The following is a 56127-nucleotide window of genomic DNA, read 5'->3' on the forward strand; positions in this document are numbered from 1 at the left end:
ATTGCGGCGCTGGCGATTAACCGCTGCGTCCATTTTTCCGCGTTGTTTGCCGATATTGAGCCGTTGACTGAGGCAGGGCTGGTGGGGCTGGCCTGTACGCCAAGCCATGCCTGGGTCGCCCCGGCGGGCGGCACCCGTCCGCTGTTCGGCACCAACCCTATCGCCTTTGGCTGGCCGCGGCGGGAGGAGCCGCCGTTTATTGTTGATATGGCGACCAGCGCCGCGGCGCGCGGCGAGATCCAGCTGCATCAGCGCGCTGGCAAAGCGCTACCGGAAGGGTGGGGAATCGACAGCCAGGGGCAGCCGACTACCGATGCCACAGAGGTACTGAACGGCGCGATGTTAACCTTCGGCGGCCATAAGGGCTCGGCGCTGGCGGCAATGGTTGAGCTGCTGGCCGGGCCGCTTATCGGCGATATGACCAGCGCCGAATCGCTGGCGTGGGATAACGGCGCGGGCGGTTTACCCTACGGCGGAGAACTGATTCTGGCGCTGGATCCGCAGCGTTTTCTCGGCGCGCAGGCACAGGAGCAACTGGCGCGCGCCGAAACCCTGTTCAGAGGGATGCAGGAGCAAGGGGCACGGTTACCGGGAGAGCGGCGGTTCGCCTGTCGCCAGCAGAGTGAGCAGCAGGGGGTCGTCATCAGCCGTTCATTGCATGATGAGATTTGCGCCTTGCGCCAGGGCGGGTAAGGCGCGAATCGCCGTCCCCCGGGACATCCCCCGGCTTGCGCTACGCTTAGCCGGGCTACCGAACGTCGCGGGTTGTGTAGCCCGGGCAAGGCGCGAAGCGCCGCCACCCGGGATGCCTGTCAAAACAGCGTGTCGAGCTCGTCCAGCACGTTGTAGTCGTCATCGACCAGCAGCAACGTCTTCCACTTATCAAAGGTCAGACAGGGGTGCGAGGTGCCGAACAGCAGAATATCGCCGACCTGCACATCGCTGCCCGGCGCCAGGCGCAGCATACAGTGCTGATCCATGATGCCGATGCTGACGATCGACTCAGCGCGCAGCGCTAACTCCCTGCCGTGACGATAATGGGCGATCGGCTGCGGCAGCCCGGCGTCGAAGGCGCAGTCGCGCTTGCCGAAATTCACCACCGCGCGATCCGCCTCAGGCACCGATTGCACCATTGCCATCAGCTCCAGCGCTGAAGTGAGATCGCCGGCGAGATCGCAGGCAATCGGATCGCGGGCGATCAGCGCTTGTTGGGCGAGATCGTAGATCCCGCGATCGTGGGTGATATAACAGCCAGGGCGAATGACGATACGGCAGCGGCGCGGTTTTGCCGCCGCCAGCCAGATGTTGCACACCACGTCATACCAGACGGTGCCCGCGCCGGTGAGAATAAATTCGCCGTCAACCAGCGGCTCCATGCGGCAGGCTAGCGCTGCAGCCTGTTGTAATAGCGCTTCCACCTGCGGTTGCGGATCGTCGCCGTGCAGGACCCCTTCATACAATTCCAGACCGCGTAGCCGTAGCCCCGGCAGGTCGCTGACCCGCTGCGCCAATGCCAGCGCGTCATCCACGCTACGACAGCCGCAGCGTCCGCCCGGCACGCCAAGTTCAATCAGCACATCCAGCGTTTGTCCCTGGGCGGCGAAGAACGCGGAGAGGGCGCGCACGTTGGCCTCGCTATCGACACAGCAGATAAAATCCACTGCCCGGTAGTGGGCTTTTAGCTGCGCGACCACCTGCATATTGGCCTTACCGACCAGCTGATTGACCATCAGGACGCGCTGGATGCCGCTGGCCATCGCCGCGCTGGCCTGCCAGGCGCTGCCCACGCCGATCCCCCACGCTCCCGCTCGCTGCTGCGCCTGAAATATCCATGGCGTCATTGTCGTTTTACCATGCGGCGCCAGCGATACGCCGCGGGCATCGGCGTAGCGCTGCATCCATGAAATATTATTTTCCAGCGCCGACTTTTTTAGCAGCGCGGCAGGCAGACAGCCCTCTTCCGCCAGCAGATTAGCCGGCGCGGACATGAGGGCGGATTTGTGCGGAATGAGCGGTGCTGAATGGTATTTCATAACACTATCCTTTCAGGGTTTATAATCGGTTAGTTGCTGGGTATCAGTTATAACTCTTTGATAATAATGGTTTTAATTAATAACTTTTGTTTATTTTGAATAAAAGTATCACAAAATGATCTGGTTTTTGCGTAGTTTTCCACTGTTTTTTGCACTTGTAAATGGTTAACTTGTCGGTATGTCGAAAGGGAGTAATTGCTATGAAAGTTGACTGGCTTTTCAAAAACGTCACGGTGATCGACGGGAGCGGCGGGCCGCAATACCGTGCCGATGTGGCGGTGAAGGGCGACCGAATAATGGCTATCGCCCCGGCGCTGGATGTCGCGGCGGAGCAGGTGATTGATGGCCAGGGGCGGGTACTGGCGCCTGGCTTTATCGATGTTCACACCCATGACGATATCAACGTCATCCGCATGCCGGAGTATCTGCCTAAGCTCAGCCAGGGGGTGACAACCGTGATCGTCGGCAACTGTGGGATCAGCGCGGCAACCGCCACCATGCGCGGCGAGGTGCCAGACCCGATGAATCTTCTCGGCGAACGACAGCACTTTATCTATCCCACCGTCGAAGCCTATGCCCATGCGGTAGAGGCCGCGCGACCCTCGCTTAACGTCGGGACGCTGATTGGGCACACCGCGCTGCGCAATAACCATATGGATGACCTGTTCCGCCCGGCGAGCGAGACGGAAATCGCCGGCATGCGCATACAGTTGCGCGATGCGCTGCGGCAGGGCGCTTTAGGACTGAGCACGGGACTTGCCTACGCCAGCGCCTTCCAGTCGACCACCGAAGAAGTGATGGCGCTCTCTGAGGAGTTGACGGCAGAGGGGGGAATTTACACCACCCACCTGCGTTCGGAGTTCGAGCCGATTCTGGAGGCGCTCGACGAGGCGTTCCGTATTGGTCGCCACGGCAACGTGCCGGTGGTGGTCTCGCACCATAAGTGCGCCGGCGCGAAAAACTGGGGTCGCACGAAGGAGACGCTGGCTTTCTTCGATGAGATGCGCCAGCGCCAGGAGATCGCCTGTGACTGTTACCCCTATTCCGCCAGCTCGTCGACGCTGGATATGAAGCAGGTCACCGATGAGTTCGATATCGTCATCACCTGGTCGGAAGCACAGCCCGAGCAGGCCGGAAAAACGCTGCAGCAGATCGCCGATGAATGGCAGGTGAGCCTGCACGACGCCGCGGCGCGGCTGATGCCGGCAGGCGCTATTTATTACAACATGGACGAGCAGGACGTACGGCGGGTGCTGGGTTATCCGGTGACCATGATTGGCTCCGACGGGCTGCCGAACGACCCGATGCCGCATCCGCGGCTGTGGGGCGCGTTTCCGCGGGTCCTGGGCCACTACTGCCGCGATGAACGCCTGTTTCCGCTGACTACCGCGATCCACAAAATGACCGGGCTGTCGTCGGCGCGCTTCCAGCTGGCGGATCGTGGGCTGGTAAAAGTGGGCTACTACGCCGACCTGGTGCTGTTTGACCCGCTGACGGTGCGCGATGTCGCCAGTTTCTCCGACCCGAAACGTCCGGCGGACGGTATTGAGGCGGTGATGGTTAACGGCGTGATGAGCTACGGCAGCGACAAAAAGATTATCGGGCGCGCGGGGCGTTTCCTGCGCCGCCGAATGAACTGAGGAGTGAAAAATGAGTATTAAACGTTATGGCGTAGAGGGCGGTACCGGTACCGGCGGGCAGCACCTGCCGTTCGCGCGGGCGGTGGAAGCGGGAGGCTGGCTATACGTGTCCGGCCAGACGCCGATGAAGGACGGGGAAGTGGTGGAAGGCGGGATTGTCGACCAGTCGCGTCTGGCGATTCAGAACTGCGTAGATATCATGACCGAAGCGGGCTACACCCTGGCCGACGTGGTGCATGTTAAAGTGATCCTCACCGATGCGCGCTATTTTCAGTCTTTCAATAAAGTCTTCCGCGAGTTCTTTGGCGACAACCCGCCTGCCCGCATCTGCTGCGTAGCGGACCTGGTGGTGGATTGTAAAGTCGAAGTGGATGTGACCTGTTATAACGCTTCTCGCGCATAAAAAGTTAGTAACCAGAAATATAAATAGTCATTTTGAGCGCTGAAATAATTCAGCGCTTCGTAGCCTTTTACCTTTACAAAATTAACTGGCAGGATGTGAATTATGAATAGTCATGTCTTTTTAGTCGGCTTTATTATTTACGCGTTGGCCATGATTTGGCTTGGCTGGTACGTGTCCCGTCATCAAAAAAGCGGTGAGGATTTTTTACTCGGCGGCCGTTCTTTGCCGCTGTTCCTGACGCTGGGGTCTACCGTGGCGACCATGGTGGGAACCGGTTCAAGCATGGGCGCTGTCGGCTTCGGCTACAGCAATGGATGGGCCGGGATGCTCTACGGCGTGGGCGGCGCCATCGGTATTTTACTGGTGGCCTGGCTGTTTGCGCCGGTGCGCAAGCTACGCTTTATGACCATGAGCGAAGAGCTTTCTTATTACACTGGTGGCAGCCATTTAATTAAAAACCTCGTCGGGATAATGATATTTATTGCCTCAATTGGCTGGCTGGGGGCGCATATTCTTGGCGGGAGTATGTATTTAGCCTGGGCGACAGGAATTAATCTGACGGTGGCAAAAATTATTATTGCCATGGCGTTTGCGATTTACGTCATTATCGGCGGTTATTCTGCTGTGGTGTGGACAGACACCATTCAGGCATTAATTCTGTTTTTCGGTTTTATCCTGATGGCGATTCTGGCGGTGGTTCACGTCGGGGGATGGGATGCCATCGTTCAGGCAATGGATCCCAAGGCGATGAGCCTGTTTGCGGTCGATAAGTTGGGGACCATTCCGGCGCTATCGCTGGCGATGGTCATCGGCGTCGGCGTGCTGGCGACCCCTTCCTATCGCCAGCGTATTTACTCGGGAAAAGACGTCTCTTCGGTGCGGCGCTCGTTTGTCTATACCGGCGTGCTGTATCTGTTTTTCTCGGTGCTGCCGGCGATCATCGGCATGGCGGCCTGGACGATGAACCCCAATCTTGAGAACAGTAACTACGCCTTCCTGTTCGCCACCAGCTTCTTACCGGCGATCCTCGGGCTGGTGGTCCTGATTGCCGGACTTTCCGCCACCATGTCTTCGGCCAGCTCCGATGCGATAGCCGCCGTGGCCATCATGATGCGGGATGTCTACACCCTTGTTACCGGAAAAATGCCGCCGGCGCATAAGGCGATAACGCTCTCTCGCTGGATGCTGGCGTTCGTCATCGGCCTGGCGATGATCTTCGCCCTGACCTCGAACGATATCATCAGCTATATCACCAAAATGATCTCCATGCTGATGTCCGGGCTCTTCGTCTGTTCCATTCTCGGCCGCTTCTGGCTGCGCTTTAACTGGCAGGGGGCGCTCACCGCGCTGCTGAGCGGCATGCTGGTGTCTATTGTGGTTCTGGTTAAGGCCGACTGGCTGGCTTACTGGGGCAATCCGTGCATTCCGTCGGTCGTTGGCAGCTTTGTTTCCGCTATTTTTGTCACCGTCATGACGCCAGCCAGCAAAATCAGCCGTCAGCAGGCGCTGGAAATGATTACCCAGGAGCGGGAAGGGGAGGCGATCCCGGCGAAGACGGCGGTGCAGGTCTCAGGAGAAGCACAATGAAGGATTATATTGCCGTCGACTGGGGCTCTACCCAGCTGCGCGGCTGGCTGATTCGCAACGGCCAGTGCGTCGAAACGAAGCAGCTGCCGCTGGGTATTACCCGCCTGAACGGACGATCGCCTGCCGATGTATTCGCGGAGCATTTGGCCCCCTGGCGCGGCGCACAGGCGCTGCCGGTGCTGATGGCCGGGATGATCGGCAGCGACGCGGGCTGGCAGGCGGTGCCGTATCTGGACTGTCCGGCGGCGATCGACGCGCCCGGGCGGCAGCTATGCGCCGTTGCTGAAGGCGTGTGGATTATTCCCGGCCTCAAGATTGAACAGGACGGGGATTTCAACGTGATGCGCGGCGAAGAGACGCAGCTGCTGGGGGCCTGCCAGCTGGCGCCGGCGGAGTGTTACGTGCTGCCGGGCACCCACTGCAAATGGGTCCAGGTGGCGGGCGGCGCGGTGCGTCATTTTGCCACGGCGATGACCGGCGAACTGCATCATCTGCTGATGACGCAATCGCTGATCGGCAAAGGGCTGCCTGCCCAGCAGCCGGACGAGGCGGCGTTTGAACGGGGGCTGGAAAAAGGGCTGGCGCAGCCGTCGCTGATTAGCGAACTGTTTGTCGCCAGGGCCGCCCGGGTGCTGGGCGGTCTGGCGGCGAGCTCGGTCAGCGATTACCTCTCCGGGCTGCTGATTGGCGCGGAGGTAGCGACCCTGGGGCAGCGTTTCCGTGCTTCTGCCGTCACGCTGGTTGGCGACCCGGCGCTGAATGCCCGCTACGGTCGGGCGATGAAGGCGCGCGGAATGACGGTTAACAGCTGCAGTGGCGATGAGGCATTGCTGGCTGGCATGGCGAGGATAATGCATGAACAAGATTAAGCTGGTGGCGATTTTACGCGGCATTCAACCCGCTGAGGCGGCAGATCATATTGAGACGCTAATCAATGCAGGCTTTCGCTATATCGAAATCCCGCTCAATTCGCCAGACTGGCAGCAGAGTATTCCGCAGATGGTTGCGCGGTTTGGCGAGCAGGCGATGATAGGCGCGGGAACGGTACTGCGCGTGGAACAGGTCGATTTTCTCGCTGAGGCCGGGGCGAAGCTTATCGTGACGCCGAATACCCAGCCTGCGGTGATCCGTCAGGCAGTGGCGCACGGAATGCAGGTTTGTGCCGGGTGCGCCACCGCGACTGAGGCGTTTAACGCGCTGGATGCCGGGGCGCAGTGGCTGAAGATATTTCCGTCTTCTGCTTTCGGTCCGGACTACATTCGGGCGTTAAAAGCGGTGTTGCCGTCGGAGGTGCCGGTGCTGGCGGTGGGCGGCGTGACGCCGGAGAATCTGGCAACCTGGATGCGGGCTGGGTGCGCCGGAGCCGGTCTGGGCAGCGATCTGTATCGCGCCGGACAGGCCGTGGAACGTACCCGCCTGCAGGCGGAGAGGTTTATCGCCGCTGCCGGTGGCTAGTCGCCAAGAGGCTGGCGATCGACACCGCCGCGGTGGCTGTCGAGGGCCAGCTTAATACGACGTAATTTGCCTTTTGCCTGAGTTTTGTTGGCCATCGCCAGTTCGGTGGCCAGCACATCGACCATCGCCAGCATCGCATAACGCGAAGTGCTGGGCTTGAAGATATAGTCGTTTTCCCGCACCAGCAGCGGCAGCACCAGATCCGCCTGCTCAGCCAGCGGCGTCCCGGCGGGGGTAATCGCAATGACCTTCGCGCCGTACTGGCTGGCAATCGCCGCGCTCTCGATGATCTCCGGGGTATAGCCGCCCAGAGACAGCACAATCACCACATCCTGCGGCGTCACCGCCGAGCTCATCATGCGTACCAGCAGACCGTCGCTCTGACTGACGACCGGAAGTCCAAGACGAAACAGGCGATATTGAATCTCCTGAGCGCAGATGGTTGACCCGCCGCCCATTCCAAGGGCGAGGATCTGCCGCGCTGCACTCAACCAGCTCACCGCACGCTTCAACGCCTCGATATCCAGCGCCCGGCGATTGGTCTCCAGCACGCTGATGATTGACTCATAGATCCCCTGTACGCCTTCGAGGTCCGGAACATCGAGGATAAACCGCTGGCCGACCGCAAGGGATTGCGCAAGCTTCATCTTTAGCTCACGGACGTCTTTACAGCCGAGCGCCCGGGCAAAACGGGTGACCGACGCCTGGCTGGTCTGAGTCAGACGCGCGATCTCGGCGATGGGTAGCTCCGCCGCCGCCGCGACATCATCGAGAATAAACTGCGCGATGCGCTTTTCGGTCGCCGTGAGCTCCACAAAGCGATCGGTAATACAGGAAATAATATCAATTGACCAGGACATACGGGTAGCAACAGGTAAGTTTTGATTGGTACTTTGTACCATATATCGCCGCTAAATTCAGCGCTGGCGTCTACAACGCCAGGCGCATGGCGCAGCGCGTCTCCGGCGGCAGTCCGTGCCGGGTCTCCTGTTCTCTTTTCGCCGCCAGCCCGGCGGGCAGGGTCAGCTCATCGAGTATGGCGAATCCCAGGCGGGTATAAAACGGCGCATTCCACGGCACTTCGCGGAAGGTGGTGAGGGTCACCGCCGGGTAAGCCATTTGCCGGGCGCGCTCGATAACCTGCTCCAGCAGCATCCGCCCGATGCCCTGATGCTGCCAGGCCTGGTGGACGGCGATTTCGGCGATAAATAAGGCATCGTCGAGCGGTTCGGTAAGAATAAAACCAACCGGCTGCCCGGCGGCCACCGCCAGCAGACTATGTTCCGTTTCCAGATAATCATGATGGCGCGCAACGCTAATTACCTCGCTGTCCGCCAGCCAGGCGAGAGCGGGGATCTGACGAAATGCCTGAGCGGCGGAACGTTCAATGGCCGGCAGAAGGGCGATATCACTCTCCTCGGTCAGGCGTAATCCGGCGCCGGCAGTTATAGTGTTAGTTTTCATCACCTGAGCATAGCAGCCTTCGGGAGAAAAATATGGAGCTGACCGCCGTTCCCGCCACGCAGTTCAGCAGCGTGCAGTTAACGGATATTCTTAACGCCTGTTTTGAAGCCTATCTGGTACCGGTGACCCAGTCTGTGGAGGGATTTGTTCAGCGCTTTAGCGCCGAGGGGATGAGCCTGATCGATTCCCGCGTCTGGCTGGCCGGAGATGAACCGGCGGCGATCGCGATCGTCGCGCGTCGGGGGAATATGGCTCGCCTGGCGGCCTTTGCCCTGCGCCCGGCCTGGCGCGGCAAAGGTCTTGGGCGGAAATTGATGCAGGAGCTGCTGACGTTTCTGCAGCAGCAGGAGATCGAGACGGTTTCCCTGGAGGTGATCCGCGATAACCACGCGGCCGTCGCGCTGTATCAGTCGTTAGGCTTTACGCGGCGCTATGGGCTCTGCGGCTACCTGAGCGCAGAGCCTCTGGCTGCGGCGCCTGGCGTGTTACAGCCTTATCCGATCCTGGCACTGCTTCGACGCGCCGTTGAGGAGAGTAACAGTCAGCTCCCCTGGCTGATGGATCCGCTTACCTTCGCCACCCTGCCATGCCGCGTCGTGACCCTGGAACAGCGCGCCTTCGCGGTACTGAGCACCTCGGGCTCACGGCCTGTACTGCAGTTTTTATGGGTGGAACCCGCCGCCCGTCGCCAGGGGCTGGCGCAAGCGCTGCTGATGGCGCTGGCGCAGCAGTTCCCGGGGATCGGCACGTCGGTGACGGTCCCGGAAACCTTTACGCCGCTGTTTGCCGCGGCGGGATATGCGCCGCTATCGCTGCAGCAGTATGAAATGACGATGGAGTGTGCCGCAGCGAAGTCCGCTTAGGCGGGAGTGTGCGCTGGGCCGCAAAAAACAGCACGGGGCGTCGATAAACCTCTCTTTTGCCGCATCATATCTCTTCGTAATGGCGACGAGGGGGATGTAATGCGTAAAACGGAACTGTTGGCTTTTTTGCAAAATCAGACCGATTTTTTCGATCCGGATAACCTGAGCGACGTTTTTACCGCCAGCTGGCTGGCTCAGCGTTTCGCGATGCAAAGAAATACCGCCAGCCACTATCTCAATCAGCTGGTCGCCCAGGACGTGCTGGTGAAGATCAACACCCGGCCGGTCTATTTTCTGCATAAAAAAGCCTTCTGCCAGCAGTTCTTCCCCCTTTCCCGCAGCGAGTACGCCAGCATGGCGGAGCTGCTCGCGGAGAGTGACCGCCAGCCGGAACAGGCGGACCATTTTTCGTTGCTGACCGGGCATGACGGCAGCCTGCGTAAACCGATCGAGCAGATGAAAACCGCGCTGTTTTATCCCAACGGCGGCCTGCCGCTACTGATCGTCGGCGACAGCGGAACCGGCAAAAGCTATATGGCGGAGCTGATGCACGAGTTCGCGATCGCCCAGGGCCTGCTGGCGCCCGATGCGCCCTTTGTCAGCTTCAACTGCGCGCAATATGCCAGTAACCCGGAGCTGCTGGCCGCCAACCTGTTTGGCTATGTCAAAGGCGCGTTTACCGGCGCGCAGAGCGATAAAGCCGGGGCGTTCGAGGCGGCAAACGGCGGGATGCTGTTTCTCGACGAGGTCCATCGACTGGATGCTCAGGGGCAGGAGAAGCTCTTCACCTGGCTGGACCGCAAGGAGATCTACCGGGTGGGAGAGACCGCCCATGGCCTGCCGATTTCCCTGCGGCTGGTGTTTGCCACCACCGAAGATATTCACAGCACGTTTCTGACCACCTTTCTTCGTCGTATTCCGATCCTGGTCAGCTTGCCCGATCTTCAACACCGCAGCCGCGAGGAGAAGGAGGCGCTAACGCTGCAGTTTTTCTGGCAGGAGGCGCGGACGCTTGCCGCCAGGCTGCAGCTCACGCCGCGGCTTTTGCAGGTTCTGACGCAGTACGTTTATCGAGGCAACGTCGGCGAGCTGAAGAATGTGGTGAAGTACGCCGTTGCATCGGCCTGGGCCAGGTCTCCGGGCAGCGAGATGCTGACCGTGACGCTGCACGATCTGCCGGAAAATATCATGGCGGCGACGCCGGCGCTCAGTGAAGCCATGGGCCAGAAGGAGCCGCTGCTTATCGAGCCGCAGACCAGTCTGGTCTGGCTGCTGCGGGCGCGCGATCCGGTTCAGGGGCTGATCCATGACGTTCAGTGTCGGATTCTGGCGCTGTATGAAGCAGTGCTAAATAAAAAAACGGTCTGGGAAGAGGCGCAAAGAAGCATGGGGGAGGAGATTGAAACCCTCTTCGATCGGCTGATCTTTGATAACCAGGATGCCAGTAGCTCGCAGATGTTGCTGCTGATCGCCCATCAGGTGCGGGAGGAGTATTATCGCCTGGAAAAACGCTTCAATATCCAGTTTAACGGCAACTGTCTCTACGCCCTGAGCCACTACCTGATCCATCGCTCCCGTCAGGCGGCGTCCACGATGAGCAATGAGAAAATCCGTCTGCTGGCGGATTTTCTGGCAAACAAATTCCCGCTGCTGTATCGCTTTTGCGAAGCGATCCTCGACGCGCTGGCGCTGAAGCTGGATATTGAGCCCCGGCGTATTGACCTGCTGTTGCTGGTGCTATGGTTCCAGAAAAACGGCGCAATCAGCCAGCAGCAGGTGACCCGCGCGATTATTCTCGCTCACGGTTACGCCACCGCCAGCAGCATCGCCAGCGTGGCGAACCGCTTGCTGAAAAGCCCGCTGTTTGAGTCATTCGACATGCCGCTCGACGTGACGCCGGAGGCTATCGCTAATCAGGTGATGGCGTATATTGAGCGCCACGCGCTGGCGTCAGGGCTGATCATTCTGGTCGATATGGGATCGCTGAACGCTATTCACAGCCATTTTAATCGTCGCCTGAATACGCCGGTGGCGATTATTAACAATGTCTCCACCGGCATGGCGATGTACGTCGGGGAGCGGATTTTACACGGCGATATGCTGGAAGATATCGTCCGCGAGATCGGCGACGATCTGGCGGTTGAGCACCAGCTCTATTACCCGCAGACCGATAAACCGCGGGCGATTTTGACCACCTGCGCCACCGGCCTGGGCGCTGCGGCGAACCTGTCGGCGCTGTTAAAAGCCAGCATCCCTGAAGCGCTCGGCGTTGATATTGTGGCCTGCGATGTGGAGACCCTGGCCGACCCCGCGCGGCGGGAGCCGATGCTCAGCCGCTACGACGTGCTGGCGATCGTCGGCACCCTCGATCCGCATCTTGCCGATCTCCCGTGGATCTCGCTGGATTCGCTGATCTCGGGGGAGGGAAGTCGCCCGCTAATGCGTATCTTCGGCGAACTGGCGACAGCGGAGCAGGTCAGCGAGATCAACAACCTGATCCTGAAAAACTTCTCGCTGCGGCGGGTGATCGAGTCGGTGACGATCCTCGATACCGCGAAGGTGATCAACCAGGTTGAGCAGTTTTTGCTGCGCTATGAGCATTTGGCCGGGTACGAGGTGCCCAACGAACGTAAGGTGGCGCTGTATGTGCATATCAGCTGTCTGATAGAGCGGTTAATTCGCCACGCTTCCCCAACCCATTATGCGGGAAGGCAGTGTCCGGAGCGCGAGCTGGCGACGCTGCGCGAGGCCTTTAGTGTCATAGAGAGCGGATATAGTGTCAAAATCCCCGCCGTAGAACTGTACTACATTCACGATATTCTGACGCGGGAAACGGAATTTATTCAGGAAGATCAAGAATTTTAACGCTTCTCTCCCTTTTGTCCTTACGTTAGCCGACGCGCCACTGTTTCTGGCACGTCGGTTGCAATTAAGAAAGCAGTGGAATGCGCTTTCGAGGTAAGGATGAAACGACACTATATTTTTGCCAGCCACGGCACCTTTGCTAACGGTTTGTTGAACTCTGTGGAGCTGATCCTCGGTAAACAGCCGGATATTCATACTCTGTGCGCCTATGTGGAAGAGGAGGTCGATCTGACGCAGCAGGTGGAGGCGCTGCTGGCGCGTTTCCCGGCGCAGGATGAGCTGATTGTGATTACGGATATTTTCGCCGGTAGCGTGAATAATGAGTTTGTGCGTTTTTTATCGCGCCCGCACTTCCATTTATTGTCCGGGTTAAATCTACCATTAATTATTGATCTGCTTATTTCTGCAGCGGAAGAGAATACCGAAAAATTAATTTCTGAAGCATTAATCAACGCTAAAGAGAGCATTCAGTACTGCAATCAGACTATTGCCGGGGCGATGACTATGGATAAAGACTTCTGAAATGAGGATGCATAATGATTACGTTATTAAGGGTTGACCATCGATTACTTCACGGCCAGGTAGCCTTTTCCTGGACCCAATATGTCGGCGCCGATTGTATTTTAATCGCCAACGACAGTGTCCCTGAGGATGAACTGCGGAAAACCACCATTAAGCTAGCTAAACCACCCTCGGTGAAGCTGGTGATTAAAAATATAAATGACTCAATTGAGGCGATAAAAAGCGGGGTTACCGATAAATATAATTTATTTATTGTTGTGGAATCGGTCAATGACGCCTGGCGTATTGCCAGCGCCGTTGAGGACATAAAAAGTATTAATCTCGGCGGGATTAAGGCCAAAGAGGGCAGTAAAAATATCTCTAAGGCGATTAATTTATTGCCGGAGGAAATAGAGCAGTTGCAACAACTGGTGGGCAAAGGCGTCGAGGTGGAGATTCGCCAGGTCCCGAACGATCGCAAACAGCTTTTTACGGAATGCGTGTGATTCCGGAGGACAGATTATGGTAGAGGCTCTCTTACTGGGTCTGGTGGCGTTTATCGCGCAATCGGAATATGCCTTAGGGACGTCGCTGATTTCCCGGCCTATCGTCACCGGGCTACTGACCGGTCTGGTGCTGGGGGATGTGCAGACCGGCGTCATTATGGGCGCGACGCTGGAGCTGGCGTTTATCGGTTCGTTCTCCGTTGGCGCCTCGATCCCGCCCGACGTGGTGACCGGCGGTATTCTCGGCGTGGCGTTCGCCATCACCTCCGGCGCGGGCACGGAAACGGCGCTGTTGCTCGGCCTGCCTATCGCCACCCTGACCCTGATCCTGAAAAACGTTTATCTGGGGATGTTTATTCCGCTGCTCAGCCAGAAAGCGGACGGCTATGCGGAACGGGCGGATACGCGCGGCATTGAGCGGATGCATCTGATTGCCGGATTCGGCCTGTCGCTGATGCTTGCCACGGTGGTGACCGTCTCATTCCTGGTGGGCAGCAACGCGGTGAAATCCCTGCTCGATACGATCCCGGAATTTATTAAACACGGACTCAGCGTGGCCACCGGGATCATTCCGGCTCTCGGCTTCGCGATGCTCGCCAGGTTGCTGATTAACAAGAAGGTGGCGCCGTACTTTTTCCTCGGCTTTGTACTGATGGCCTATTTGAAAATCCCGGTGACCGGTATCGCCATTCTCGGCGCCATCGTGGCGGTGGTGATGGTTAACGTCACCGCATTGAGCGCACCTCGTACCACGACAGAACAAGGAGTCAGCGATGACGACGAAGATGATTTCTGAAGAGACCCTGCAGCCGCAGGAGCAGGAAGAAGCGCGAATTACGCCGCGTGATTTACGCCGGGTGTTCTGGCGCTCCTTCCAGATGGAGTTCTCGTGGAACTATGAGCGACAGATGAATCTCGCCTTTGTTTACGCGCTGATCCCGGTGCTGAAGAAGCTCTATCCGCGCAAAGAGGAGCTGGCCGGGGCGCTGAAACGCCATCTGGTGTTCTTCAATACCACGCCGCATATCGTCACCCTGCTGCTGGGGATCACGACGGCGATGGAGGAGAAAAACAGCCAGCAGAAAAATATGGATGCCAACGCGATTGATAACGTCAAAGCCTCGCTGATGGGGCCGCTGGCCGGGCTGGGAGACTCCTTCTTTTGGGGAACGCTGCGCCTGATCGCCACCGGCATCGGCACCAGCCTGGCGCTAAAGGGCAATATTCTCGGGCCGATCCTGTTTCTGCTGGTGTTTAACGTGCCGCACATTCTGGTGCGCTGGTGCTTTACCCGCTGGGGCTACGTGCTGGGCACTGGGGTGCTGCAGCGGATCCAGAAGAGCGGAATGATGGAGAGCCTGACCTACGGGGCGTCGATTATCGGCCTGATGGTGGTCGGGGCGATGACCGCCTCAATGATCGATATCACCATCCCTGTCTCCTTCGGGGCCGGGGAGGCCAAAACTCAGGTGCAGGACATCATCAACGACATTCTGCCCTGCATGCTGCCGCTGGTGAGTTTCGGCATCGTCTACTGGCTGCTGGGGCGGAAGGTTAAACCGCTCTCTATTATCGGCGGAATGGCGCTGGTGGGCATTCTGGGTTCGTGGATCGGATTGTTTTAACGGGAGTGAGCTATGCGACCAACAATGATGACCTATATCAGCGAAGAGCCGGCCTGTCTGGCGCAGATCCTGCGCGACTACCGGCGCAAGCTGGCGGCGATTGAGACCTTCGCCCGCCAGCAGCCGGTGCGGCGTATTTTGCTGCTGGCGACCGGATCGTCGCTGAATGCCGCGCTTTGCGCGCGCTATTTCTTTGAACAACGCTTTGGCGTGCTGGTGGACATAAAAGAGCCGTACAATTTTACCCATTACGAAACTATCGACCCGCATACCGATCTGGTGGTGGCGATTTCACAGAGCGGAAAAAGCGCGTCGACGCTGGAGGCGATGCGTAAGGTACAGGCCTCAGGACTGCCGGTATTTGCCCTGACCTCCGATCCGCAAAGCCCGACCGGGCGGGCCTGCGATGGCGTTCTGGATATCAATACCGGGATCGAGAGCGTAGGGTTTGTCACCCGCGGCTTTAGCGCGACAGTGCTCAATCTGCTGCTGATAGCGCTGATGATTGCTCGCAGCCAGGGGAAGGCCAGTGAAGCCGAGGAGCAGCACTATCTTGCCGAATTCCAGCGACTGGCGGCGGCGATCCCGGAGGTCATCGCCCGCACTTCGCGCTTTATCGACCAGCATAGCGAAACGCTGCGGCGCGGCGAGCGCTTTGTCGCCACCGGCTATGGCGCGCTGGTTGGCGTGGCGAAAGAGTTCGAAACCAAATTTACTGAGACGGTGCGGGTACCTTCCAGCGGCTTTGAGCTGGAAGCCTATATGCACGGCCCCTATCTGGAAGCCAATGCCCGCCATGTGATGCTGTTTATGGAAGACTCGCCGGACGCGCGAACCCGGGCGCTGCGCGACTATATGGCGCCGTCCATTGCCCGCGCCTTTACCCTGACGCTGGGGGACGAAGAGGATGAACAAACGCTGGCGCTTAACTGCCCGTGCGAGCATCACCTGGCGCCGCTGCTGCTGATTGTCCCAGTGCAGATGCTCGCCTGGCATACCGCCGGGCTAAAAGGCATCGATCTGGCGATACGTATTTTCGACGATTTTGACCGCGTATTAAAAAGTAAAATCTGATTATTCAGGAGAAAACTATGTTGGGTTTTAATCAGGACGAGTACCTGACCAGTGCTCGCGAGATCATCGCTGCGCGTAAACAGGCTGAAACCGTGGCCGACGCTATTTATGACAGCGGCTGCAGCGCGTTATTTTTCGCCTCGGTAGGCGGTTCTTTAGCTCCGATGATGGCAATTAATGAGTTTGCCAAAGAATTAACCAGCGTGCCGGTTTATCTTGAGCAGGCGGCGGAATTAATTCATCGCGGGCATAAAAAATTAAATAAAGATGCAGTGGTGGTGACGTTATCCAAATCCGGCGATACCAAAGAGTCGGTGGCCATTGCCGAATGGTGCAAGGCGCAGGGGATACGCGTGGTAGCCATTACCCCTCATGCCGATTCGCCATTGGCTGCCGCCGCCAGCTGGCATATTCCGATGTGCCACAAAAATGGCGTGGAATATGAATATATGCTGCTGTACTGGTTATTCTTCCGCGTCATTTATCGTCACGGCGAGTTTGCGGATTATGCGCGTTTTGCCAGCCAGCTCGAGTTGCTGCCGGAAAATCTTCTGCAGGCCAAACGCCAGTTCGATCCCCAGGCGGACAGCATTGCCGCGCAATACCATGACAGCGACTATATGATGTGGATTGGCGGCGCGGAAATGTGGGGTGAGGTCTACCTGTTCTCGATGTGTATTCTCGAAGAGATGCAGTGGAAGCGGACCAAGTCGGTAAGCTCGGCTGAATTTTTCCACGGCACCCTGGAGCTGCTGGAAAAAGAGGTCCCGCTGTTTCTGGTGAAGGGCGAGGGGAAATGCCGGGCGCTGGACGAGCGCGTCGAACGCTTTGCCGAAAAGATAACTGACCATCTGGTGGTGATCGACCCGCGCGACTATCCGCTGAACGGCATTGATGATGCGTTCCGCTGGATTATGGCGCCGTGCGTGGTGTCTACTCTGCTGGTGGACCGGCTGGCGGCCCACTTTGAGCACCATACCGGCCACGACCTGAATATCCGCCGTTATTATCGGCAGTTTGATTACTAAATCTTGCCTATGGCGGCCAGTCAGACTGGCCGCTCCGCTATTCTCCGAGGCGCTTCCCAGAAAATCATCGTCAAAACCAACCGGTTAAAAACCGGTGGTAGAGTCCGGCTTTCCTTCTCTTTCAGGCAAGCGGATGGCCATGAAAAAACGAATAACCGCCACGCCGCATGATGCGGTGTTTAAACGATTTCTTCGCCACCCGGAGACGGCGAATGATTTTCTCATGCTCTATCTTCCCGAAGCGATCCGCCAGCGGTGCGATTTCGCTACTCTGAGGCTGCAATCGGCGAGCTTTATCGATGAGGATCTACGCGCCTGGTATTCGGACGTGCTGTGGTCGGTGCAAACCACCTGCGGGGCGGGATATATTTACGTGGTGATAGAGCATCAGAGCTCGCCGGATAATCATATGGCTTTTCGTCTAATGCGCTATGCGATTGCCGCGATGCAGCGACACCTCGACGCCGGGCACAAAACGCTGCCGCTGGTGGTGCCGATGCTTTTTTATCATGGCGCAACCAGTCCGTATCCTTTTTCCCTCAACTGGCTGGATGAATTTGCCGACCCGCAGCTGGCGAAGAGGCTGTACGGCAGTCAGTTTCCATTGATCGACGTCACGGTCATGCCGGACGATGAAATCGTGCAGCATCGGCGGGTCGCCCTGCTGGAGCTGATGCAAAAGCATATTCGCCAGCGCGATCTCAGCGGCATAACGGAGTCGTTGGCGGCCGTGGTGATGCTGGGATACACTAACCCCCGGCAGTTGAGAATGCTGTTTCACTATATGCTGCAGTACGGTAACACGGCCGAGCCGGGCGTGTTTCTCCGCCGGCTGGCCCGCCGTCTGCCACAGTATGAGGATACATTGATGTCTATCGCGCAAAAGCTTAAGCAGGAAGGTCGACAGGAAGGTCGGCATGAGGGCCGACAGGAGGGGCGCCTGGAAGGGCGCCTTGAGGGCTTACAGGAAGGGAGCCGGCGTGAGGCGCTGCGCATTGCCGGCAGCATGTTACAGAATGGCCTCGACAAAGAGACGGTACAGAAAATTACCGGACTGTCGGCTGACGACCTCAAGCCGCTGTATTGTTAACATCCTGCCACGGAAACCGTTGCCCGGCGCCAAAAACCGCCGGGCAAGGTGGCTTTAGCCTTCGCTTTTCACCACTTTGATCTCCACCATACCGATCCCCAGCTGACGCGGGGAGTGGCCGAGGATATTGCCCTCGTTGGTGGACTGCGGGTCCGGCGGAGTGATGGTCAGCGTATTGCTGCGCGTTGGGTTGTCGAAATGCAGCGTCGTGGTGGTCACATCATTGACCAGTGTAAGCACTTGCTCACTTTGACCAACCCGCACCGGGATCGGCTTATTGGCATTGGGACCGTAGGCTTTGGCGGTGATCACCAGATCAAATTTCTCCGGCAGCGGCTCTTTATATTCAATCTTCACGTCGCTGCCCAGCTGGGCATTGGACCACCGACCCCAGGACTCGGGCCGCGAAATGCCGCTAAACTGTTTCACCTCTTCCGGCGCGCCGGCAACGTTAAACACGAAGCTGTCGGCCTTATAGCGAATATCGTTGTCGACAACTTTCAGCGTATCGACGTTGCCCTTATAGCGCTCCATATCGATAAGGGTGTCCCTGAAGGCGGTCTTACCTTGCCACTGTGGCTTATCAACGTGCTGGACCTTCTGCTCACCCCCCAGCTGTCCCTGCGAGACGCACCAGTCGGTGGAGAGCGCCAGCTCAGGAGACCACAGCTGGCCCATTTTATAGCAGCGATCGACCCACACGAAATTATCCCGCGGCGCGAAATCGGCCAGCTGGAAGCGCAGCGGCGCCGAGTATTCGCTCTCCGGCAGCGGTTCAACGCGCTGGTTCGACACCCGGAGCAGCAGCGGCAGACGGAAATGGCTGCCGGAGAAGGCGATCATGTTCTTCTGCGAGTCGATGGTGAAGTTTTTCATCTCTTTCGGGAAGTTCCACAGGCGGATCACGTCGGGTTTCCAGGCCAGGACCTTCTCTTTCATATTCATGAAAATACCGGAGAGCGACTGGCCAGAGAGACTGCTGCGCCCGAGGCCGATATAGTTATCGCCACCGAGAATATCCAGCACCGTCGCGCCGTTATCCATGGTGTTGCGTTTCACCGCCAGGGTCTCCTGCTGCGGCCGATCGCCGCGCAGGACAAAGAACAAATTGCTGCGATCGTGCTTGTTGAGGTAATCCCAGGCGCTGTTCTTCATGGCCAGGTGATCGGAAGAGACCACGATGACCGTGTTTTTGAAATAGGGAGAGGCTTTGATCTTCTCGATCAGCGCGGCGATATGTTCCTGGCTGCAGCTAACGGCGCTGAAGGAGAGGTTTTTCTTGCCGTCCACGTCATAGCGTTTACGCTCGCAGGTACGCGAGATAAAACCGTCGGGATGGTGAGTGTCCACCGTCAGGGCGAACAGTGAAAAGCGTTTTCCGGACTGCGACAGTTCTTCGAATTTTTTCCACGTCTCGTCGAGTACCGTGTCGTCATAGAAGCCCCAGTCGTTGCGGTAGATTGGATCGGCTACCGTGGTTTTGAGCTCTTCCGCCCCGAACAGGTGATCGAAGCCGTGGGATTTGAGAAACACGTCTTTGCCGGCAAAGCGCAGGTTAGCTCCCTGCACAAAATAGTTTTCGTAACCGGAGTTTTTCAGGATATCGCCAAGGCAGATATTCTGCGGAAAGAAACTGGAGACCGAGGCCGAAGCGTTGCCTTCAAACGGGGCAAACAGCGGAATGCCACACTGTGATGCGACCATGCCGGCGATGGTGTAATCGGTCCCCGGCAGCTGCATAGTATTGCTGAAATCAATGCCCTCATCTTTTATTCTGCCAAGCTCAGGGGTGAGGTTGGGGAAAGCATCGTTATCAAAATAGGTGCGCTCAAGGCTTTCGCCATAGATATAGACCAGATTCAGCTGCGGATTGTCGATACGCTTCGACGGTTCTTTGTAGTACGCGGCAAAGTCCGGGTCTCCTTCCCGCGACTGCGATTTCACCAGCTCGCTGATTTGATGGAAGGCCGGGCTGGCGTCGACCGAGGCCAGCGCCAGCAGCAGCGCCGCCAGGCTGTAGCCGACGTGATGAGGATGATGCCGACGGCGGCGCAGCACCCATCCCAGGGCGCCAAAGACGGCAACCAGCGCGACGGCCACGCCGACGCCCGGCAGAATGTATTTACCGATCCCGGCGCCGGTCAGGCTGTTGGTCAGAGTGTAGAGTACCGCGTCGTTGATGCCGTCGCCGGTAAAGTAGTCGCTGGCGTAGAGGGTGATATTCAGCACCACGAACAGACCTAACACCGTGAGCGTGGCGGCAAACCACCAGGTGTTACGACCCGCTTTCCAGGCATAAAGCACCACCGAAGCTAAAAATAAGGCGATGGATAACAACTCTGACACAGCTCATCCTCATTAACGCCAGTTATCGGCTGGCAGAACAGATTACTTTTCAAGCCACACTGTAATTGCAGCGCCATCTTGCTGCAATTCTAGCGTCATGAAAGTGTGCAGTTATTCAGAATTGGTTTAGAAGTTGCCTTTTTTGATCGGCGTCGCAACGGGCGGGGCGGGGAAGCGCAAGGAGAAAAAGGCGAAAAAAGCCGTTTCAGGCCGCGCTGCCGTCGCGAAGGCGACAAACGCGGCATTGGCCCTCTGCGTCAGGAGAGAAAGTTAACGCCCTGTTTTAAGACCAGATCGCAGGCTTTGGTTTTCACCTGTTTCGCCAGCGAACTGTTGCCGAGGGTATTCAGGTCAAGCTGCTGGCCATTATTGCTGTTGAGCAGCCCCTGTAGGCCATCAAGATAGCTGGTGTCCTGTTTTTGTTTTTCCGGCGTGCTGAGCCCCAGCTTATCCAGCACCTGGTTTTTGACGTTATCAGCGCTGGTCGCCGAGGCGAGCTTCTGTTTGGCGCAATATGACATGATCCCGGCGGCGTTATTCATGCTGCTGGCGGTCAGCGACTGGCTGCTGCCGTTGAGCAGGCTGGTCAGAGAGGAGATGGACATTCCGCCGCCGCTGGCCTGGGTGCTGCTGCCGCTGAGCTGGCTGGCGGCGCTGTTGAGAGAATCCTGCCAGGAGGCGGCGTGGGCGCCGGAGAGGGTAAATGCGCTGAGGGTAAGCGCGGCAAGTAAGCCATTTTTTAACGATTTCATAGACGGACTCATAAGCGTGACTGAAGAATCGCTTTAGTATAACGCCGTCGTCGTCCGGAAATCTCTTAATACTCCTTGCCGGTGACGCGGTGCCGGTAACTTTCCCAGTTGAAGATAACCCACAGGCTGTTGCCCAGGCGCATACGGTCCATCACCCGTTCGCCGAGCAGCTTATTCATCTCTTCCATATTACTGTTGGTCAGCATACCGGTGGGCCGTTTGGATGAAGATCGGCGGTCAACGATCTGATTGATAATGACCTTTTCATAGCGAGACTCTGTCTGCATACCAATTTCATCAATGACCAGAAGATCGACCTTGCTGAGGTCGCTCAGTAACTGCTCTTCGCTCGTCTCCCGGTTGCCGAAAGTATCTTTCATCGCCGACATAATATCGGCCACGGTGATGATTAAGACCGACTTCCCGCGCAGCAGCAGTTCGTTGCAGATAGCCGCAGCGAGGTGGTTTTTGCCGGTGCCCGGTTTGCCGGAGAAGATAAAGCTGGCGATATTGCCATCGAACTCCTCCACGTACTGACGCGCGCGGGCGAGGGCGTTCATCTGCCCCTCGCACTCGACGCGATAGTTATCAAAGGAGCAGTTCTGATGAAGGGGGCGGATCCCCGAGCGGTTAAAGGTGCGCTGCATTTTCATCGCGCGGTTCTCCCGCTCCAGTGCTTCGGAACGCAGCTTGCCTTGCTCTTTTTGCCAGGCCAGCAGCTCTTCGCCGGTTTTAAACGCCGGTTCGATATGAGCCGGCATCATTTTCTGCAGGCGCTTCATCAGATCGCCAACGTTTTTCATGCTCATCCTCGGAAACCTCGCGGAATATGACTGTCGGGTTCGCTAACGCTGTTCACATCGCGCTTCGGCTGCCCGCCGTTGCTGGCGCGGCTGATTTGCACGCTGCGAGCCAGTTTCTGCTGCCACTGCACGTGGTGAAACACTTTACCTTCCGCCTGCCAGTAAGCGACGAAAGCGGCCAGCTCTTCCGGGGTGACCGGCTGGCTCAGCGCGATGCCCCACAGCGCGGCCAGACGCTGAAAGTCGGCGTCCGGCTGCCAGGCCGCATACATGGCAAATTTGCCCATCGGCACCGCAACCGGCGCCGCGGCGGGCTCGTCGAAAAACTGCGGGTCAAGCGCGATGTCGCTGCCGGGGCGCGCCAGCCTGGCTTCCAGCTCCAGCAGCTGCGCCAGCCGGGCTGGTGTCAGCGCATAGAACGCCGGGGCGTTGTTGGCAAAAACGGCGACGGTGCCGTCAGTCGATTTCGCCAGCAGCGCCGCGTGCTGCTGGAGGAACTCTTCCAGGCCGCTAAAATGGGAGGTTAAAATTCGCGAAGACATAACTCTATCTCAACTCTGAACTGCAAAGAGTGGGGTGATCTGCACATAGTAGCACAGAGCCCGTCGCGGAAGGAGCGTCGCGGCTCTGCCGCGACGCCGGGGTTAGACGCGAGGGCGCTTACGATACAGCCACAGACCGGGTATCGACAGGCCAATGGAGAGGGCGCCCACGATCGAAGAGGCCTTTAAAAAATTGCTCAGCAGCAAAATCATCATCTCTTCAGAATAGCCAAAATGGCTGATTTTTACCGCGGAGATCATCGCGGTGTAAGCGGAAATACCGGGAAACATCGGGATCACGGCGGCGACGGTAAAAATCTTCGGATGCGCCAGATACCAGCGCGACCACTGGATGCCGATGCAGCCCACCAGCAGGGCGGCGAGAAACGTGGCCCATTCAATGTTAAAACCAGCGCTCATCATGACCATGCGCGAACCATGGCCGATCGCTCCCAGCAGCGCGCACCAGCGCAGGGCGCGCTGCGGGACATTAAAGACCATCGCAAACCCGACGGCAGGGATCGCCGCCAGCAGCATGTCTTCCGCCAGTGCGAAAATAAACGAAATTATGCCCATCCCCGCAGCCCCCATACGGTCATTGCCATCACTACGCCAATGCAGGTGGCAAGGGTTAACAGGCTGGCGATCGCCCAGCGGGCGAGGCCAGTATTTATATGCCCTTTAAACATATCGGCGACGGCATTGATCAGCGGAAAGCCCGGGACCAGCAGCAGGACGCTGGCGGCCATGGCAATGGTCGGGGTGCTGGCAAAGGTCGGGAGGCGCAGCAGTAGCCCGGAGATCGTGGTGGCCACAAAGGCGGTGATGCAGAAGTTGATCTGCGGATGCATAGAACGGTGGGTCAGCACCTGGCGAATGTACATGGCCACCGTGCTGGCGCAGAAGCTGACCAGCGCTCCATCCCAGCCGCCGTTATTCAGTTTACAGAAACAAGCGCAGGAGAGGCCCACCATGATCACTAGCAACCAGCGGGGATAACGCAGGGGCCTAATCTGCGCGAAGCGCTTCTCGACGTCGCGATAGTCCAGCAGCTTATGCTCGGCGAGGATCACGATATGCTGCACTTCCGTCACCACATGCATATTAATGCCGCGGTCGACATTCTTACGCGTTGAGGTAAGACATTCGCCATCCTTAATGGTGGTCAGGACGATAGCGTTGGAGGAGATGGCGCTTTCGACGCTGTCCATCCCCAGCGCCAGCCCGAGACGCGTTGAAAGCTCTTCCACCAGCGCGCTTTCGGCGCCGTGCTGTAACAAAAAAAGACCACACTGGATGCATAATCGTGTGATTGCCCGCTGCTGTGCCCGATCAACCTGCATATTTCCTCTGCTGTCCGCGACGCCTGGTATCTGCCGATACTTTAACCTGAAGCGCCGGGGCGGCTGAGGGGGGTGGGATCAAATAATGTGCAAAAATCTCCCGTCCGCCGGGGTGGCGGAATTTGAAGCGTCCCACACTTTTGCCAGTTTGGTGAAAAGTGCAATTTTTGTCGCCGTTCATCCCTTCTTTTTCCCGTCTGACTTATCAAAAATGCAGGAAAGCACTTTTATTAAACAAAAATTATACAAATAATTAACCCTGCAAAAGTGAGACAATCCTATGAAAACACAGGTCGCGATTATTGGCGCTGGCCCTTCCGGGCTGCTGCTGGGGCAGCTACTGCACAACGCCGGGATCCACACGGTCATTCTTGAGCGTCAAACGCCGCAATATGTGCTGGGGCGCATCCGTGCGGGAATTCTGGAAAGCGGTACCGTCGATCTGCTCCGTGAAGCGGGCGTGGCGCAGCGGATGGATATCGAAGGCCTGGTGCATCATGGGGTGGAGTTTCTCTTTGACGGCCAGCGGGTGCCCGTCTCACTGAGCGAGCTGACCGACGGCAAGAGCGTGATGGTTTACGGCCAGACTGAAGTGACCCGCGATCTGATGGCTGCCCGGGCCGCCAACGACGCGCCGATCGTGTACGGCGTCAGCGAAGTGACTATCCATGACGCAAAAAGTGACCGGCCGACGATCACCTATCTTAGCGAAGGTGAATTCTGCCGCCTGGAGTGTGACTTTATCGCCGGTTGCGACGGTTTCCATGGCGTGTCGCGGCAAAGTATTCCCGCTGACATCCTCAAGACTTACGAGAGCGTCTGGCCGTTCGGCTGGTTAGGCCTGCTGGCGGATACGCCGCCGGTCAATCCGGAGCTGATCTATGCGCATCATCAGCGGGGATTCGTGTTATGTAGTCAGCGCTCACTTACTCGCAGCCGCTACTATCTGCAGGTTCCGCTGAGCGATAAGGTGGAGGACTGGTCGGACGAACGCTTCTGGCAGGAGTTGAAATGCCGATTGCCGGAGGATCTGTCATCAAAGTTAGTGACTGGTCACTCACTTGAGAAAAGCATCGCTCCCTTGCGCAGCTTCGTCGTCGAGCCAATGCAATATGGGCGATTGTTCCTGGTGGGGGATGCCGCGCATATCGTACCGCCGACCGGCGCTAAAGGGTTGAACCTGGCGGCATCGGACGTGAACTATCTGTGGCGGATCCTGCGTGAATACTACCATCACGGCCGGAGCGATCTGCTGGCGACCTATTCGCGACTGGCGCTGGATCGGGTCTGGAAAGGGGAACGCTTTAGCTGGTTCATGACCCGCCTGCTGCACGATTTCCCGCAGCAGAGCGAGTTCGACGCCAAAATGCAGGCGGCCGATCGCCGCTACTATCTGGGCTCGCGAGCCGGGCTGACCACTATCGCGGAAAACTACGTGGGCCTGCCCATGGAGCGTGTCGTCTGACTGAACAGGAGTCACTATGCCGCCCGTCCAAACTGTTCCGGTATTTAAGCTGTATGGCGAGGAGCGCGGCTGGCCGACGCCGGACCTGCTGCACTGCGAGTCGATTTTGCAGCGCAGCAGCCTGTATCAGTGGCATATTCGCGTCCACCAGCACGCCGAAATGGTCCAGCTCCTCTATCTGCATAAAGGTCGGGCGGAGATCGAAATTGAAGGCACCACCTCGGTGATGACGGAGTCCTGCATCCAGGTGGTGCCCGCCCTCTGCATTCATGGCTTTCATTTCTCACCCGGAACGCACGGATTTGTGCTCTCCCTGGCGCTGCCGCTGCTGAGCCGCTTTGAAAATCAGTTCGGCCGACCGCTGGATGTGCTTAGCGTTGCGCAGTGTCTGCCGGTGGGGCGTTCCCGGGGGCGTATGCATACGCTGTTTTCAGCGCTTCGCGAGGAGTACAGTGCCGATCATGATGCCCGGGAAATGATGCTTTATTCGCTGCTGGGGACGCTGCTGGCCTGGTTGAACCGGCAGTGCCGCCCCGCACCGCCCGCGGAAGATAAAGCGGAGCGAAAGCGCAGTATGATGCGTCATTTTTCCCGGCTTATTGAGAGCCACTACCGACAGCACCTCCCGCTGGCGGAGTATGCGAAGTTGATTGGGCTGTCGGTCACGCATTTAAACTATTTATGTCGCGAGTTCTATGGTTGTAGCGCCCTTGGGGTATTGCATCAGCGACTGATGCTTGAGGCGCGGCGTAATCTGCAATACACCCGCATGACGATAACGCAACTCTCTGATTATTTGGGCTTTAGCGACGTCGCCTATTTTTCTCGCTTTTTCCGCCGCTATAGCGGTATGTCGCCTAAAGCATTTAGAGAAGCAATTAAAGAGAATGCTTCATAATGTTCATGCCTGAAATTATTTTTGCTAAATAATGGTTTTATCTTTTCTAATTTATTAGCGCAGGGCGTCTGTGCTAATATTCATCGCAAGTATACACAGGAATAATATTTACTTGATATGACCACGGTTCGGTCATGCAGTATATCGTGTACGCGGGCCATGAATATGCTTTTAATATTCATCCAGTAAATGGTATGGCGATCGAGTCACTCGCCGATCGTTTGCGGGCAAGCGAAGAAACTTCGACAGGAAGCGGAGGTGTTATGTTACCAGGACAAGGTAAGTTTGGCGTCGTTATTAGTAAAATCCCCGTCATGCAGTCAGGGTTAAAGGTGATCTTCAATGAGAACCTCCCGGATTACGAACTCAGTTTTTGTCGCACTCATGATGAGCTCACCCTTTTACAACTGCGGCGAGCGGTGCTGGTCGTTGCGGATATCTCCGGCGAGATTGCGCAGCCCCGGGCCGTCTGCGAGCGTTATTACTCCCTCATGACCCAGTATCGAGATATTCACTGGGTTTTTATGGTCAGCGACAGCCTCTATCCATTAGCCGTTGAGCTTTTAATTCGTCCCGAAAGCTCGCTGATCTCCGAGAGCGAGCCGGTTGACCGGCTGATTGAGGTGATTTGCGCCGGTAGCCGTGCGGCTGAGCAGATTAGCCGTACGTTGTTTACCGGGGATGTGGACAGCGATATCGCTAGCTACCACTCAGCGGCGATGCTGACCCTGTCAGAGCGGAAAGTTCTGCGCCTTCTGGCGAAGGGATGGGGAATTAACCAGATCGCCGCGCTGTTGAAAAAGAGTAATAAGACGATTAGCGCGCAGAAAAATAGCGCAATGCGTCGTTTATCGCTACGCAGCAACGCTGAAATGTATGCCTGGATCAACAGTGCGCAGGGAATGCAAGAGCTGAATATCAATTCAGCTTACGGGGAACAAATGGAATGGAAAAAAATAGCACAACCCGTCATGTCGCCATCGTAGAAAAATGTGTGATGACGGAAATGGCCTGGCGCTATACCTTTAGCCGTGAAGAGAGCAGCCAATACCGCATTCATTTTTTTAAAAATATCAATTTGCTCAGGGCGGTGGAAACGTCGTTCCCATGGTCAGCAATCATCTTTTCACTTTCGGGGAGTCGTTCGTCCAGAGCCGAGAGCCTGCTTTTTCTTCACGAAATGGCGAGGATCCGACCGGAAGTACAAACGATTATTCTGGCTAATAATGAAAGCGAAATGCGTCTGATCGGCCATTTAATGCCGGCCTGCCTGCAGGGTATATTAAATAAATCCGCGCCGCGACGCGGATTGCAGGAGCATTTGTTACAGCTGCTGGATAATCATTCCCTCGCCGGCAAAGAGCACTTTTGCGGCAGAGAGGCATGCAACGATCCGCTAAGCCCGACGGAGCACGCCATTCTTCGGTATATGTCGTGGGGATATTCGCTTGCGGAAATTGCGGTGCAGCTGAACCGGAACATTAAAACCATCCGCGCGCATAAATTCAACGCCATGACCAAGCTCGGGGTTCGCTCTGATATTGGTTTATTAAACGCGGCGGATATCTTGCTGCATTTACCGATAAGCGGCCCGACCAGCGCCGTTAAACAGGTGGCATAACGCGGCTATATGCATACGTCTACCCATGTTGCATCGGTGAGCTGCGCCATTCGTTCTGGTTCAATGCGAACGGCGCTGTGAATAGCTCCCGCTGCGGGTAGCACTTCCTGATAGTGCCTGAGCGAGACGTCACAGAAGACGGCCAGCGGATTTTCCAGACCAAACGGGCACACGCCGCCAACCGGATGGCCGGTCCAGGTTACCACCTCGTCGCTGCTCAACATACGCGCTTTTGCGCCAAAGGTCTCTTTCAGCTTTTTATTATCCAGCCGCGCATCGCCCCTGGCGACGATCAGTACAATCTTATCTTTGATCTTGAGCGACAGCGTTTTGGCTATTTGTCCCGGCTCAACGTTGTGCGCGGCAGCGGCAAGCGCCACAGTGGCGGTACTCTGGTTTAACTCAATAATTTCGATATCGGGGGCGTGTTCGGCAAAAAACTGCCGTACAGACTGCAGACTCATTGGATTCTCCTGATTTAAGGCTGGTTAAATCTGTCACAAGCCTGGCGGAGTGTAAATATCAGCGCGGACAATCCAGATTCTTTCTATTTTGTCGATCTCCTTCACATTCACCGTAACCGGTTACAGTAACCGGTTGCGGTTATCTGCATTGAGATGAATACTGGAACAGTCACTTCTCCTTTTATTTATAACAAAAGAGCCGTGTATGAATCGTTGTGTTATGGGCAGTATAGCCGGTAATCCACCCGCGGCGTGCTGCATCAATAAGCGGTCATCGTAACGGCAGGGTAATCGTTGTTGGGCCAGTATCAATAGCCTGTCAGGAGGGCTACTATGTCTGCTAACCATGCTGCGTTTAATTTGATATTTCGCTTTGTAGAAAATTACATAAGCCCCATAGCAGGGCGGATCTCATCGCAGCGTCACGTCATGGCTATCCGTGACGGTTTTATCTCCGCGATGCCGTTTATGATCGTCGGATCGTTCCTGCTGGTGTTTGCTTATCCTCCTTTCTCCCCGGATACCACCTGGGGTTTTGCCCGCGCCTGGCTGGATCTGGCAAAAGAGTTTGAGGGGCGCATTCTGACCCCCTTTGATATGACGATGGGGATCATGTCGATCTACATCTGCGCGGCAATCTCTTACAACCTCGGTAAGCACTACGAGAAATCCAATCAGCTCGATCCCTTTATGTGCGCGATGCTGTCGATCATGGCCTTTTTACTGATTGCCGCGCCGAAGACGAATGGCACGCTGCCGGTGGATAGCCTCGGCGGAACAGGGATCTTTACCGCCATTCTGGTGGCGATCTACTGTGTGGAGATGATGCGTTTTCTCAAGGCGCATAATATCGGTATCCGTCTACCGGATCAGGTCCCACCGATGATCAAAAATTCCTTTGATCTGTTGATCCCGGTGCTGGTGGTTGTGCTGACGCTCTATCCGCTGAGCCTGTTTATTCAGCATCATTTTGACATGCTGATCCCGCAGGCCATTATGGCAATTTTCAAACCGCTGGTTTCGGCAGCCGATTCCCTGCCGGCGATCCTGCTGGCGGTCCTCATCGGCCACCTGCTGTGGTTTGCCGGGATCCACGGTGCGGCGATCGTTTCCGGGATGCTGCAGATGTTCTGGCTGACCAACCTTGGTATGAACCAGCAGGCGCTGGCCCAGGGTGCGCCTCTGCCGCATATTTTTATGGAGGCGTTCTGGACCTTCTTTATCGTGGTCGGAGGTTCCGGTGCCACCATGGGGCTGGTGTTCTGCTATCTGCGCAGCCGCTCAGCGCATTTGCGCTCCATTGGGCGTTTAAGCGTGGTGCCAAGCCTGTTTAACATTAACGAGCCGGTCATCTTTGGGACGCCTATCGTCATGAACCCGGTGTTCTTTATTCCGTTCCTGCTGGCGCCGATGGTGAATGCGGTGTTGGCCTGGGCGGCAATGAAGCTGGATCTGATTGGCCGCGTCATCTCCGTGGTACCGTGGACGGCGCCGGCGCCGATTGGCGGTGCCTGGGCGCTGGGCTGGGATTTCCGGGCGGCGATTCTGGTCATCGTTCTGGCCTGCGTGTCGGCGATTATCTACTTCCCGTTCTTTAAGGTGTATGAGAAGCAGCTGCTTGCTCAGGAAGCGGAAGAGGCTGAACGGGCGGAGCAGGAGAGTCAGCAGACCGCATAAATAGTGACCGGGCGGCCACAGGCCGCCCGTTGCTTATTGTAGACAGGGCGTTATTTTAACGTGCAGTCGCCGCACTGTTGGACGTCCGGCAGGCGATAGCGCTGGCAGCAGGTGCGTCGGACTAACTGTCCTTCACGCAGCACAACCGTTCGCCATAGTGGGTTATCCTGACCATCGGCGAGTTGTTTTTCGAAGAAACAGTGCTGGCGCAGGGCGGCAAGCTGCTCATCCCCCAACAGCGCGCGCATTTCCCCAAGATACCAGTTAATCAGATAGCCAGTATTGCTCCAGATAAGTTTGCCATTGATCTCGCCCGTGGCTTCCAGCGCCTCAATAACCGGCTGCAGGGTGCGCGTCACCAGGGCATCCATTCGCGACAGCGGTGACAGTCTCTCAATACCGGCATCGCTATGGACATCAATCCAGAAACAGGCCGCCCTGCCGCTTTCGTGAAATTCGACGTGGAAATGTTCCGGCGCCAGGCTGAGACCCTGTGGTTCATTGAGCAACGCCAGCATCAGCGGCGGCACCAGCAGACCGATATACCATTGCGCCCAGAGCGAGAGCAGAGGTTTCGCTTCCCGTGTCAGCGTTGGCTGATGACGATAGATATGATCGGAATAAGTGGCCAGCAGAGAGCGTAAGGCGGTGGGTCGCGACCACTCGGCAAGCGTCAAAGCGTGCCCTGGAGCGGATTCATCCAGGCGCAGGAAATCGAGCAGATGGGGGCGAAGGGTGGCGATTTTTTCCCGAATACTCTCCGCCAGGGCGCGCTCAGCCGTCGGCAAAGGGGCCCGCCAGATAAGTTCATCGCTGAGAGGAAGGGAACGCCAGGCCATTCGATTTCCAGATACAAATCTAAATGATAATGATTCCTGATATTAGTTGTTTGCAGGCGGCATGGCAAGAATTTTGTCGGCGCCACGATGCCGCGGCGCGCGCAGGTTAACTGGCCAGAATAATGTTGCGGCCTTTATTCTTAGCGTCATAGAGTGCGCCGTCGGCGCGCGCCAGCGCTTGCTCAATATTGTCATCAATGAGCGGCGTCAGGCCAATACTGATGGTCACGTTGGTGGCGACGCTCTCATTAAACATATGCGGGATTTTCAGGTCATAGACCCGCTGCCGAATACGTTCGGCAGCCTGCCAGGCCGTTTCTTCGCTGCTGTTGGTCAGCAGCACCATAAACTCCTCTCCGCCAAAGCGGGCGACAATATCGCGCGAGCGTACGGCGTTGCGAATAGCAGCAGAGACGCGAATGAGCGCCTGGTCGCCCATCATATGACCATAGTGATCGTTATAGGCTTTGAAATGATCGATATCGAGGAGCAGCACGAAGTGGTTGTCGCCGTCCAGCGCCAGCAGGGTATCGAGGCGATTCTGCAGTCCGCGGCGGTTATACAAACCGGTCAGAGGATCCAGCATACTGAGATCGTTGAGGGTGTTGCGTTCCTGCATGAGTTTATCCATTAATCCTTGTGTGAAGGCATCGCTGCGCTTCTGGATAATATTTTGCAGGGTAATACCGGCAATAGGCAGCATAAAACAGTAAGTCATGCGCAACCATTGTTCCCCCTCCGCCATTATCAGGCAGGCAAGGAAAGTCGGTAAAGAGTGGAGGGTAAAGGCAGTGATATTATTGGAAAAAGCGATGGTGCCGATAAACAGAATGCTTAATAGGGCGATCACCAGAAAGTTAAAATGCGGCGGTGTCAATAGCATCGCCTTTGTCACTACGTGCCATGCCCATAGCATGCCAAATAACAACGAGATAGCGGGAATATTTATTTTCGATTGCGGCCATTTCCAGTGCCAGAGCAGCAGCAACCCGCTGCAGGCCACGATCAGGGCGCAAGGCAGCGTAAAACGAACTACCGTAAATAGGGGGGTGACCAGCGACAGAGAGGATGAAATGAAATTAAGCAGTAAAAAAAGCCGTAAGGAATATTGATATTTTTGTGCGTAGTGTGCTCGCCAGGTTTGTGCAGTCATATCGGAAGAATCATTATTAGTCGTTAAATTTCAAAATGATGAAAGCCAAAAATGAAGAGTCTGATAACAATGTGCAAAAAAAGGTTATTTGCAAAATAAGAAAAATATTTAATATATATCGATAATCCGCTTAATTTATCACCTTCATGAATGTATGTCATTACCGCGAACGTAAAGAATAAGGCGCAGAGCACATCGCAAATGACAAATGATAAAAGTTATCATATGATATTGGTTATCATTATCGTTGTGAGAGGTGAAACCATGCTGCAGCGAGCATTAGGAAGCGGTTGGGGAGTCATCGTTCCCGGCGCGCTGATTGTCGCTCTCGGGTATGCCGGGGTGTCGGCTGACGTATGGCGGACGCTGGTCGCGGTGGGCATGCTGATGTCCGCGGCGATGATATGGCATCGTCAACTGCGCCATTTTATTCTGCTGCCATCGTGTGTTGCACTGGTTGGTGGAATAATGCTGATGCTTGTGGATATCAAACTGAGGGGATAACGCCGGGAGAGGGAAGAATATTGGTGCGAGGGGGGGGACTTGAACCCCCACGTCCGTAAGGACACTAACACCTGAAGCTAGCGCGTCTACCAATTCCGCCACCTTCGCACAGTATTCTTTCTTTAGATATTGCCTCGTTGGTGCGAGGGGGGGGACTTGAACCCCCACGTCCGTAAGGACACTAACACCTGAAGCTAGCGCGTCTACCAATTCCGCCACCTTCGCCCAGTGCGAGCAATATCTTCGTGGATTATGGTGCGAGGGGGGGGACTTGAACCCCCACGTCCGTAAGGACACTAACACCTGAAGCTAGCGCGTCTACCAATTCCGCCACCTTCGCATACCATCGACACTATGAAAGTATCGTTACCACGGAGGCGCATTCTAGTGGTTTTCGGCGACACGTCAATAGTTAATTATGCAGGTTGTATCGATTGCTGCAAAAATGGGCGGATTTGCCCGCAGGAAGCGCCAGCGGTACCAGAAACGGGCCGCCGGCGTGAGAAGGCGACTATTTTTTCGCCTGACGGGTCATGATGGTGCGATAGACCTTAAAACGTCCGGTCTGGGCGATCACCTCATGGAAGCCGAACGTCTCATCCAGCACCTGCGGATACGGCAGGAAGGCGTTGGCGACAATGCGCAGCTCGCCGCCGCTATTCAGATGGCGAACCGCGCCGCGGATCAGCGCCTGGGCGGCTTCGAGGCTGGTCTGCAGCCCGTCATGGAATGGCGGGTTGGAGATGATCATGTCGAAGCGACCATTGACCTCGGAGAAGACGTTGCTGGCAAACACATCGCCAGCCAGGCCGTTGGCGGCAAGCGTCGCGCGGCTGGCTTCGACCGCAGGAGCGCTGACGTCGCACAGGGTCAGGCGCACTTTCGGCGAATGGCTGGCCAGCGCGGCGGCCAGCACGCCTGCGCCGCAGCCGACGTCCAGCACTTTCCCTTTGGTATGCGGCTCGAGGGTGGAGAGCAGCAGCTGGCTGCCGACGTCCAGCCCGTCGCGGCTAAAGACGCCAGGCAGGGTTTTAATCGTCAGATTATCCAGTGTGTATTCGCCCCAGAAGGCATCGGCGTCGAAGGCGGGCTGCTTTTCCAGTCGGCCATGATAGAGGCCACAGCGGCGGGCGCTATCCACTTTGTTTAATGGCGCGTATTCAGCCAGCATCTGCTCTGCGCTGCGGACGCCGCTGCGGTTTTCACCGACGACGAAAATGTCGCTTCCCACCGGCAGCAGAGAGAGCAGGTTCATCAGCTGGAACTGTGCCTCTGGTTTATTTTTTGGCCAGTAGTAGATCAGGGTGTCGCATTCGGCGACGTCAGCGGCCTCAGCCACTAAGCTAAAACGGACGGTGTCTCCCATCTGGCGGTTGAGGACCTGCCAGTGGTGGAACTGTTGGGTGTGGGCGCGGCTGGCCGCGGTATCCAGACGCGCAGGCAGGTCATCCTGCAGGTCACCGGCAAACAGAACGCGGGCGGACTCGAAATCATCACTGTGGCGCAGCAAGACTTCACTTGCCGGGGTAAAAGCGGACATGAAACACTCCTTCATTAAGACTGGCGCCGATTATAGTAGTTTGTTGGCGCAGATACGACGGATTTGCTATATTGCGCGCTTGTTTAACAGGAGTGTTTCGCTATGACATCCCGACGAGACTGGCAACTACAGCAGCTGGGCATTACCCAGTGGTCGCTGCGCCGACCGGGGGCGTTGCAGGGCGAAATCGCTATCTCGCTTCCTGAACATATTCGTCTGGTGATGGTGGCGGAAACCCCGCCGTCGCTGACAGAGCCGCTGATTGGCGACGTATTGCGCGCGCTGGCCGTGACGCCAGATCAGGTCCTGCAGCTGACCCCGGAGCGGGTGGCGATGCTGCCGCAGGACAGCCGCTGCAACAGCTGGCGGTTGGGCACAGAGGCGTCGCTGCCGCTGGCGGGCGCCCAGGTGTCCACCCCCGCTTTTGATGAACTCCAGACCAGCGCGCCGGCTCGCAGGGCGCTCTGGCAACAAATCTGCGCACATGAACACGATTTCTACCCTCAGCACGGCTGATTTAACCCGAGCCTGGCAAATCGAAACCCGCGCCCACGCTTTCCCGTGGAGCGAACAGACCCTGGCCAGTAACCAGGGGGAACGCTATCGTAACTATCAGCTGTCGGTGGATGGCGAAATGGCGGCGTTCGCCATTACGCAAGTGGTGCTGGATGAGGCGACGTTGTTCAATATCGCGGTCGATCCCGCTTACCAGCGCCGTGGCCTGGGGCGAGCGCTGCTGGAACACGTCATTGATGAAGTCGAAAGGCTCGGCGTCGTCACGCTATGGCTGGAGGTGCGCGCCTCCAACGTTGCCGCTATCGCGCTGTATGAAAGCTTAGGCTTCAATGAGGCGACGATTCGCCGCAACTACTACCCGACGGCCGACGGGCGCGAAGACGCCATTATTATGGCTCTGCCAATCAGTATGTAAGACAAGGTGATACGATGAAATGGGACTGGATTTTCTTTGATGCCGATGAAACGCTGTTTACGTTTGATTCTTTCAGCGGCTTGCAGCGGATGTTTCTCGACTACAGCGTGACCTTTACCGCCGAAGATTTTCAGGACTATCAGGCCGTGAATAAGCCGCTATGGGTGGATTACCAGAACGGCTCCATTACCTCGCTGCAGCTGCAGCACCAGCGCTTTGACAGCTGGGCGGAACGTTTGAATGTGCCGCCGGGGGAACTCAACGACGCGTTTATGAATGCGATGGCGGAAATCTGTGCGCCGCTGCCGGGCGCGGTCTCTCTGCTCAACGCGCTGCAGGGCAAGGTCAAGATGGGCATCATTACCAACGGCTTTACCTCGCTGCAGCAGACTCGTCTGGAGCGGACCGGTTTACGCGATCACTTTGATTTGCTGATTATTTCTGAAGAAGTGGGTGTCGCCAAACCGGACGCGCGCATTTTCGATTACGCGCTGGCGCAGGCGGGTAACCCACCGCGCTCGCGGGTGCTGATGGTCGGCGATACCGCCGAGTCGGATATTCGCGGCGGCGTGAATGCCGGACTGGCGACCTGCTGGCTCAATGCGCATCAGCGCGAGCTGCCGGCGGACCTCGAGCCGGACTGGACGGTGACCTCGTTAAGCGAACTGGAGCAGCTCCTGTGTAAACACTGATTGCCTCCCCCCCGTTGATGGGTAAAATAGCCGCAATTTTTCGTATTCCACATGCGTGGCTCATGGCCGCGTTTACTTAGAAGATTAATTATGACGTTGTCTCCTTATCTGCAAGAGGTGGCCAAACGCCGCACTTTTGCCATTATTTCTCACCCGGATGCCGGTAAGACCACCATCACCGAAAAGGTGCTGCTGTTCGGACAGGCGATTCAGACCGCCGGTACCGTAAAAGGTCGTGGCTCCAGCCAGCACGCGAAATCCGACTGGATGGAAATGGAAAAGCAGCGTGGTATCTCGATCACCACCTCGGTGATGCAGTTCCCCTATCATGACTGTCTGGTGAACCTGCTGGATACCCCGGGGCACGAAGACTTCTCGGAAGATACCTACCGTACCCTGACGGCGGTGGACTGCTGCCTGATGGTGATTGACGCGGCAAAAGGCGTCGAAGATCGGACCCGTAAGCTGATGGAAGTCACCCGTCTGCGCGATACGCCGATCCTCACCTTTATGAACAAACTCGACCGTGATATCCGCGATCCGATGGAGCTGCTGGATGAAGTGGAGAACGAGCTGAAAATCGGCTGCGCGCCGATTACCTGGCCTATCGGCTGCGGTAAGCTGTTCAAGGGCGTCTATCATCTCTACAAAGATGAAACCTACCTGTATCAGACCGGTAAAGGCCATACCATCCAGGAAGTGCGCATCGTGAAGGGGCTCAACAACCCGGATCTCGACGCGGCGGTGGGGGAAGATCTGGCGCAGCAGCTGCGCGACGAGCTGGAGCTGGTGCAGGGCGCGTCGAACGAGTTCGATAAAGATCTGTTCCTGGCCGGGGAAATCACCCCGGTGTTCTTCGGGACCGCGTTAGGTAACTTCGGCGTTGACCATATGCTGGATGGCCTGGTGGAGTGGGCGCCGGCGCCGATGCCGCGTAACACCGACACCCGTGAAGTCACCGCGACGGAAGAGAAGTTCACCGGCTTCGTGTTTAAAATTCAGGCCAATATGGACCCGAAACACCGCGACCGCGTGGCTTTCATGCGCGTGGTGTCAGGTAAATATGAGAAAGGCATGAAGCTGCGTCAGGTGCGCATCGGTAAAGACGTGGTGATCTCCGACGCGCTGACCTTTATGGCCGGCGACCGTTCGCACGTTGAAGAAGCCTATCCTGGGGATATCATCGGCCTGCATAACCACGGCACCATTCAGATTGGCGATACCTTCACCCAGGGCGAGATGATGAAGTTCACCGGTATTCCGAACTTCGCACCGGAACTGTTCCGTCGTATTCGCCTGAAGGATCCGCTGAAGCAGAAACAGCTGCTGAAAGGGCTGGTTCAGCTCTCTGAAGAGGGCGCGGTGCAGGTCTTCCGTCCGATCGCCAATAACGATCTGATCGTCGGCGCCGTGGGTGTGCTGCAGTTTGACGTCGTCGTGGCGCGCCTGAAAAGCGAATACAACGTGGAAGCGATTTACGAATCGGTCAACGTGGCCACCGCGCGCTGGGTTGAATCCACTGACGTGAAGAAATTCGAAGAGTTCAAACGTAAAAACGAAGTTCAGCTGGCGCTGGATGGCGGCGATAACCTGACCTACATCGCCCCGACGATGGTCAACCTGAACCTGACGCAGGAGCGTTATCCTGACGTGGTGTTCCGCAAAACGCGCGAGCACTAATCCCTGACGAAGCGCGGCGCAGGCCGCGCTTTTTTCTTCTTCCGCCCGCGCTTCCCTCCTTCTGGAAAGTTCTTAAAACGCCGCTAATTCGTCTGTTTTTTATCCATATCCTCCGCAACCCCTTCGCCTGTCTACTATATTTAATTCGTGTTTTTAAAAATGCTGGCGTAATTCACTGCGATAAGACGCCAGCGCTGGTGAAAAAACGAGGACATCACGATGACCAGACTAAAGAATGCCAATATGTTGCTGGCGCTCTTCTTAGGCTTAGCCGCGTTGAACGCCTCGGCAGAGACGGAAAAAACAACGGTAGACAGTGCGAAGTCAGCTGCCAGCAATGCGGGAGAGGCGGTAGACAATTCGATTAATAAAGTCGGCGATTTTATGGACGACAGCACTATTACCGCACGGGTAAAGGCGGCGCTGATCGACCATAAAGATATTAACTCCGGCGATATTTCGGTGAAAACGGAAAACAAAGTGGTCACCCTCAGCGGCGACGTCACCAGTGCTGAACAGAAAAGTCAGGCGCTGAGCGTGGCAAAAGCGGTCGAAGGCGTCTCTCAGGTCAACGACAAGCTGACGGTGCAGCACAAATCGTCGAGTGAGACGGCGACGCTGAAAGGCTATGCCGGGGACACCGCTATTACCAGCGAAGTGAAGGCTAAGCTGCTGGCGGATGACATTGTCCCTTCGCGCAATGTGAAAGTCGAAACTAACGCCGGCGCAGTGCATCTGACCGGTACGGTGGCTTCCGCGGCGCAGGCTGAGCGCGCCGCAGAGATTGCGAAAGCGGTTTCCGGTGTGAAAAGCGTCCGCAACGATCTTAGCGTGAAGTAAATCGAGTTATTAACAAAAGTGTTGTCTGGCCAAGGTTGCCGAACGAATAGCAGCACCCACTGAGCGATGAGCTTTCCAGAAAGGGTGCGCAAACCGCTGTTCACCGTCCATTATGGTAAGGAGAAAAGTATGTTTCGATGGGGAATTATTTTTCTGGTCATTGCATTAATTGCTGCGGCCCTGGGCTTTGGTGGTCTGGCGGGTACTGCCGCTGGCGCCGCGAAAATCGTCTTTGTCGTCGGGATTATCCTGTTCCTGGTGAGCCTGTTTACAGGACGCAGACGTCCGTAGAGGGACAACAATCCGGGCGATGCTGAAGCCTGAGCGTTTTTACTGACACGTCGTCTTACACAAAGCCAGTCCTGCGGACTGGCTTTCGCGGTTTAAGCGATGGGCAAATTGCGTTACCTTGTCAGGAGAAGACTAATCGAACAGGAAAGCAGGGTGGGGCAACGCATTCCCGTTACGCTGGGCAATATCGCCCCGCTGGCGGTTAAACCCTTCCGACCAGGCAAGCTGGCGCTGGTGTGTGAAGGCGGGGGACAGCGAGGGATTTTCACCGCCGGGGTTCTGGACGAATTCATGCGCGCCGGATTTAACCCCTTTGACCTGATGCTGGGGACCTCCGCGGGGGCGCAAAACCTCTCCGCTTACATGTGTAATCAGCAAGGCTATGCCCGCAAAGTCATCACACGCTACACCACCTCACGCCAGTTTTTCGATCCGATGCGCTTTGTGCGCGGCGGCAACCTTATCGATCTCGACTGGCTGGTGGAGGCCACCTCGCAGCAGATGCCGCTGGCCATGAACTATGCCGAAACGCAGTTCGCGCTGGGCAAAGAGCTGTGGATGTGCGCCTGTCGCGGCGACGATTACTCCGCCAGCTATTTTTCACCGACGCCGCAAACCTGGCTGGATCTGATCCGCGCCTCCAGCGCCATCCCCGGTTTTTACCGCAGCGGCGTGTTGCTTGACGGCGTTAGCTACCTTGACGGCGGCGTCAGCGATGCGATCCCGGTACAGGAGGCGGCCCGCCGCGGCGCTCAGACTATCGTGGTGATCCGCACTGTCCCTTCGCAGATGTTTTACACCCCGGAGTGGTTTAAGCGGATGGAGCGCTGGCTGGGGGAGAGCAGCCTGCAGCCGCTGGTCAATCTGGTGCATCATCACGAAACCACCTATCGCGCCATCCAGCAGTTCATCGAAAAACCGCCCGGCAAACTGCGGATCTTCGAAATCTATCCCCAGCGGCCGCTGCGCAGCATGGCGCTTGGCAGCCGACTGCCGGCGCTGCTGGAGGACTACAAAACCGGACGCCAGTGCGGCCGTTATTTCCTGGCCACCGTGGGTAAACTGCTGGCCGACCGGCCGCCGCTGTTGCGCCACGCGCCGCGTATCGCCCGGCCTGCGCCGGTGGTGGTGCCGCCGGTGCCGGTGGCCAATGAAGCGCCGCAGGCGACCATCATCGCTGCGCCGCAGGCCAATGACGCAAGCTTTAATCATGAGGATCTGGCGTGACGCACCGTTTTATCGATACCCACTGCCACTTCGATTTTCCCCCCTTCGCGGAAGATGAGGTCGCCAGCCTGGCGCGTGCGGCGCAGGCCGGCGTCGGGCGAATTATCGTTCCGGCCATCTCCGCTGAGCGTTTTAGCCGCGTGCTGGCGCTGGCGGCGCAGCACGAGGCGCTGTATGCCGCGCTGGGCCTGCATCCGATTGTCATCGAGCAGCACACCGATGAGGGGCTGGCGCAACTGGAGGCGTCGCTGGCGCAGCGCCCGCCAAAACTGGTGGCGGTGGGGGAGATTGGTCTCGATCTCTATCGCGACGAGCCGCAGTTCGATCGTCAGCAGGCGCTGCTGGAAGCGCAGCTGCGTCTGGCGAAGCGTTACGATCTGCCGGTGATCCTCCACTCCCGACGCACCCACGATAAGCTGGCGATGCTGCTGAAAAAACATGCCCTACCGCGTACCGGGGTGGTACATGGCTTCGCCGGCAGCCTGCAGCAGGCCGAGCGTTTCGTGCAGCTTGGCTATAAGATCGGCGTTGGCGGCACCATTACCTATCCCCGCGCCAGCAAAACCCGCGAGGTGATGGCGCGTCTGCCGCTTTCAGCCCTGCTGCTGGAGACCGATGCCCCGGATATGCCGCTCAATGGCTTCCAGGGACAGCCCAATCGCCCGGAGCAAGCTGCGCGGGTATTTGACGCCCTGTGCGAACTCCGGTCGGAGCCGCCGGCAGCCATAGCCGAAGGGATAATGCGCAACACGCTCGCCTTATTTTCCCTGCCCTCCGCCACTGTATGGTGATCGAATTCTCATAATTGTTCATCTATATCATTGATTTGCGTAAAATGTGTGAAGCCTGGCAGGCAGGATAGTTTCATGCCGATATAATCACGCCGTTAGTGCTGGACTATCAAAACACAGGGAATCTGTATGCAAATCCTCATGGGACTTATCGGCATGGTGGCGCTGTTGGCCATTGCTGTGCTGCTCTCCAATAATCGAAAAGCCATTAACCTGCGTACTGTGCTCGGCGCCTGGATAATCCAGGTGGGTATCGGCGCGTTGATATTGTATGTACCGGCCGGGCGCTCGGCGCTGTTAGCGATGTCGAACGGCGTCGCCCGCGTAATTGCCTATGGCAATGAAGGGATCGGTTTCATCTTCGGCGGGCTGGTCTCCGATAAAATGTTCGAGGTGTTTGGCGGCGGCGGCTTTGTCTTTGCCCTGCGCGTGCTGCCGGTGATCGTCTTCTTCTCGTCGCTGATTGCCGTGCTTTACTACCTGGGCATTATGCAGCTGGTCATTCGCATTCTCGGCGGCGCGCTGCGGGCGGTACTGAAGACCTCGCGTACCGAATCGCTGTCGGCCACGGCGAACATCTTCGTTGGTCAGACCGAAGCGCCGCTGGTGGTGCGTCCTTATATCGCCACTATGACCCGCTCGGAGCTGTTTGCGGTCATGTGCGGCGGCCTGGCCTCGGTGGCAGGTTCCGTGCTGGCGGGCTATGCGCAGATGGGCGTTCCGCTGGAGTACCTGATTGCCGCGTCGTTTATGGCGGCGCCGGGTGGACTGCTGTTTGCCAAAATTATCGTACCGGAAACGGAAACGCCGGACGATAACCCGGCTCATGACCGCCAGAGCGCAGACGCGGATAAACCGGCCAACGTGCTGGACGCCGCCGCCTCCGGCGCCGCGTCTGGTATGCAGCTGGCGCTCAACGTCGGCGCGATGCTGCTGGCGTTTATCGCGCTGATCGCCCTGCTGAACGGCATTCTGTCCGGCGTCGGCGGCTGGTTTAACCATCCGGAGCTGTCGCTGCAGATGATCCTCGGCTGGGTCTTCTCACCGCTGGCATGGGTGATCGGCGTGCCGTGGCACGAAGCGACGGTCGCGGGGTCGTTTATCGGCCAGAAGCTGATCATTAACGAGTTCGTGGCCTATATGAACTTTGGCGAGTATCTGAAGGCGGACGCCGAGGTGGCGGCGGCCGGGCTGCAGGTTATTTCAGATCACACTAAAGCCATTATCTCTTTCGCGCTGTGCGGATTCGCTAACCTGTCATCGATCGCCATCCTGATTGGCGGCCTCGGGGGGATGGCGCCCAACCGGCGTCAGGATATCGCCCAGCTTGGGCTGCGTGCGGTGGCGGCGGGGACGCTATCTAACCTGATGAGCGCCACCATCGCCGGGGTTTTCCTCGCCCTCTAAGCCAGTTCCCTCAACCAGCGGCCGCCGCGTCGCTGGTTTTATTGAATTTGTGAAAATCCCATCATTTCTGGCTTTCAGAAAAATAGCTTATATTTCAAAATATAATAATTGTACCACCGGCTGGGTGGGCAAAATGTGCGCCACGGTGTCGAGAGTCTCTGTCATTGTGTGTTAGAATTATCACATCCTCATTGGGTGCGGAGTTTCGATTATGCTTAAGAGGGGCGTGAGGATAATTGCCGCGGTATGCGCTGATATTTTGTGATTAAAGTCACATTACAGTAATGCAAATTAGTAAGTAGTTTTCATTAACTGTGATGAATGTCGAAGTGTAGCGGCGAGTGAATGTTACAATAGTAACAGACTCGCAAGGTGAACAAACTATTGAACCGGCACTGCGCCGGCGGAGTATGAAATGACTGATTTAAAAGCAAGCAGCCTGCGCGCGTTAAAACTGATGGACCTGACCACCCTGAACGACGACGACACCAATGAGAAGGTGATTGCCCTGTGTCATCAAGCGAAAACCCCGGTGGGTAACACCGCGGCGGTCTGCATCTATCCGCGCTTCATCCCGATTGCCCGTAAAACGCTGAACGAGCAGGGAACGCCGGAGATCCGCATCGCTACGGTCACCAACTTCCCGCACGGTAATGACGATATCGACATTGCGCTGGCGGAAACCCGCGCGGCGATCGCTTACGGCGCCGATGAAGTGGACGTGGTGTTCCCGTACCGCGCGCTGATTGCCGGTAACGAGCAGGTCGGCTTCGAGCTGGTGAAAGCCTGTAAAGAGGCCTGCGCGGCTGCCAACGTGCTGCTGAAAGTGATCATCGAAACCGGTGAGCTGAAAGAAGAAGCGCTGATCCGTAAAGCGTCTGAAATCTCTATCAAAGCCGGGGCCGATTTCATCAAAACCTCGACCGGTAAAGTGCCGGTGAATGCTACGCCGGAAAGCGCGCGCATCATGATGGAAGTCATCCGCGATATGGGCGTTGAGAAAACCGTTGGCTTCAAACCGGCGGGCGGCGTGCGCAGCGCGGAAGATGCGCAGCAGTTCCTGGCGATCGCCGATGAGCTGTTTGGCGCCGACTGGGCCGATGCCCGTCACTACCGCTTTGGTGCCTCCAGCCTGCTGGCCAGCCTGTTGAAAGCCCTGGGTCACGGCGACGGCAAGAGCGCCAGCAGCTACTGATTGTCAGACATTGCCGGATGACGCTTCGCTTATCCGGCCTACAGGATCGTAGGGCGGGTAAGCGTAGCGCCACCCGCCACCATTCACCCGATTCCTCATGGGGGTTACCGTGTTTCTCGCACAAGAAATTATTCGTAAAAAACGTGATGGTCAGGCATTAAGCGATGAAGAGATCCGCTTTTTCATCAACGGCATCCGCGACAATACTATCTCAGAAGGGCAGATCGCCGCGCTGGCGATGACCATCTTCTTCCACGATATGTCTATGCCGGAGCGCGTTTCGCTGACCATGGCGATGCGGGATTCCGGTACCGTTCTGGACTGGAAAAGCCTCAACCTTAACGGCCCGATCGTCGATAAACACTCCACCGGCGGCGTCGGGGATGTCACTTCGCTGATGCTGGGGCCGATGGTGGCCGCCTGCGGCGGTTATGTGCCGATGATTTCCGGCCGCGGACTCGGCCATACCGGCGGTACCCTGGATAAACTGGAAGCGATCCCGGGCTTCGATATCTTCCCGGACGACAACCGCTTCCGCGAGATTATTAAAGATGTCGGCGTGGCGATTATCGGGCAGACCAGCTCCCTCGCTCCGGCGGACAAACGTTTCTATGCCACCCGCGATATTACCGCGACGGTGGACTCCATCCCGCTGATCACCGCCTCGATCCTTGCCAAGAAGCTGGCGGAAGGGCTGGATGCGCTGGTGATGGACGTCAAAGTCGGCAGCGGCGCGTTTATGCCGACTTATGAACTTTCCGCCGCGCTGGCGGAAGCGATCGTCGGGGTCGCCAACGGCGCCGGCGTGCGCACCACCGCGCTGCTGACCGATATGAACCAGGTGCTGGCCTCCAGCGCCGGGAACGCCGTTGAAGTTCGCGAAGCGGTCCAGTTCCTGACCGGCGAATACCGCAATCCGCGTCTGTTCGACGTGACGATGGCGCTGTGTGTGGAGATGCTGATTTCCGGCAAGCTGGCGGCGGACGATGCCGACGCGCGCGCGAAGCTGCAGGCGGTACTGGATAACGGTAAAGCGGCGGAAGTCTTTGGCCGTATGGTCGCGGCGCAGAAAGGACCGAGCGACTTTGTCGAGAATTATGATCATTATCTGCCGACGGCGATGCTGAGCAAAGCAGTCTATGCTGATACCGAAGGTTTTGTCAGCGCGATGGATACACGCGCGCTGGGTATGGCAGTGGTTTCTATGGGCGGCGGCCGCCGTCAGGCATCAGACACCATTGACTATAGCGTTGGCTTTACCGAGATGGCGCGTCTGGGTGACCGCGTGGACGGACAGCGTCCGCTGGCGGTGATCCATGCCAAAGACGAGAACAGCTGGCAGGAGGCCGCGAAAGCGGTCAAAGCGGCCATTAAACTGGACGATAAAGCTCCGGAAATTACACCGACAGTCTATCGCCGTATCACCGAATAGCGATATACTGATCTGATCGCTTTTTTGCAGCGCAAGATGTATGGAGAACAAGATGAAACGTGCATTTATCATGGTGCTGGACTCCTTTGGGATTGGCGCAACGGAAGACGCAGACCGCTTTGGCGACGTCGGCGCCGATACCCTGGGCCACATTGCGGAAGCCTGCGCCAAAGGCGAGGCTGACCACGGCCGCAAAGGCCCGCTGAATTTACCGAACCTGACCCGTCTGGGGCTGGTGAAAGCGCATGAAGGCTCTACCGGTAAAATTGCCGCCGGAATGAATGGCAATGCCGAAGTGATTGGCGCCTGGGCCTGGGCGCATGAACTCTCTTCTGGTAAAGATACGCCGTCCGGCCACTGGGAAATCGCCGGCGTGCCGGTGCTGTTTGACTGGGGCTACTTCAGCGATCATGAAAACAGCTTCCCGCAGGAGCTGCTGGATAAGCTGGTGAAACGCGCCAACCTGCCGGGCTACCTCGGCAACTGCCACTCTTCCGGGACGGTGATCCTCGATCAGCTCGGCGAAGAGCATATGAAAACCGGGAAACCGATTTTCTATACCTCCGCTGACTCCGTGTTCCAGATCGCCTGTCACGAAGAGACCTTTGGCCTCGACAAGCTGTATGAGCTGTGCGAAATCGCCCGTGAAGAGCTGACCGAAGGCGGCTACAACATTGGCCGCGTCATCGCTCGTCCGTTTATCGGCGATAAAGCCGGTAACTTCCAGCGTACCGGCAACCGTCACGATCTGGCGGTCGAACCGCCGGCGCCGACCGTGCTGCAGAAGCTGGTTGACGAGAAGAACGGCCACGTGGTGTCTGTCGGTAAGATAGCGGACATCTACGCAAACTGCGGCATCACCAAAAAAGTGAAAGCCACCGGGCTGGACGCGCTGTTTGACGCGACCATCAAAGAGATGAAGGAAGCCGGCGACGAGACTATCGTCTTCACCAACTTCGTCGACTTTGACTCCTCCTGGGGCCACCGTCGCGATGTCGCCGGCTACGCGGCGGGTCTGGAACTGTTCGACCGCCGTCTGCCGGAGCTGATGGAGCTGGTAGGGGAAGACGACATCCTGATCCTCACCGCCGACCACGGCTGCGACCCGACCTGGACCGGTACCGACCACACCCGCGAGCATATTCCGGTGCTGGTGTACGGCCCGAAAGTGAAACCAGGATCGTTAGGCCACCGCGAAACTTTCGCGGACATCGGCCAGACGTTGGCGACATACTTTGGTACCTCGCCAATGGCCTACGGTAAAAACATGCTGTGATGCAATTGCCCGGTGGCGCTCAGCGATCCGGGCCTACGGTTTTGTCGGCCGGGTCAGGCGTAGCCGCCCGGCAAAAACAACAATGTAAAAGGAACTGAAGATGGCAACTCCTCACATTAACGCAGAAATGGGCGATTTCGCTGACGTAGTCTTGATGCCGGGCGACCCGCTGCGCGCCAAGCACATTGCAGAAACCTTTCTCGAAGACGTGCGTGAAGTGAACAACGTGCGCGGCATGCTGGGCTTCACCGGCACCTATAAAGGCCGCAAAATCTCCGTCATGGGCCACGGGATGGGTATTCCGTCCTGCTCTATCTACACCAAAGAGCTGATCACCGATTTCGGCGTCAAGAAAATCATCCGCGTCGGCTCCTGCGGCGCGGTGCGCGAAGACGTCAAACTGCGCGACGTGGTGATCGGTATGGGAGCCTGCACCGACTCCAAAGTGAACCGTCTGCGTTTTAAAGACCACGACTTCGCGGCGATTGCCGATTTCGGCATGGTGCGTAACGCGGTAGACGCGGCGAAAGCGCTGGGCGTTGACGCGCGCGTCGGCAACATCTTCTCTGCAGACCTGTTCTATACCCCGGACCCGTCCATGTTCGACGTGATGGAAAAATACGGCATCCTGGGCGTGGAAATGGAAGCGGCGGGTATCTACGGCGTGGCGGCGGAATTCGGGGCGAAAGCGCTGACCATCTGCACCGTGTCTGACCATATTCGTACCCACGAGCAGACCACTGCCGCGGAGCGTCAGACCACGTTCAACGACATGATTAAAATCGCGCTGGAATCCGTGCTGCTGGGCGATAAAGAGTAAAAGCTGTTGTGCCGGGCGGCGGCTTCGCCTGACCCGGCCTGCGGTTTTCCAGGCCCGCTAAGCGCTACGCCAGCGGGCTTTTTTTAGCGTACCGCGCCGGCAATCCACACCGACAGCGCTTTGAGTTCCGCTTCCTGCTCCGGGAATTCCTCCATTAGCGCCTCACACTGCTGCTGCAAAACCTCAGCCCGATACTGACAGCCGATTAAGCGTTCCGCCAGCGCCTCCAGCGGCGCCGGATTCAGGCTATCGGTAAAGGCCTGCGCGCGGGTGATATGGCCCTTCTCAACGTCAAAATGCAGCTCGACGCCGCCCCAGGGGAAGCGCTCGTCCAGCAGGTGGGAAAAGGCAGGCGCCTGGCCGAAGTTCCACTCCCAGCTGCTCTGGCGTGCGAAAGTGTCGGCAAAGTTCGGCAGGTCCGGCGTGTTGTCCGGGGAGATCACCTCGGCGTCTACCCGTTCGCCGTAATGGCTGAAGAACGCCTCCTGGATCGCCTCGCAAACTTGCTGATGGGTAATGCCCGGCAGCAGCTCAACCAGGTTCGCCACCCGCCCGCGCACCGAGGTAATGCCTTTAGCCTGCAGCTTTTTCTGGTCCGGGTTGAGGTAGTTGGCGAGACGGCTTAGATCGGCGTTGAGCAGCAGGGTGCCGTGGTGAAAACCGCGGTCCATGGTTTCACGATAGGCGGAGCCGGAGACTTTGCGGTCGCCGCTGTCGGTTTTGACCACCAGATCGTTGCGCCCGGAGGCGTCGGCGGTTACGCCAAGTGAATTGAGCGCCGCCAGCACAATAGCGGTGGAGACGGTTTTGTCGTACTCCGGTTTGCCTGCCATAAAGGTAAAGCAGGTATTGCCGAGGTCGTGGAACACCGCGCCGCCGCCGCTGCTGCGACGGGCCAGCCGCACATGATCTTCCTCCATGCGGCGGGTATTACACTCCTTCCACGGGTTCTGCGCGCGGCCGATGACCACGGTATCGGCATTGCGCCACAGGAACAGCACCCGCTGGGTGGCGGGCATCTGGCGGAAAATGCACTCCTCGACCGCCAGGTTGAACCACGGGTCGTAAGAGTCAGAAAGCAGGAGGCGCAGTGTGGACATTATAGATTTCCTTTCTTTTCATCGTCTTCATCCTCAACCGGCTTGTTGGCGGTGAGCAGGAAGGGCGATTGCTGCCAGCGGGTGCGTTTGCCCTGCAGCAGCGTGCGGGTCAGTACCACGCCGATGGCCAGGGACAGCAACAGCATCAGGCGTAAGATATTGGTGGTATTATCCACCTGCTTCGCCTCGGTCGCCAGCGTATGGGTATCGAGGGTCAGACGCAGGTAGCCCAACGGACCGTTTTTTCCCGGTACCGGCTCGACAATCTGCTGGTTGAAGTAGCCGCCGGCTTTCTTACCATCCAGCGCCAGCCGGTCGCGAACCTCGACGCTTTCGCCAGAGCGCGCCACCAGGTCGCCCTGGTCGTCATATACCCCGGCGTCCAGTACGCGGCTGTTGTGGGTGAGCTGCGTCAACAGCTGATTGATGCGCTTTTCGTCCGGCGTCTCGCTGCGCATCAGCGGCGCAAGATTCAGCACCACCTGCTGTGCCAGCGTGCGGGCCAGCTCTTCCAGCTGCGGATTGCGTTGTTTCTGACTGTTCTGACTGAACCACGAGGCGCCCTGCATCAGCGCGACGAGCAGGGCGAGACAGATAAGGACAATGACCGCACGATGCAGCCGGAATTTCAGTTTTGCGCGAACCATATTCCACCTTTGAAAATTTGCAGCTTAATGTTGCCAGAAGCGCTGGTTACAAGGTAGCCTCATGCGTTATTTTCCTCGCCTGAATGAAGAGATGTGGAGCCGTAATGCCTAACAGTTTGACCTGGTGCGACCTGCCTGAAGACGTTTCCCTGTGGCCTGGGTTGCCGCTTTCCCTGAGCGGTGACGAGGTCATGCCGCTGGATTATCACGCCGGGCGCAGCGGCTGGCTGCTGTACGGGCGTGGGCTGGATAAACGCCGTCTGACGGACTGGCAGCGTGAGCTGGGCGCCGCGTTAGTGATCGTCGCCTCCTGGGTGGTCGAAGATTACCAGGTGATCCGCCTGGCCGGTTCGCTGACCCCCCGTGCGACGCGACTGGCGCATGAGGCGGGGCTGGACGTCGCGCCATTGGGTAAAATCCCTCATCTGCGCACCCCGGGACTGCTGGTGATGGATATGGACTCCACGGCGATCCAGATCGAATGCATCGATGAGATCGCGAAACTGGCCGGCACCGGCGAGCTGGTGTCGGAAGTGACCGAGCGGGCGATGCGCGGGGAGCTGGACTTCACCGCCAGCCTGCGCCAGCGCGTGGCGACGCTGAAAGACGCTGATGCCAGCATTCTGCTGCAGGTTCGCGACGCGCTGCCGCTGATGCCGGGCCTGGCGCAGCTGGTGCTCAAGCTGGAAACGCTGGGCTGGAAGGTGGCGATCGCCTCCGGCGGCTTCACCTTCTTCGCCGAGTATCTGCGCGATAAGCTGCATCTCGACGCGGTGTTCGCCAACGAACTGGAGATCCGCGACGGCAAGCTCACCGGCAACGTGCTCGGCGATATCGTCGATGCCAAATACAAAGCCAATACGCTGCGCAAGCTGGCGGAAAAGTATGCGATCCCAACGGCGCAGACCGTGGCCATCGGCGATGGCGCCAACGACCTGCCGATGATTAAGGCTGCCGGGCTTGGCATCGCGTATCATGCTAAGCCTAAAGTGAATGAACAGGCGGAAGTGACTATCCGCCACGCTGACCTGATGGGGGTATTCTGTATTCTCTCGGGCAGCATGAACCAAAAGTAAGAGGTAAACGTGGCGAAAGCTCCAAAACGCGCATTTGTCTGTAATGAATGTGGTGCGGATTACCCGCGCTGGCAGGGGCAGTGCAGCGCCTGCCATGCCTGGAATACCATCACCGAGATGCGCATCGCCGCGTCGCCGCAGGTGGCGAGAAACGAGCGTTTGTCAGGCTACGCCGGTCACGCCGGCGTCTCGAAGGTGCAGAAGCTGTCAGACATCAGCCTGGAAGCGCTGCCGCGTTTCTCCACCGGTTTTAAAGAGTTCGACCGCGTACTCGGCGGCGGCGTGGTGCCGGGCAGCGCGATCCTGATTGGCGGTAACCCCGGCGCGGGGAAATCGACGCTGCTGCTGCAGACGTTGTGCAAGCTGGCGGAAGGGATGAAAACGCTGTACGTCACCGGGGAGGAGTCCCTTCAGCAGGTGGCGATGCGCGCCCATCGCCTTGGGCTGCCGACGGCGAACCTGAACATGCTGTCGGAAACCAGCATTGAGCAGATCTGTCAGATTGCCGAGGAAGAAAAACCGCAGCTGATGGTGATCGACTCTATCCAGGTGATGCATATGGCCGACGTTCAGTCGTCGCCGGGCAGCGTCGCCCAGGTACGTGAAACGGCGGCCTACCTGACGCGCTTTGCCAAAACACGCGGCGTGGCGATCGTCATGGTCGGCCACGTCACCAAAGACGGTTCGCTGGCCGGCCCGAAGGTGCTGGAGCACTGTATTGACTGCTCGGTGCTGCTGGACGGCGATGCCGACTCCCGCTTCCGCACTCTGCGCAGCCACAAAAACCGCTTTGGCGCGGTGAACGAGCTGGGCGTCTTCGCCATGACCGAGCAGGGGCTGCGCGAAGTGAGCAACCCATCCGCTATCTTCCTCAGCCGGGGAGATGAAATCACCTCCGGCAGCTCGGTGATGGTGGTCTGGGAAGGGACCCGCCCGCTGCTGGTGGAGATCCAGGCGCTGGTGGATCACTCGATGATGTCCAACCCGCGCCGCGTGGCGGTGGGGCTGGAACAGAACCGTCTGGCGATCCTGCTGGCGGTGCTGCATCGCCACGGCGGCCTGCAGATGGCCGATCAGGACGTTTTCGTCAACGTGGTCGGTGGGGTGAAGGTCACGGAAACCAGCGCCGATCTGGCGCTGCTGCTGGCGATGGTCTCCAGCTTGCGCGATCGCCCGCTGCCGCAGGACCTGGTGGTCTTTGGCGAAGTGGGGTTGGCTGGCGAAATTCGCCCGGTGCCGAGCGGACAGGAGCGTATCTCCGAAGCGGCGAAGCATGGCTTCCGCCGCGCCATCGTCCCGGCGGCCAATGTGCCGAAAAAAGTGCCGGAAGGCATGCAAATCTTTGGTGTGAAAAAGCTTTCAGACGCGCTAAGCGTTTTTGACGACTTATAATAAGTTAAAAGGAGATTAGCGATGTCGTCATTTGACTATTTAAAAAGCGCCATAAAGCAGAAAGGCTGTACCCTGCAGCAGGTGGCGGAAGCCAGCGGGATGACCAAGGGGTATCTCAGCCAACTGTTGAATGCCAAAATCAAAAGCCCGAGCGCGCAGAAGCTAGAAGCGCTGCATCGTTTCCTCGGGCTGGAGTTTCCCCGCCGACAGAAAAGCGTCGGCGTGGTGTTTGGTAAATTTTACCCGCTGCATACCGGGCACATCTATTTGATTCAACGCGCCTGTAGCCAGGTCGATGAGCTGCATATCATCATGGGCTATGACGACACTCGCGACCGCGAGCTGTTTGAAGAGAGCGCCATGTCGCAGCAGCCGACGGTGCCTGACCGCCTGCGCTGGCTGCTACAAACCTTTAAATATCAGAAGAATATTCGCATCCATGCCTTCAATGAAGAGGGGATGGAACCCTATCCGCACGGCTGGGATGTGTGGAGTCATGGTATCCGCGCTTTTATGAGCGAAAAAGGGATCGAGCCGAACCGGATCTATACCTCGGAAGAGGCCGATGCGCCGCAGTACCTTGAGCATCTGGGGATCGAGACGGTGCTTATCGATCCTAAGCGGACCTTTATGAATATTAGCGGCGGCCAGATCCGCGAGAACCCGTTCCGTTACTGGGAATATATTCCGACGGAAGTGAAACCGTTCTTTGTGCGGACGGTGGCGATCCTCGGCGGCGAGTCGAGCGGGAAATCAACGCTGGTTAATAAGCTCGCCAATATCTTCAATACCACCAGCGCCTGGGAATATGGCCGGGATTATGTCTTTTCGCATCTCGGCGGCGATGAGATGGCGCTCCAGTATTCGGATTACGATAAAATAGCCCTCGGGCATGCCCAGTATATTGATTTCGCAGTGAAATATGCCAACAAGGTGGCGTTTATCGATACCGACTTCGTCAGCACTCAGGCGTTCTGCCTGAAGTACGAGGGGCGAGAGCACCCGTTCGTGCAGGCGCTGATTGATGAATACCGCTTCGATTTGGTGATCCTGCTGGAGAACAATACCCCGTGGGTGGCCGATGGGTTACGCAGCCTTGGGAGTTCGGTGGATCGTAAAGAGTTTCAGTCGCTGCTGGTGTCGCTGCTGAAAGAGAATGAGATCGAGTTCGTCCATGTTAAGGAGTCGGACTACGATACGCGCTTCCTGCGCTGCGTCGAGCTGGTGAAGCAGCTGATGGGGGAGCAGGGGTAGATCCTCTGCGAGCTGATGCCCTCACCCCGGCCCTCTCCCGGAGGGAGAGGGAGCAAACATTAAAAAAGGCAACTTGCGTTGCCTTTTTGCATTTTATTTTGAGATCCGTTTGTACTTGATTCGCTTCGGCTCCAGCGCGTCGGCGCCGAGGGTGCGTTTCTTGTACTCTTCGTACTCGGTAAAGTTACCTTCAAAGAACTCCACCTTACCTTCATCCTGGTAATCCAGAATGTGGGTGGCGATACGGTCAAGGAACCAACGGTCGTGCGAGATAACCATCGCGCAGCCCGGGAACTCCAGCAGGGCGTTTTCCAGCGCGCGCAGGGTTTCGATATCCAGGTCGTTGGTCGGTTCATCGAGCAGCAGTACGTTACCGCCAACCTGCAGCAGCTTCGCCAGGTGCAGACGACCGCGTTCACCGCCGGACAACTCGCCAACGCGTTTGCCCTGGTCTACGCCTTTGAAGTTAAAGCGGCCCACGTAGGCGCGGCTCGGCATCTCGGTGTTGCCGATCTTCATGATATCCAGGCCGCCGGAGACCTCTTCCCACACGGTCTTGCTGTTGTCCATCGCGTCGCGGAACTGATCGACGGAGGCCAGCTTAACGGTTTCGCCCAGGGTGATGGTGCCGGAATCTGGCTGTTCCTGGCCGGACATCATGCGGAACAGCGTAGATTTACCCGCGCCGTTCGGGCCGATGATGCCGACGATAGCGCCCTTCGGTACCGAGAAGCTCAGATCGTCGATCAGCACGCGGTCACCGTAGGATTTACGCAAGTTGCTGACTTCCAGAACTTTATCGCCCAGACGCGCGCCTGGCGGAATGAACAGTTCGTTGGTCTCGTTACGTTTCTGGTATTCAACGTTGTTGAGCTCTTCAAAGCGCGCCAGACGGGCTTTGCCCTTGGACTGACGGCCTTTCGCGCCCTGGCGAACCCACTCGAGCTCTTTCTCGATGGATTTGCGACGCGCGGCTTCCTGAGAGGCTTCCTGCGCCAGACGCTGATCTTTCTGCTCCAGCCAGGAGGAGTAGTTGCCTTCCCACGGAATACCTTCGCCGCGGTCAAGTTCGAGGATCCAACCGGCGACGTTATCGAGGAAGTAACGGTCGTGGGTAATTGCCACCACGGTGCCTTCGAAGTCGTGCAGGAAGCGTTCCAGCCAGGCGACGGACTCGGCGTCCAGGTGGTTGGTCGGTTCGTCGAGCAGCAGCATGTCTGGTTTTTCAAGCAGCAGGCGGCACAGCGCGACGCGGCGGCGTTCACCACCGGAAAGATTGGCGATTTTCGCATCCCAGTCCGGCAGGCGCAGGGCGTCGGCCGCGCGCTCCAGCTGCACGTTCAGATTGTGGCCGTCGTGCGCCTGGATAATTTCTTCGAACTTGCCTTGCTGTGCGGCAAGCTTATCGAAGTCTGCATCCGGCTCGGCGTACTTGGCATAGACTTCGTCCAAACCCTTCAGCGCGTTAACCACTTCGGCGACCGCTTCTTCAACGGACTCGCGCACGGTGTGCTCCGGGTTGAGCTGCGGCTCCTGCGGCAGGTAGCCGATTTTAATGCCAGGCTGCGGACGCGCTTCACCTTCGATCTCGGTGTCGATACCGGCCATGATGCGCAGCAGGGTAGATTTACCGGCGCCGTTCAGACCGAGCACACCGATTTTTGCGCCAGGGAAAAAGCTGAGGGAGATATTTTTCAAAATATGACGTTTCGGCGGAACCACTTTGCCGACACGATGCATGGTATAAACGAATTGAGCCACGTTGGACTTCGCCTCTTTCTATTTTGATAGATAGTTCAAAGCCGAAGTGTAGCCTTTTTCGCGCGCTAATCCCAGCGAGGCGACAGGATTCACAGAAGCGTAAAAAAATGTTCAGGACATGGCGCGTTTAGCGTTGTCTGATTAGCATAAGTAAAGCCGCCTGCCGAACCGGCAGGGGCTTTTAAGCGGCACGATGCTGCGAAAATGCACCTGAAAGAGGAAGAGCTTGTGGAAAAAGCCAAAAAAATGGCGTGGCATCTTTTGGCTGCCAGCGTTGGTCTGTTGGCGTTGAGTCAGCTGGCGCATGCGGATTCACTGGATGAACAGCGCAGCCGCTACGCACAAATTAAGCAGGCGTGGGATAACCGGCAGATGGATGTGGTTGACCAGCTGATGCCCACGTTAAGCACCTATCCCCTGTATCCCTATTTGCAGTACCGGCAGATTACCGACGATCTGATGAACCAGCCGGCGCTGGTGGTGAAAAACTTTATTGACGCCAACCCGACGCTGCCCCCCGCGCGTTCATTACGTTCGCGCTTCGTGAATGAACTGGCCCGGCGCAGCGACTGGCGCGGCTTGCTGGCGTTTAGTCCCGATAAGCCGACCAGCACCGAGGCGCAGTGCAACTACTACTACGCCAAACTGAGCGTGGGGCAGTCGCAGGAGGCCTGGAGCGGAGCGAAAGACCTCTGGCTGACGGGCAAGAACCAGCCCGGCGCCTGTGAACCGCTGTTCAGCGCCTGGCGCGACTCCGGCCAGCAGGATCCGCTGGCTTATCTCGAACGGATCCGCCTGGCGATGAAGGCCGGCAATATCGGGCTGGTGAAATCGCTGGCCCAGCAGATGCCCGCCAATTACCAGAGCATCGCCAGCGCCGTGGTCGCTCTGGCTAACGATCCTAACAGCGTCCTGACCTTTGCCCGCACCACCGGGGCGACGGACTTTACCCGCCAGATGGCCGCCGTCGCCTTCGCCAGCGTCGCCCGTCAGGATGTGGAAAATGCCCGTTTGATGATCCCTTCGCTGGTGCAGGCCCAGCAGCTCAATGAGGATCAGACCCAGGAGCTACGCGATATTGTCGCCTGGCGCCTGATGGGGAACGATGTGACCGAAGAGCAGGCCATCTGGCGCGACGATGCGATTATGCGATCGCAGTCCACGCCGCTGGTGGAGCGGCGGGTGCGGATGGCGCTGGGGACGGGCGATCGCCATGGCCTGAATACCTGGCTGGCGCGCCTGCCGATGGAGGCGAAAGAGAAAGACGAATGGCGCTACTGGCAGGCGGATCTGTTGCTGGAGCGCGGCAGGGACGAGGAGGCGCAGGCGATCCTCCGGTCGTTGATGCAGCAGCGCGGTTTCTACCCGATGGTCGCCGCACAGCGTCTCGGCGAGGAGTATACCTTCCGCGTCGATAAAGCGACTGGCACGCTCGATCCGGCGCTGGCTTCCGGTCCGGAGATGGCCCGGGTACGCGAGCTGATGTACTGGAATATGGATAACACCGCGCGCACCGAATGGGCGAATCTGGTCACCAGCCGCACGAAATCTCAGCAGGCGCAGCTGGCGCGCTATGCCTTCGATCAGCACTGGTGGGATCTGAGCGTGCAGGCGACGATCGCCGGCAAGCTGTGGGATCAGCTGGAGGAGCGCTTCCCGCTGGCCTATAACGATCTGTTTGCCCGCTATATCAGCGGTAAAGATATTCCGCAGAGCTACGCGATGGCCATTGCCCGCCAGGAGAGCGCCTGGAACCCGAAAGTGCGCTCGCCGGTCGGCGCCAGCGGGCTGATGCAGATTATGCCGGGCACCGCGACGCATACCGTCAGCATGTTCCGCATTCCCGGCTACAGCGGCCCGTCGCAGCTATTGGATCCGGAAACCAACATCAACATCGGCACCAGCTATCTGCAGTACGTTTACCAGCAGTTCGGCAATAACCGCATCTACGCCTCGGCGGCCTATAACGCCGGGCCGGGTCGGGTACGCACCTGGCAGGGGAACAGCGCCGGACGGATCGACGCCGTGGCGTTTGTCGAGAGTATTCCGTTCTCGGAAACCCGCGGCTACGTGAAGAATGTCCTCTCCTATGACGCCTACAACCGCTACTTTATGGGACAGCAGGATAAGCTCTTCAGCGATGCGGAGTGGCGGCAGCGTTACTGATTGCCGGGAAGTATGTTATGCTTTGTACTCGTTGAAGAGTACATTCGACGGGCAGCGTAAGCTGCCCG

The 56127-nt window shown here is 57.6% G+C and carries 56 protein-coding genes and 3 tRNA genes (1 of these 59 running past the window's edge); 38 read left to right on the top strand and 21 right to left on the bottom strand.

The features are described from left to right. Positions 1–693 carry the 3' portion of an Ldh family oxidoreductase gene (locus ACLH1U_RS13125; protein WP_085551426.1) on the top strand. 324 nt of this gene lie to the left of the window's left edge, so the window shows 693 of its 1017 coding nt (coding positions 325–1017); its start codon lies beyond the left edge, outside the window; it ends in the stop codon at positions 691–693. A gap of 119 nt (positions 694–812) precedes the next feature. Here the strand turns inward: ACLH1U_RS13125 and ACLH1U_RS13130 are convergent, their stop codons facing one another. Next, positions 813–2033 carry an amino acid deaminase gene (locus ACLH1U_RS13130; protein ID WP_085551425.1) on the bottom strand — a complete coding sequence of 407 codons (1221 nt, stop codon included), beginning with the start codon at positions 2031–2033 and terminating at the stop codon, positions 813–815. 76 nt (positions 2034–2109) lie between these two features. After that, on the bottom strand, positions 2110–2256 hold the full coding sequence (locus ACLH1U_RS13135; protein ID WP_032454776.1) for a hypothetical protein: 147 nt from the start codon (positions 2254–2256) through the stop codon (positions 2110–2112). Between ACLH1U_RS13135 and ACLH1U_RS13140 the strand changes: the two genes are divergently transcribed. From ACLH1U_RS13140 to ACLH1U_RS13160, 5 genes are all read left to right on the top strand, one after another. Then, positions 2234–3673, top strand: coding sequence for an N-acyl-D-amino-acid deacylase family protein (locus ACLH1U_RS13140; RefSeq protein WP_032454777.1), 1440 nt, complete (start codon positions 2234–2236; stop codon positions 3671–3673). The two genes, ACLH1U_RS13135 and ACLH1U_RS13140, sit on opposite strands and share 23 nt — an antisense overlap. A gap of 10 nt (positions 3674–3683) precedes the next feature. Beyond that, positions 3684–4076 (top strand): RidA family protein, encoded by a 393-nt coding sequence (locus ACLH1U_RS13145; RefSeq protein WP_004204205.1) that lies wholly within the window; start codon positions 3684–3686, stop codon positions 4074–4076. 102 nt (positions 4077–4178) lie between these two features. Further along, positions 4179–5663, top strand: coding sequence for a sodium:solute symporter family protein (locus ACLH1U_RS13150; RefSeq protein WP_004886423.1), 1485 nt, complete (start codon positions 4179–4181; stop codon positions 5661–5663). Beyond that, positions 5660–6532 carry a 2-dehydro-3-deoxygalactonokinase gene (locus ACLH1U_RS13155; protein WP_087827562.1) on the top strand — a complete coding sequence of 291 codons (873 nt, stop codon included), beginning with the start codon at positions 5660–5662 and terminating at the stop codon, positions 6530–6532. Before ACLH1U_RS13150 ends, ACLH1U_RS13155 begins: the two co-directional genes overlap by 4 nt. Beyond that, positions 6519–7118 carry a 2-dehydro-3-deoxy-6-phosphogalactonate aldolase gene (locus tag ACLH1U_RS13160; RefSeq protein WP_023291861.1) on the top strand — a complete coding sequence of 200 codons (600 nt, stop codon included), beginning with the start codon at positions 6519–6521 and terminating at the stop codon, positions 7116–7118. Before ACLH1U_RS13155 ends, ACLH1U_RS13160 begins: the two co-directional genes overlap by 14 nt. Here the strand turns inward: ACLH1U_RS13160 and ACLH1U_RS13165 are convergent. Further along, positions 7115–7978 carry a MurR/RpiR family transcriptional regulator gene (locus tag ACLH1U_RS13165; RefSeq protein WP_032429092.1) on the bottom strand — a complete coding sequence of 288 codons (864 nt, stop codon included), beginning with the start codon at positions 7976–7978 and terminating at the stop codon, positions 7115–7117. The genes ACLH1U_RS13160 and ACLH1U_RS13165 overlap by 4 nt on opposite strands. A gap of 70 nt (positions 7979–8048) precedes the next feature. Then, positions 8049–8582, bottom strand: a complete 534-nt coding sequence (locus ACLH1U_RS13170; protein ID WP_032454780.1) for a GNAT family N-acetyltransferase — start codon at positions 8580–8582, stop codon at positions 8049–8051. Positions 8583–8614: 32 nt separating this feature from the next. Between ACLH1U_RS13170 and ACLH1U_RS13175 the strand changes: the two genes are divergently transcribed. The 9 genes from ACLH1U_RS13175 to ACLH1U_RS13215 all read left to right on the top strand — a co-directional run bounded on the left by ACLH1U_RS13175 (position 8615) and on the right by ACLH1U_RS13215 (position 18134). Continuing rightward, the gene (locus ACLH1U_RS13175) at positions 8615–9445 is read left to right on the top strand and encodes a GNAT family N-acetyltransferase (RefSeq protein WP_048296610.1); all 831 of its coding nucleotides are present in this window, start codon (positions 8615–8617) and stop codon (positions 9443–9445) included. Positions 9446–9544: 99 nt separating this feature from the next. Then, positions 9545–12310, top strand: a complete 2766-nt coding sequence (locus ACLH1U_RS13180) for a sigma 54-interacting transcriptional regulator (protein ID WP_023291865.1) — start codon at positions 9545–9547, stop codon at positions 12308–12310. Positions 12311–12409: 99 nt separating this feature from the next. After that, positions 12410–12832, top strand: a complete 423-nt coding sequence (locus ACLH1U_RS13185) for a PTS sugar transporter subunit IIA (protein ID WP_044525295.1) — start codon at positions 12410–12412, stop codon at positions 12830–12832. Positions 12833–12846: 14 nt separating this feature from the next. Further along, on the top strand, positions 12847–13317 hold the full coding sequence (locus tag ACLH1U_RS13190) for a PTS sugar transporter subunit IIB (RefSeq protein ID WP_023291867.1): 471 nt from the start codon (positions 12847–12849) through the stop codon (positions 13315–13317). A 16-nt stretch (positions 13318–13333) separates the two neighbouring features. Beyond that, entirely contained in the window at positions 13334–14113 is a 780-nt protein-coding gene (locus ACLH1U_RS13195) for a PTS mannose/fructose/sorbose/N-acetylgalactosamine transporter subunit IIC (RefSeq protein ID WP_023291868.1), read from the top strand. Next, positions 14091–14942: a PTS system mannose/fructose/sorbose family transporter subunit IID gene (locus ACLH1U_RS13200; RefSeq protein WP_023291869.1), complete on the top strand. Its 852-nt coding sequence runs from the start codon at positions 14091–14093 to the stop codon at positions 14940–14942. Before ACLH1U_RS13195 ends, ACLH1U_RS13200 begins: the two co-directional genes overlap by 23 nt. 12 nt (positions 14943–14954) lie before the next feature. Then, complete coding sequence (locus tag ACLH1U_RS13205; RefSeq protein WP_032454784.1) at positions 14955–16016, top strand: SIS domain-containing protein; 1062 nt, start codon at positions 14955–14957, stop codon at positions 16014–16016. 17 nt (positions 16017–16033) lie between these two features. After that, complete coding sequence (locus ACLH1U_RS13210) at positions 16034–17044, top strand: SIS domain-containing protein (protein ID WP_411299291.1); 1011 nt, start codon at positions 16034–16036, stop codon at positions 17042–17044. A gap of 133 nt (positions 17045–17177) precedes the next feature. Next, complete coding sequence (locus ACLH1U_RS13215; RefSeq protein WP_411299292.1) at positions 17178–18134, top strand: Rpn family recombination-promoting nuclease/putative transposase; 957 nt, start codon at positions 17178–17180, stop codon at positions 18132–18134. Positions 18135–18188: 54 nt separating this feature from the next. Here ACLH1U_RS13215 and opgB read toward each other — a convergent pair whose 3' ends face one another. From opgB to ACLH1U_RS13245, 6 genes are all read right to left on the bottom strand, one after another. Next, the gene (gene opgB / locus ACLH1U_RS13220; protein WP_411299293.1) at positions 18189–20480 is read right to left on the bottom strand and encodes a phosphatidylglycerol--membrane-oligosaccharide glycerophosphotransferase; all 2292 of its coding nucleotides are present in this window, start codon (positions 20478–20480) and stop codon (positions 18189–18191) included. 257 nt (positions 20481–20737) lie between these two features. Next, the gene (locus tag ACLH1U_RS13225) at positions 20738–21232 is read right to left on the bottom strand and encodes a DUF2501 domain-containing protein (RefSeq protein WP_023291874.1); all 495 of its coding nucleotides are present in this window, start codon (positions 21230–21232) and stop codon (positions 20738–20740) included. Between the two features lie 65 nt (positions 21233–21297). Next, complete coding sequence (gene dnaC, locus ACLH1U_RS13230; protein ID WP_025999144.1) at positions 21298–22035, bottom strand: DNA replication protein DnaC; 738 nt, start codon at positions 22033–22035, stop codon at positions 21298–21300. A gap of 2 nt (positions 22036–22037) precedes the next feature. After that, positions 22038–22577 (bottom strand): primosomal protein DnaT, encoded by a 540-nt coding sequence (dnaT, locus tag ACLH1U_RS13235; RefSeq protein WP_032454787.1) that lies wholly within the window; start codon positions 22575–22577, stop codon positions 22038–22040. 102 nt (positions 22578–22679) lie between these two features. Beyond that, entirely contained in the window at positions 22680–23153 is a 474-nt protein-coding gene (locus tag ACLH1U_RS13240) for a threonine/serine exporter (RefSeq protein WP_004886472.1), read from the bottom strand. Next, positions 23144–23920 (bottom strand): threonine/serine exporter ThrE family protein, encoded by a 777-nt coding sequence (locus ACLH1U_RS13245; RefSeq protein ID WP_004886474.1) that lies wholly within the window; start codon positions 23918–23920, stop codon positions 23144–23146. Before ACLH1U_RS13245 ends, ACLH1U_RS13240 begins: the two co-directional genes overlap by 10 nt. A gap of 280 nt (positions 23921–24200) precedes the next feature. On the opposite strand from ACLH1U_RS13245, the gene pobA reads away from it, so the two are divergent. From pobA to bglJ, 4 genes are all read left to right on the top strand, one after another. Further along, positions 24201–25385, top strand: coding sequence for a 4-hydroxybenzoate 3-monooxygenase (gene pobA, locus ACLH1U_RS13250; protein WP_105491187.1), 1185 nt, complete (start codon positions 24201–24203; stop codon positions 25383–25385). A gap of 16 nt (positions 25386–25401) precedes the next feature. Further along, positions 25402–26283 carry a helix-turn-helix domain-containing protein gene (locus ACLH1U_RS13255; protein ID WP_411299294.1) on the top strand — a complete coding sequence of 294 codons (882 nt, stop codon included), beginning with the start codon at positions 25402–25404 and terminating at the stop codon, positions 26281–26283. Between the two features lie 263 nt (positions 26284–26546). Further along, positions 26547–27269 carry a helix-turn-helix transcriptional regulator gene (locus ACLH1U_RS13260; RefSeq protein ID WP_105491216.1) on the top strand — a complete coding sequence of 241 codons (723 nt, stop codon included), beginning with the start codon at positions 26547–26549 and terminating at the stop codon, positions 27267–27269. Then, complete coding sequence (gene bglJ / locus ACLH1U_RS13265; protein ID WP_032454790.1) at positions 27230–27904, top strand: DNA-binding transcriptional activator BglJ; 675 nt, start codon at positions 27230–27232, stop codon at positions 27902–27904. The genes ACLH1U_RS13260 and bglJ overlap by 40 nt, the downstream gene beginning before the upstream one ends. Positions 27905–27909: 5 nt before the next feature. Here the strand turns inward: bglJ and ACLH1U_RS13270 are convergent, their stop codons facing one another. Beyond that, positions 27910–28368 carry a YbaK/EbsC family protein gene (locus ACLH1U_RS13270; RefSeq protein ID WP_023291881.1) on the bottom strand — a complete coding sequence of 153 codons (459 nt, stop codon included), beginning with the start codon at positions 28366–28368 and terminating at the stop codon, positions 27910–27912. 333 nt (positions 28369–28701) lie between these two features. Between ACLH1U_RS13270 and ACLH1U_RS13275 the strand changes: the two genes are divergently transcribed. Next, positions 28702–30045 (top strand): PTS cellobiose transporter subunit IIC, encoded by a 1344-nt coding sequence (locus tag ACLH1U_RS13275; protein WP_002887650.1) that lies wholly within the window; start codon positions 28702–28704, stop codon positions 30043–30045. A gap of 50 nt (positions 30046–30095) precedes the next feature. Here the strand turns inward: ACLH1U_RS13275 and fhuF are convergent, their stop codons facing one another. The 3 genes from fhuF to ACLH1U_RS13290 all read right to left on the bottom strand — a co-directional run bounded on the left by fhuF (position 30096) and on the right by ACLH1U_RS13290 (position 32231). Next, a complete protein-coding gene (gene fhuF / locus ACLH1U_RS13280; protein ID WP_023291882.1) occupies positions 30096–30884 on the bottom strand; it encodes a siderophore-iron reductase FhuF in 789 nt (262 codons plus the stop codon). A gap of 106 nt (positions 30885–30990) precedes the next feature. Then, on the bottom strand, positions 30991–32037 hold the full coding sequence (locus ACLH1U_RS13285; protein WP_023291883.1) for a GGDEF domain-containing protein: 1047 nt from the start codon (positions 32035–32037) through the stop codon (positions 30991–30993). Between the two features lie 23 nt (positions 32038–32060). Further along, positions 32061–32231, bottom strand: a complete 171-nt coding sequence (locus tag ACLH1U_RS13290) for a hypothetical protein (protein ID WP_072096669.1) — start codon at positions 32229–32231, stop codon at positions 32061–32063. A gap of 70 nt (positions 32232–32301) precedes the next feature. Here ACLH1U_RS13290 and ACLH1U_RS13295 point away from each other — a divergent pair, with 70 nt between their 5' ends. Beyond that, positions 32302–32541 (top strand): DUF1435 domain-containing protein, encoded by a 240-nt coding sequence (locus ACLH1U_RS13295; RefSeq protein WP_023291884.1) that lies wholly within the window; start codon positions 32302–32304, stop codon positions 32539–32541. Positions 32542–32562: 21 nt separating this feature from the next. On the opposite strand, the gene ACLH1U_RS13300 is transcribed toward ACLH1U_RS13295, so the two are convergent. The 4 genes from ACLH1U_RS13300 to rsmC all read right to left on the bottom strand — a co-directional run bounded on the left by ACLH1U_RS13300 (position 32563) and on the right by rsmC (position 34081). Beyond that, positions 32563–32649, bottom strand: a tRNA-Leu gene (locus ACLH1U_RS13300). A 30-nt stretch (positions 32650–32679) separates the two neighbouring features. After that, positions 32680–32766, bottom strand: a tRNA-Leu gene (locus ACLH1U_RS13305). 28 nt (positions 32767–32794) lie between these two features. Further along, positions 32795–32881: transfer RNA gene (locus tag ACLH1U_RS13310), tRNA-Leu, on the bottom strand. A 171-nt stretch (positions 32882–33052) separates the two neighbouring features. Beyond that, the gene (rsmC, locus tag ACLH1U_RS13315; RefSeq protein WP_023291885.1) at positions 33053–34081 is read right to left on the bottom strand and encodes a 16S rRNA (guanine(1207)-N(2))-methyltransferase RsmC; all 1029 of its coding nucleotides are present in this window, start codon (positions 34079–34081) and stop codon (positions 33053–33055) included. Positions 34082–34183: 102 nt separating this feature from the next. Between rsmC and ACLH1U_RS13320 the strand changes: the two genes are divergently transcribed. The 13 genes from ACLH1U_RS13320 to deoD all read left to right on the top strand — a co-directional run bounded on the left by ACLH1U_RS13320 (position 34184) and on the right by deoD (position 46663). Next, positions 34184–34597: a DNA polymerase III subunit psi gene (locus tag ACLH1U_RS13320; protein ID WP_004886506.1), complete on the top strand. Its 414-nt coding sequence runs from the start codon at positions 34184–34186 to the stop codon at positions 34595–34597. Then, positions 34566–35012, top strand: a complete 447-nt coding sequence (rimI, locus tag ACLH1U_RS13325; protein WP_023291887.1) for a ribosomal protein S18-alanine N-acetyltransferase — start codon at positions 34566–34568, stop codon at positions 35010–35012. Before ACLH1U_RS13320 ends, rimI begins: the two co-directional genes overlap by 32 nt. Before the next feature lie 14 nt (positions 35013–35026). Beyond that, on the top strand, positions 35027–35704 hold the full coding sequence (gene yjjG, locus ACLH1U_RS13330; protein WP_032454795.1) for a pyrimidine 5'-nucleotidase: 678 nt from the start codon (positions 35027–35029) through the stop codon (positions 35702–35704). 90 nt (positions 35705–35794) lie between these two features. Beyond that, positions 35795–37384 carry a peptide chain release factor 3 gene (gene prfC, locus ACLH1U_RS13335; RefSeq protein WP_002887711.1) on the top strand — a complete coding sequence of 530 codons (1590 nt, stop codon included), beginning with the start codon at positions 35795–35797 and terminating at the stop codon, positions 37382–37384. A 219-nt stretch (positions 37385–37603) separates the two neighbouring features. Next, positions 37604–38224: a molecular chaperone OsmY gene (gene osmY / locus ACLH1U_RS13340; RefSeq protein ID WP_017901234.1), complete on the top strand. Its 621-nt coding sequence runs from the start codon at positions 37604–37606 to the stop codon at positions 38222–38224. A gap of 129 nt (positions 38225–38353) precedes the next feature. After that, positions 38354–38515 (top strand): DUF1328 domain-containing protein, encoded by a 162-nt coding sequence (locus tag ACLH1U_RS13345; RefSeq protein ID WP_002887716.1) that lies wholly within the window; start codon positions 38354–38356, stop codon positions 38513–38515. Between the two features lie 153 nt (positions 38516–38668). Then, entirely contained in the window at positions 38669–39742 is a 1074-nt protein-coding gene (locus tag ACLH1U_RS13350; protein WP_023291890.1) for a patatin family protein, read from the top strand. Further along, complete coding sequence (locus ACLH1U_RS13355; RefSeq protein WP_032452382.1) at positions 39739–40533, top strand: metal-dependent hydrolase; 795 nt, start codon at positions 39739–39741, stop codon at positions 40531–40533. Before ACLH1U_RS13350 ends, ACLH1U_RS13355 begins: the two co-directional genes overlap by 4 nt. 129 nt (positions 40534–40662) lie before the next feature. Further along, positions 40663–41940, top strand: a complete 1278-nt coding sequence (locus tag ACLH1U_RS13360) for a NupC/NupG family nucleoside CNT transporter (RefSeq protein WP_023291892.1) — start codon at positions 40663–40665, stop codon at positions 41938–41940. A gap of 415 nt (positions 41941–42355) precedes the next feature. Then, positions 42356–43135: a deoxyribose-phosphate aldolase gene (deoC, locus tag ACLH1U_RS13365; RefSeq protein ID WP_032452384.1), complete on the top strand. Its 780-nt coding sequence runs from the start codon at positions 42356–42358 to the stop codon at positions 43133–43135. Positions 43136–43244: 109 nt separating this feature from the next. Then, a complete protein-coding gene (gene deoA, locus ACLH1U_RS13370; RefSeq protein ID WP_032429093.1) occupies positions 43245–44567 on the top strand; it encodes a thymidine phosphorylase in 1323 nt (440 codons plus the stop codon). Positions 44568–44619: 52 nt separating this feature from the next. Then, positions 44620–45843, top strand: coding sequence for a phosphopentomutase (gene deoB, locus ACLH1U_RS13375; protein WP_072421116.1), 1224 nt, complete (start codon positions 44620–44622; stop codon positions 45841–45843). A 100-nt stretch (positions 45844–45943) separates the two neighbouring features. Then, complete coding sequence (gene deoD / locus ACLH1U_RS13380; protein WP_002887789.1) at positions 45944–46663, top strand: purine-nucleoside phosphorylase; 720 nt, start codon at positions 45944–45946, stop codon at positions 46661–46663. 83 nt (positions 46664–46746) lie between these two features. Here the strand turns inward: deoD and lplA are convergent, their stop codons facing one another. Then, positions 46747–47763 carry a lipoate--protein ligase LplA gene (gene lplA, locus ACLH1U_RS13385; protein ID WP_132134774.1) on the bottom strand — a complete coding sequence of 339 codons (1017 nt, stop codon included), beginning with the start codon at positions 47761–47763 and terminating at the stop codon, positions 46747–46749. Beyond that, positions 47763–48410, bottom strand: a complete 648-nt coding sequence (locus tag ACLH1U_RS13390; RefSeq protein ID WP_023291897.1) for a YtjB family periplasmic protein — start codon at positions 48408–48410, stop codon at positions 47763–47765. The genes lplA and ACLH1U_RS13390 overlap by 1 nt, the downstream gene beginning before the upstream one ends. Before the next feature lie 104 nt (positions 48411–48514). Between ACLH1U_RS13390 and serB the strand changes: the two genes are divergently transcribed. Genes serB through nadR form a run of 3 tightly spaced genes read left to right on the top strand, consistent with a single transcriptional unit; the run spans position 48515 to position 52132 of the window. Next, complete coding sequence (gene serB / locus ACLH1U_RS13395; RefSeq protein WP_023291898.1) at positions 48515–49486, top strand: phosphoserine phosphatase; 972 nt, start codon at positions 48515–48517, stop codon at positions 49484–49486. Between the two features lie 9 nt (positions 49487–49495). Continuing rightward, the gene (gene radA / locus ACLH1U_RS13400) at positions 49496–50878 is read left to right on the top strand and encodes a DNA repair protein RadA (RefSeq protein WP_023291899.1); all 1383 of its coding nucleotides are present in this window, start codon (positions 49496–49498) and stop codon (positions 50876–50878) included. A 21-nt stretch (positions 50879–50899) separates the two neighbouring features. Beyond that, positions 50900–52132, top strand: coding sequence for a multifunctional transcriptional regulator/nicotinamide-nucleotide adenylyltransferase/ribosylnicotinamide kinase NadR (gene nadR, locus ACLH1U_RS13405; RefSeq protein WP_004886547.1), 1233 nt, complete (start codon positions 50900–50902; stop codon positions 52130–52132). A gap of 93 nt (positions 52133–52225) precedes the next feature. On the opposite strand, the gene ettA is transcribed toward nadR, so the two are convergent. Continuing rightward, on the bottom strand, positions 52226–53893 hold the full coding sequence (gene ettA, locus ACLH1U_RS13410) for an energy-dependent translational throttle protein EttA (protein WP_023291900.1): 1668 nt from the start codon (positions 53891–53893) through the stop codon (positions 52226–52228). Between the two features lie 228 nt (positions 53894–54121). Here ettA and sltY point away from each other — a divergent pair, with 228 nt between their 5' ends. Beyond that, positions 54122–56059, top strand: a complete 1938-nt coding sequence (sltY, locus tag ACLH1U_RS13415; RefSeq protein WP_411299295.1) for a murein transglycosylase — start codon at positions 54122–54124, stop codon at positions 56057–56059. Positions 56060–56127 lie beyond the last annotated feature (68 nt).

The organism is Klebsiella sp. 1SOBk5mer (assembly GCF_046603115.1).
Lineage (GTDB): Bacteria > Pseudomonadota > Gammaproteobacteria > Enterobacterales > Enterobacteriaceae > Klebsiella > Klebsiella quasipneumoniae.

What these genes read in the sequence shown, in the direction of transcription:
- serB (WP_023291898.1), top strand. Translation starts at nt 48,515, where the DNA reads ATGCCTAACAGTTTGACCTGGTGCGACCTGCCTGAAGACGTTTCCCTG.
- osmY (WP_017901234.1), top strand. Translation starts at nt 37,604, where the DNA reads ATGACCAGACTAAAGAATGCCAATATGTTGCTGGCGCTCTTCTTAGGC.
- ACLH1U_RS13240 (WP_004886472.1), bottom strand. Translation starts at nt 23,153, where the DNA reads ATGGGCATAATTTCGTTTATTTTCGCACTGGCGGAAGACATGCTGCTG.
- ACLH1U_RS13180 (WP_023291865.1), top strand. Translation starts at nt 9,545, where the DNA reads ATGCGTAAAACGGAACTGTTGGCTTTTTTGCAAAATCAGACCGATTTT.
- ACLH1U_RS13275 (WP_002887650.1), top strand. Translation starts at nt 28,702, where the DNA reads ATGTCTGCTAACCATGCTGCGTTTAATTTGATATTTCGCTTTGTAGAA.
- ACLH1U_RS13195 (WP_023291868.1), top strand. Translation starts at nt 13,334, where the DNA reads ATGGTAGAGGCTCTCTTACTGGGTCTGGTGGCGTTTATCGCGCAATCG.
- ACLH1U_RS13150 (WP_004886423.1), top strand. Translation starts at nt 4,179, where the DNA reads ATGAATAGTCATGTCTTTTTAGTCGGCTTTATTATTTACGCGTTGGCC.
- ACLH1U_RS13360 (WP_023291892.1), top strand. Translation starts at nt 40,663, where the DNA reads ATGCAAATCCTCATGGGACTTATCGGCATGGTGGCGCTGTTGGCCATT.
- ACLH1U_RS13145 (WP_004204205.1), top strand. Translation starts at nt 3,684, where the DNA reads ATGAGTATTAAACGTTATGGCGTAGAGGGCGGTACCGGTACCGGCGGG.
- ACLH1U_RS13295 (WP_023291884.1), top strand. Translation starts at nt 32,302, where the DNA reads ATGCTGCAGCGAGCATTAGGAAGCGGTTGGGGAGTCATCGTTCCCGGC.
- rsmC (WP_023291885.1), bottom strand. Translation starts at nt 34,081, where the DNA reads ATGTCCGCTTTTACCCCGGCAAGTGAAGTCTTGCTGCGCCACAGTGAT.
- dnaC (WP_025999144.1), bottom strand. Translation starts at nt 22,035, where the DNA reads ATGAAAAACGTTGGCGATCTGATGAAGCGCCTGCAGAAAATGATGCCG.
- ACLH1U_RS13155 (WP_087827562.1), top strand. Translation starts at nt 5,660, where the DNA reads ATGAAGGATTATATTGCCGTCGACTGGGGCTCTACCCAGCTGCGCGGC.
- ACLH1U_RS13170 (WP_032454780.1), bottom strand. Translation starts at nt 8,582, where the DNA reads ATGAAAACTAACACTATAACTGCCGGCGCCGGATTACGCCTGACCGAG.
- ACLH1U_RS13345 (WP_002887716.1), top strand. Translation starts at nt 38,354, where the DNA reads ATGTTTCGATGGGGAATTATTTTTCTGGTCATTGCATTAATTGCTGCG.
- ACLH1U_RS13165 (WP_032429092.1), bottom strand. Translation starts at nt 7,978, where the DNA reads ATGTCCTGGTCAATTGATATTATTTCCTGTATTACCGATCGCTTTGTG.
- ACLH1U_RS13140 (WP_032454777.1), top strand. Translation starts at nt 2,234, where the DNA reads ATGAAAGTTGACTGGCTTTTCAAAAACGTCACGGTGATCGACGGGAGC.
- deoD (WP_002887789.1), top strand. Translation starts at nt 45,944, where the DNA reads ATGGCAACTCCTCACATTAACGCAGAAATGGGCGATTTCGCTGACGTA.
- ACLH1U_RS13285 (WP_023291883.1), bottom strand. Translation starts at nt 32,037, where the DNA reads ATGACTGCACAAACCTGGCGAGCACACTACGCACAAAAATATCAATAT.
- ACLH1U_RS13255 (WP_411299294.1), top strand. Translation starts at nt 25,402, where the DNA reads ATGCCGCCCGTCCAAACTGTTCCGGTATTTAAGCTGTATGGCGAGGAG.
- bglJ (WP_032454790.1), top strand. Translation starts at nt 27,230, where the DNA reads ATGGAAAAAAATAGCACAACCCGTCATGTCGCCATCGTAGAAAAATGT.
- prfC (WP_002887711.1), top strand. Translation starts at nt 35,795, where the DNA reads ATGACGTTGTCTCCTTATCTGCAAGAGGTGGCCAAACGCCGCACTTTT.
- deoB (WP_072421116.1), top strand. Translation starts at nt 44,620, where the DNA reads ATGAAACGTGCATTTATCATGGTGCTGGACTCCTTTGGGATTGGCGCA.
- nadR (WP_004886547.1), top strand. Translation starts at nt 50,900, where the DNA reads ATGTCGTCATTTGACTATTTAAAAAGCGCCATAAAGCAGAAAGGCTGT.
- ACLH1U_RS13270 (WP_023291881.1), bottom strand. Translation starts at nt 28,368, where the DNA reads ATGAGTCTGCAGTCTGTACGGCAGTTTTTTGCCGAACACGCCCCCGAT.
- ACLH1U_RS13390 (WP_023291897.1), bottom strand. Translation starts at nt 48,410, where the DNA reads ATGGTTCGCGCAAAACTGAAATTCCGGCTGCATCGTGCGGTCATTGTC.
- dnaT (WP_032454787.1), bottom strand. Translation starts at nt 22,577, where the DNA reads ATGTCTTCGCGAATTTTAACCTCCCATTTTAGCGGCCTGGAAGAGTTC.
- ACLH1U_RS13225 (WP_023291874.1), bottom strand. Translation starts at nt 21,232, where the DNA reads ATGAAATCGTTAAAAAATGGCTTACTTGCCGCGCTTACCCTCAGCGCA.
- ACLH1U_RS13175 (WP_048296610.1), top strand. Translation starts at nt 8,615, where the DNA reads ATGGAGCTGACCGCCGTTCCCGCCACGCAGTTCAGCAGCGTGCAGTTA.
- lplA (WP_132134774.1), bottom strand. Translation starts at nt 47,763, where the DNA reads ATGTCCACACTGCGCCTCCTGCTTTCTGACTCTTACGACCCGTGGTTC.
- ACLH1U_RS13215 (WP_411299292.1), top strand. Translation starts at nt 17,178, where the DNA reads ATGGCCATGAAAAAACGAATAACCGCCACGCCGCATGATGCGGTGTTT.
- deoC (WP_032452384.1), top strand. Translation starts at nt 42,356, where the DNA reads ATGACTGATTTAAAAGCAAGCAGCCTGCGCGCGTTAAAACTGATGGAC.
- ACLH1U_RS13320 (WP_004886506.1), top strand. Translation starts at nt 34,184, where the DNA reads ATGACATCCCGACGAGACTGGCAACTACAGCAGCTGGGCATTACCCAG.
- ACLH1U_RS13130 (WP_085551425.1), bottom strand. Translation starts at nt 2,033, where the DNA reads ATGAAATACCATTCAGCACCGCTCATTCCGCACAAATCCGCCCTCATG.
- pobA (WP_105491187.1), top strand. Translation starts at nt 24,201, where the DNA reads ATGAAAACACAGGTCGCGATTATTGGCGCTGGCCCTTCCGGGCTGCTG.
- ACLH1U_RS13205 (WP_032454784.1), top strand. Translation starts at nt 14,955, where the DNA reads ATGCGACCAACAATGATGACCTATATCAGCGAAGAGCCGGCCTGTCTG.
- ACLH1U_RS13260 (WP_105491216.1), top strand. Translation starts at nt 26,547, where the DNA reads ATGTTACCAGGACAAGGTAAGTTTGGCGTCGTTATTAGTAAAATCCCC.
- ACLH1U_RS13245 (WP_004886474.1), bottom strand. Translation starts at nt 23,920, where the DNA reads ATGCAGGTTGATCGGGCACAGCAGCGGGCAATCACACGATTATGCATC.
- ACLH1U_RS13200 (WP_023291869.1), top strand. Translation starts at nt 14,091, where the DNA reads ATGACGACGAAGATGATTTCTGAAGAGACCCTGCAGCCGCAGGAGCAG.
- ACLH1U_RS13185 (WP_044525295.1), top strand. Translation starts at nt 12,410, where the DNA reads ATGAAACGACACTATATTTTTGCCAGCCACGGCACCTTTGCTAACGGT.
- ACLH1U_RS13190 (WP_023291867.1), top strand. Translation starts at nt 12,847, where the DNA reads ATGATTACGTTATTAAGGGTTGACCATCGATTACTTCACGGCCAGGTA.
- yjjG (WP_032454795.1), top strand. Translation starts at nt 35,027, where the DNA reads ATGAAATGGGACTGGATTTTCTTTGATGCCGATGAAACGCTGTTTACG.
- ACLH1U_RS13210 (WP_411299291.1), top strand. Translation starts at nt 16,034, where the DNA reads ATGTTGGGTTTTAATCAGGACGAGTACCTGACCAGTGCTCGCGAGATC.
- ACLH1U_RS13160 (WP_023291861.1), top strand. Translation starts at nt 6,519, where the DNA reads ATGAACAAGATTAAGCTGGTGGCGATTTTACGCGGCATTCAACCCGCT.
- fhuF (WP_023291882.1), bottom strand. Translation starts at nt 30,884, where the DNA reads ATGGCCTGGCGTTCCCTTCCTCTCAGCGATGAACTTATCTGGCGGGCC.
- rimI (WP_023291887.1), top strand. Translation starts at nt 34,566, where the DNA reads ATGAACACGATTTCTACCCTCAGCACGGCTGATTTAACCCGAGCCTGG.